At 63.1% G+C, this 57,414-nt stretch carries 52 protein-coding genes (1 of these 52 only partly in view); 33 read left to right on the forward strand and 19 right to left on the reverse strand.

The annotated features are described in order from the left end of the window. Positions 1-256 precede the first annotated feature (256 nt). The 4 genes from V6D40_RS09475 (at position 257) to V6D40_RS09490 (ending at position 5,239) form a co-directional block, all read left to right on the forward strand. Positions 257-1,618, forward strand: a complete 1,362-nt coding sequence (locus V6D40_RS09475) for an inorganic phosphate transporter (protein WP_334290115.1) — start codon at positions 257-259, stop codon at positions 1,616-1,618. 30 nt (positions 1,619-1,648) lie between these two features. Continuing rightward, complete coding sequence (locus V6D40_RS09480; protein ID WP_334290116.1) at positions 1,649-1,903, forward strand: hypothetical protein; 255 nt, start codon at positions 1,649-1,651, stop codon at positions 1,901-1,903. A 393-nt stretch (positions 1,904-2,296) separates the two neighbouring features. Then, complete coding sequence (locus tag V6D40_RS09485) at positions 2,297-4,948, forward strand: metallophosphoesterase (RefSeq protein WP_334290117.1); 2,652 nt, start codon at positions 2,297-2,299, stop codon at positions 4,946-4,948. Between the two features lie 45 nt (positions 4,949-4,993). Further along, positions 4,994-5,239 (forward strand): hypothetical protein, encoded by a 246-nt coding sequence (locus tag V6D40_RS09490; RefSeq protein ID WP_334290118.1) that lies wholly within the window; start codon positions 4,994-4,996, stop codon positions 5,237-5,239. Between the two features lie 41 nt (positions 5,240-5,280). On the opposite strand, the gene V6D40_RS09495 is transcribed toward V6D40_RS09490, so the two are convergent. The 4 genes from V6D40_RS09495 to V6D40_RS09510 all read right to left on the reverse strand — a co-directional run bounded on the left by V6D40_RS09495 (position 5,281) and on the right by V6D40_RS09510 (position 15,303). After that, positions 5,281-8,229, reverse strand: a complete 2,949-nt coding sequence (locus tag V6D40_RS09495; protein ID WP_334290119.1) for a restriction endonuclease — start codon at positions 8,227-8,229, stop codon at positions 5,281-5,283. Positions 8,230-8,242: 13 nt separating this feature from the next. Beyond that, the gene (locus tag V6D40_RS09500; RefSeq protein WP_334290120.1) at positions 8,243-10,180 is read right to left on the reverse strand and encodes a site-specific DNA-methyltransferase; all 1,938 of its coding nucleotides are present in this window, start codon (positions 10,178-10,180) and stop codon (positions 8,243-8,245) included. A gap of 67 nt (positions 10,181-10,247) precedes the next feature. After that, complete coding sequence (locus tag V6D40_RS09505; protein ID WP_334290121.1) at positions 10,248-13,115, reverse strand: SNF2-related protein; 2,868 nt, start codon at positions 13,113-13,115, stop codon at positions 10,248-10,250. A gap of 82 nt (positions 13,116-13,197) precedes the next feature. Then, positions 13,198-15,303, reverse strand: coding sequence for a KAP family P-loop NTPase fold protein (locus V6D40_RS09510; RefSeq protein WP_334290122.1), 2,106 nt, complete (start codon positions 15,301-15,303; stop codon positions 13,198-13,200). Positions 15,304-15,748: 445 nt separating this feature from the next. On the opposite strand from V6D40_RS09510, the gene V6D40_RS09515 reads away from it, so the two are divergent. The 4 genes from V6D40_RS09515 (at position 15,749) to V6D40_RS09530 (ending at position 20,322) form a co-directional block, all read left to right on the forward strand. Then, entirely contained in the window at positions 15,749-15,964 is a 216-nt protein-coding gene (locus V6D40_RS09515) for a helix-turn-helix transcriptional regulator (RefSeq protein ID WP_334290123.1), read from the forward strand. Then, positions 15,961-17,118, forward strand: a complete 1,158-nt coding sequence (locus tag V6D40_RS09520; protein ID WP_334290124.1) for a type II toxin-antitoxin system HipA family toxin — start codon at positions 15,961-15,963, stop codon at positions 17,116-17,118. Before V6D40_RS09515 ends, V6D40_RS09520 begins: the two co-directional genes overlap by 4 nt. A gap of 122 nt (positions 17,119-17,240) precedes the next feature. After that, the gene (locus V6D40_RS09525) at positions 17,241-18,410 is read left to right on the forward strand and encodes a Fic family protein (protein WP_334290125.1); all 1,170 of its coding nucleotides are present in this window, start codon (positions 17,241-17,243) and stop codon (positions 18,408-18,410) included. Positions 18,411-18,627: 217 nt separating this feature from the next. Then, the gene (locus V6D40_RS09530; protein ID WP_334290126.1) at positions 18,628-20,322 is read left to right on the forward strand and encodes a DUF262 domain-containing protein; all 1,695 of its coding nucleotides are present in this window, start codon (positions 18,628-18,630) and stop codon (positions 20,320-20,322) included. 79 nt (positions 20,323-20,401) lie between these two features. Here V6D40_RS09530 and V6D40_RS09535 read toward each other — a convergent pair whose 3' ends face one another. Continuing rightward, positions 20,402-20,662: a hypothetical protein gene (locus V6D40_RS09535; protein ID WP_334290127.1), complete on the reverse strand. Its 261-nt coding sequence runs from the start codon at positions 20,660-20,662 to the stop codon at positions 20,402-20,404. A gap of 53 nt (positions 20,663-20,715) precedes the next feature. Beyond that, positions 20,716-21,480, reverse strand: coding sequence for an SDR family NAD(P)-dependent oxidoreductase (locus tag V6D40_RS09540; RefSeq protein ID WP_334290128.1), 765 nt, complete (start codon positions 21,478-21,480; stop codon positions 20,716-20,718). Positions 21,481-21,509: 29 nt separating this feature from the next. Here V6D40_RS09540 and V6D40_RS09545 point away from each other — a divergent pair, with 29 nt between their 5' ends. The 5 genes from V6D40_RS09545 to V6D40_RS09565 all read left to right on the forward strand — a co-directional run bounded on the left by V6D40_RS09545 (position 21,510) and on the right by V6D40_RS09565 (position 27,515). Beyond that, positions 21,510-22,391 carry an ornithine cyclodeaminase family protein gene (locus tag V6D40_RS09545; RefSeq protein ID WP_334290129.1) on the forward strand — a complete coding sequence of 294 codons (882 nt, stop codon included), beginning with the start codon at positions 21,510-21,512 and terminating at the stop codon, positions 22,389-22,391. Positions 22,392-22,410: 19 nt separating this feature from the next. Further along, a complete protein-coding gene (locus V6D40_RS09550) occupies positions 22,411-22,923 on the forward strand; it encodes a flavodoxin domain-containing protein (protein WP_334290130.1) in 513 nt (170 codons plus the stop codon). A 163-nt stretch (positions 22,924-23,086) separates the two neighbouring features. Next, positions 23,087-25,927 carry a leucine--tRNA ligase gene (gene leuS, locus V6D40_RS09555; protein ID WP_334290131.1) on the forward strand — a complete coding sequence of 947 codons (2,841 nt, stop codon included), beginning with the start codon at positions 23,087-23,089 and terminating at the stop codon, positions 25,925-25,927. A gap of 63 nt (positions 25,928-25,990) precedes the next feature. Next, positions 25,991-27,040: a hypothetical protein gene (locus V6D40_RS09560; protein ID WP_334290132.1), complete on the forward strand. Its 1,050-nt coding sequence runs from the start codon at positions 25,991-25,993 to the stop codon at positions 27,038-27,040. Continuing rightward, positions 27,024-27,515: a VanZ family protein gene (locus tag V6D40_RS09565; RefSeq protein WP_334290133.1), complete on the forward strand. Its 492-nt coding sequence runs from the start codon at positions 27,024-27,026 to the stop codon at positions 27,513-27,515. The genes V6D40_RS09560 and V6D40_RS09565 overlap by 17 nt, the downstream gene beginning before the upstream one ends. Here the strand turns inward: V6D40_RS09565 and V6D40_RS09570 are convergent. Then, on the reverse strand, positions 27,448-28,854 hold the full coding sequence (locus tag V6D40_RS09570; protein ID WP_334290134.1) for an IS1096 element passenger TnpR family protein: 1,407 nt from the start codon (positions 28,852-28,854) through the stop codon (positions 27,448-27,450). The genes V6D40_RS09565 and V6D40_RS09570 overlap by 68 nt on opposite strands. Beyond that, positions 28,851-29,498, reverse strand: coding sequence for a hypothetical protein (locus V6D40_RS09575; RefSeq protein WP_334290135.1), 648 nt, complete (start codon positions 29,496-29,498; stop codon positions 28,851-28,853). Before V6D40_RS09575 ends, V6D40_RS09570 begins: the two co-directional genes overlap by 4 nt. 18 nt (positions 29,499-29,516) lie before the next feature. Here V6D40_RS09575 and V6D40_RS09580 point away from each other — a divergent pair, with 18 nt between their 5' ends. Next, positions 29,517-30,677, forward strand: coding sequence for a Bcr/CflA family efflux MFS transporter (locus V6D40_RS09580; RefSeq protein ID WP_334290136.1), 1,161 nt, complete (start codon positions 29,517-29,519; stop codon positions 30,675-30,677). Here the strand turns inward: V6D40_RS09580 and V6D40_RS09585 are convergent. Together V6D40_RS09585 and V6D40_RS09590 are read right to left on the reverse strand one after the other, a co-directional pair. After that, positions 30,670-31,269 carry a response regulator transcription factor gene (locus tag V6D40_RS09585; protein ID WP_334290137.1) on the reverse strand — a complete coding sequence of 200 codons (600 nt, stop codon included), beginning with the start codon at positions 31,267-31,269 and terminating at the stop codon, positions 30,670-30,672. The genes V6D40_RS09580 and V6D40_RS09585 overlap by 8 nt on opposite strands. Continuing rightward, positions 31,266-32,369, reverse strand: a complete 1,104-nt coding sequence (locus V6D40_RS09590) for a sensor histidine kinase (protein WP_334290138.1) — start codon at positions 32,367-32,369, stop codon at positions 31,266-31,268. The genes V6D40_RS09585 and V6D40_RS09590 overlap by 4 nt, the downstream gene beginning before the upstream one ends. A gap of 100 nt (positions 32,370-32,469) precedes the next feature. On the opposite strand from V6D40_RS09590, the gene V6D40_RS09595 reads away from it, so the two are divergent. Further along, positions 32,470-33,441, forward strand: coding sequence for an ABC transporter permease (locus V6D40_RS09595; protein ID WP_334290139.1), 972 nt, complete (start codon positions 32,470-32,472; stop codon positions 33,439-33,441). Further along, complete coding sequence (locus tag V6D40_RS09600; protein WP_334290140.1) at positions 33,442-34,104, forward strand: ABC transporter ATP-binding protein; 663 nt, start codon at positions 33,442-33,444, stop codon at positions 34,102-34,104. 12 nt (positions 34,105-34,116) lie between these two features. Here the strand turns inward: V6D40_RS09600 and V6D40_RS09605 are convergent, their stop codons facing one another. Together V6D40_RS09605 and V6D40_RS09610 are read right to left on the reverse strand one after the other, a co-directional pair. Continuing rightward, the gene (locus tag V6D40_RS09605) at positions 34,117-35,229 is read right to left on the reverse strand and encodes an MFS transporter (protein ID WP_334290170.1); all 1,113 of its coding nucleotides are present in this window, start codon (positions 35,227-35,229) and stop codon (positions 34,117-34,119) included. A 301-nt stretch (positions 35,230-35,530) separates the two neighbouring features. Further along, entirely contained in the window at positions 35,531-37,123 is a 1,593-nt protein-coding gene (locus tag V6D40_RS09610; RefSeq protein ID WP_334290141.1) for an NAD(P)H-hydrate epimerase, read from the reverse strand. Between the two features lie 37 nt (positions 37,124-37,160). Between V6D40_RS09610 and V6D40_RS09615 the strand changes: the two genes are divergently transcribed. Genes V6D40_RS09615 through trhO form a run of 3 tightly spaced genes read left to right on the forward strand, consistent with a single transcriptional unit; the run spans position 37,161 to position 40,354 of the window. Further along, entirely contained in the window at positions 37,161-38,654 is a 1,494-nt protein-coding gene (locus V6D40_RS09615; protein WP_334290142.1) for a DUF1846 domain-containing protein, read from the forward strand. A gap of 24 nt (positions 38,655-38,678) precedes the next feature. Further along, positions 38,679-39,377 carry a PIG-L deacetylase family protein gene (locus tag V6D40_RS09620; protein ID WP_334290143.1) on the forward strand — a complete coding sequence of 233 codons (699 nt, stop codon included), beginning with the start codon at positions 38,679-38,681 and terminating at the stop codon, positions 39,375-39,377. Between the two features lie 11 nt (positions 39,378-39,388). Then, the gene (gene trhO / locus V6D40_RS09625; RefSeq protein ID WP_334290144.1) at positions 39,389-40,354 is read left to right on the forward strand and encodes an oxygen-dependent tRNA uridine(34) hydroxylase TrhO; all 966 of its coding nucleotides are present in this window, start codon (positions 39,389-39,391) and stop codon (positions 40,352-40,354) included. Here trhO and V6D40_RS09630 read toward each other — a convergent pair. Genes V6D40_RS09630 through V6D40_RS09640 form a run of 3 tightly spaced genes read right to left on the reverse strand, consistent with a single transcriptional unit; the run spans position 40,243 to position 42,263 of the window. After that, positions 40,243-40,728, reverse strand: coding sequence for a hypothetical protein (locus V6D40_RS09630; protein WP_334290145.1), 486 nt, complete (start codon positions 40,726-40,728; stop codon positions 40,243-40,245). The genes trhO and V6D40_RS09630 overlap by 112 nt on opposite strands. Positions 40,729-40,750: 22 nt before the next feature. Next, positions 40,751-41,731 (reverse strand): universal stress protein, encoded by a 981-nt coding sequence (locus tag V6D40_RS09635; protein ID WP_334290146.1) that lies wholly within the window; start codon positions 41,729-41,731, stop codon positions 40,751-40,753. Between the two features lie 46 nt (positions 41,732-41,777). Beyond that, positions 41,778-42,263, reverse strand: coding sequence for a MarR family winged helix-turn-helix transcriptional regulator (locus V6D40_RS09640; protein WP_334290147.1), 486 nt, complete (start codon positions 42,261-42,263; stop codon positions 41,778-41,780). 29 nt (positions 42,264-42,292) lie between these two features. Between V6D40_RS09640 and V6D40_RS09645 the strand changes: the two genes are divergently transcribed. From V6D40_RS09645 to V6D40_RS09700, 12 genes are all read left to right on the forward strand, one after another. Further along, positions 42,293-42,685, forward strand: coding sequence for a DUF5318 family protein (locus V6D40_RS09645; RefSeq protein ID WP_334290148.1), 393 nt, complete (start codon positions 42,293-42,295; stop codon positions 42,683-42,685). A gap of 11 nt (positions 42,686-42,696) precedes the next feature. After that, positions 42,697-44,946, forward strand: coding sequence for a transglycosylase domain-containing protein (locus tag V6D40_RS09650; protein ID WP_442891913.1), 2,250 nt, complete (start codon positions 42,697-42,699; stop codon positions 44,944-44,946). Positions 44,947-44,962: 16 nt separating this feature from the next. Further along, positions 44,963-46,411 (forward strand): glycosyltransferase family 87 protein, encoded by a 1,449-nt coding sequence (locus tag V6D40_RS09655; protein ID WP_334290149.1) that lies wholly within the window; start codon positions 44,963-44,965, stop codon positions 46,409-46,411. Further along, positions 46,404-46,598: a hypothetical protein gene (locus V6D40_RS09660; RefSeq protein ID WP_334290150.1), complete on the forward strand. Its 195-nt coding sequence runs from the start codon at positions 46,404-46,406 to the stop codon at positions 46,596-46,598. Before V6D40_RS09655 ends, V6D40_RS09660 begins: the two co-directional genes overlap by 8 nt. A 29-nt stretch (positions 46,599-46,627) precedes the next feature. Then, positions 46,628-46,981, forward strand: a complete 354-nt coding sequence (locus tag V6D40_RS09665) for a hypothetical protein (protein ID WP_334290151.1) — start codon at positions 46,628-46,630, stop codon at positions 46,979-46,981. A gap of 143 nt (positions 46,982-47,124) precedes the next feature. After that, on the forward strand, positions 47,125-47,412 hold the full coding sequence (gene rpsF / locus V6D40_RS09670; protein ID WP_334290152.1) for a 30S ribosomal protein S6: 288 nt from the start codon (positions 47,125-47,127) through the stop codon (positions 47,410-47,412). Between the two features lie 53 nt (positions 47,413-47,465). Continuing rightward, positions 47,466-48,086, forward strand: a complete 621-nt coding sequence (locus V6D40_RS09675) for a single-stranded DNA-binding protein (RefSeq protein ID WP_334290153.1) — start codon at positions 47,466-47,468, stop codon at positions 48,084-48,086. 48 nt (positions 48,087-48,134) lie between these two features. Then, positions 48,135-48,587 (forward strand): 50S ribosomal protein L9, encoded by a 453-nt coding sequence (gene rplI, locus V6D40_RS09680; RefSeq protein WP_334290154.1) that lies wholly within the window; start codon positions 48,135-48,137, stop codon positions 48,585-48,587. Positions 48,588-48,707: 120 nt separating this feature from the next. Then, positions 48,708-49,403: an AAA family ATPase gene (locus V6D40_RS09685; protein ID WP_334290155.1), complete on the forward strand. Its 696-nt coding sequence runs from the start codon at positions 48,708-48,710 to the stop codon at positions 49,401-49,403. After that, positions 49,403-50,074, forward strand: a complete 672-nt coding sequence (locus tag V6D40_RS09690; RefSeq protein ID WP_334290156.1) for an AAA family ATPase — start codon at positions 49,403-49,405, stop codon at positions 50,072-50,074. Before V6D40_RS09685 ends, V6D40_RS09690 begins: the two co-directional genes overlap by 1 nt. 354 nt (positions 50,075-50,428) lie before the next feature. Next, positions 50,429-51,940 (forward strand): replicative DNA helicase, encoded by a 1,512-nt coding sequence (gene dnaB / locus V6D40_RS09695; RefSeq protein ID WP_334290157.1) that lies wholly within the window; start codon positions 50,429-50,431, stop codon positions 51,938-51,940. A gap of 131 nt (positions 51,941-52,071) precedes the next feature. Next, positions 52,072-52,269, forward strand: coding sequence for a hypothetical protein (locus tag V6D40_RS09700; protein ID WP_334290158.1), 198 nt, complete (start codon positions 52,072-52,074; stop codon positions 52,267-52,269). A gap of 15 nt (positions 52,270-52,284) precedes the next feature. Here V6D40_RS09700 and V6D40_RS09705 read toward each other — a convergent pair whose 3' ends face one another. From V6D40_RS09705 to V6D40_RS09720, 4 genes are read right to left on the reverse strand one after another with little or no spacing between them, the layout of a single operon-like run. Next, a complete protein-coding gene (locus V6D40_RS09705) occupies positions 52,285-53,613 on the reverse strand; it encodes an MFS transporter (protein ID WP_334290159.1) in 1,329 nt (442 codons plus the stop codon). Continuing rightward, entirely contained in the window at positions 53,610-55,877 is a 2,268-nt protein-coding gene (locus tag V6D40_RS09710) for a heavy metal translocating P-type ATPase (RefSeq protein ID WP_334290160.1), read from the reverse strand. The genes V6D40_RS09705 and V6D40_RS09710 overlap by 4 nt, the downstream gene beginning before the upstream one ends. A gap of 54 nt (positions 55,878-55,931) precedes the next feature. Next, positions 55,932-56,132 (reverse strand): heavy-metal-associated domain-containing protein, encoded by a 201-nt coding sequence (locus V6D40_RS09715; protein ID WP_334290161.1) that lies wholly within the window; start codon positions 56,130-56,132, stop codon positions 55,932-55,934. Between the two features lie 28 nt (positions 56,133-56,160). Next, on the reverse strand, positions 56,161-56,361 hold the full coding sequence (locus V6D40_RS09720) for a transporter (RefSeq protein ID WP_334290162.1): 201 nt from the start codon (positions 56,359-56,361) through the stop codon (positions 56,161-56,163). 125 nt (positions 56,362-56,486) lie between these two features. On the opposite strand from V6D40_RS09720, the gene V6D40_RS09725 reads away from it, so the two are divergent. Further along, entirely contained in the window at positions 56,487-56,888 is a 402-nt protein-coding gene (locus V6D40_RS09725; RefSeq protein WP_334290163.1) for a thioredoxin family protein, read from the forward strand. A gap of 80 nt (positions 56,889-56,968) precedes the next feature. Next, a protein-coding gene (locus V6D40_RS09730; protein WP_334290164.1) for a PspA/IM30 family protein crosses the window boundary here: on the forward strand, positions 56,969-57,414 show its 5' portion. Its footprint extends 394 nt past the window's final position; only the first 446 of its 840 coding nucleotides appear in the window; the start codon lies at positions 56,969-56,971; its stop codon lies off the right edge, out of view.

Consider the following 57,414-nt stretch of genomic DNA (forward strand, 5'->3'; position numbering starts at 1 on the left):
GTGGGTGAGCGCTCAACCGGTCTCGGGGGGGTGGACCGTGGGCGAGAGGACCTACGTGAAGCAGTATAAGACCAAGGCGCGTGGGCTGTCTACCCCAAACGGCAACAGAGTTTTCCCAGTTAGTTTTGTCGACACTACTTAAATCGAAGTGAACTGATGAACGCGAAAAGAACGCCGAGAGCTGCCGGTTATCTTTTGGTGAATTGTTCAATTCTCATGGTGTCAACGTGCTAACCCAGGCGCATAATTTCGCCCTGTGAGTATCACAGTCCTCCTCGTCCTCATCATCGTCGTTGCGCTGTTCTTCGACTTCACTAACGGTTTCCATGACACTGCCAACGCGATGGCCACCTCCATTGCCACCGGCGCCCTCAAGCCCAAGGTTGCGGTTGCCCTGGCCGGCATCCTGAACTTGGTCGGCGCCTTCCTCTCCGTCGCGGTTGCGAAGACCGTGGCAGAAGGCATCGTCAAGCTCGACGTGTTCGACCTCAACGACCAGCTCGACTCCGAGCGCCTCCTCCTCGTGGTCTTCGCCGGCTTGGCCGGTGGCATCATGTGGAACCTCTTCACCTGGCTCTTCGGCATCCCGTCCTCGTCCTCCCACGCGCTGTTCGGTGGCCTCATCGGCGCCGCGATCGCTTCCATCGGTTGGAACGGCGTGGTGTGGAACGGCGTGCTGGATAAGATCGTCCTGCCGGCTGTGTTCGCCCCGTTCGTAGCGGGCCTCATCGCGGCCGTCGGCACTTGGCTCGTGTACCGGATTACCGCCAATGCGGAGAAGACCCACCGCGACAACTACTTCCGCTGGGGCCAGATCGGCACCGCCTCCCTGGTGGCGCTCGCGCACGGTACGTCCGACGCGCAGAAGACCATGGGCGTGATCTTCCTTGCCATGGTCGCTGCCGGCCAGTTCGATGCCAGCCACCCGATGCCGTTCTGGATTCAGCTCGCCTGCGCGCTGGCCATCGCCATCGGCACCTACTCCGGCGGCTTCCGCGTGATCCGCACGCTGGGCAAGGGCCTGGTTGAGATTCACCCTCCGCAGGGCATGGCTGCGGAGACCTCCTCCGCCGCGATCATCCTCACGTCCTCGCACCTCGGGATGGCGCTGTCCACCACCCACGTGGCTACCGGCTCCATCCTCGGTTCCGGCCTGACCGGCCCCGCGGGTGAGGTGCGCTGGAAGGTCGCCGGCCGCATGGCGCTGGCCTGGATCACCACCTTGCCAATTGCTGCCTTCGTATCCTTCGTCACCTGGTGGATTGCGCACGGCGTGTCTGAGCTCGGTGGTGATCCGCTCTGGGGCGGTATCGCGCTTGCCGCCATCATCGCCATCGGCGGTGGCTACATGTTCCACAAGGCGCGCCAGAAGCCGGTGCACAAAGACAACGTCAACGACGACTGGGACCACGAGTCCAACTCCGCCGCTACCACCGGCAAGACGGCCGACTCTCAGGATGATGAGGACGACAACCGCACCGACACCACGCGGCGTGGCGGCCGCAAGAGCAACCGCGTCTACGGCGAGCCGGCAGACTTCGTCGACACCAGCGCGGGTCTGACGCACCAGCACCACACCGGCGGCTCCACCGCGGTCACCGAAAACCCGAGCCGCTAACCCAGATCAGATTCGCGAAAAGGAAATATCATGGCTGATCTCATTCAATCACTACTGCTGGTCACCGGCGTGGGCCTGCTGCTCGGCGCCGGGCTGCCAACGCTGTTCTCCCTAAGCATTCACTTCCTTTCCCCCGGCGAGGACGGATCCGTCTCCGGCGGCCGCAAGGCCATCGGCTGGATTTTCCTGGCCATCGTGCTCGTTGCCGTTGTCGCAGCACTGCTGCTAATCGCACGCGAGCGCATCGAGTACTTCACCGGATGGGACCCGTACCCCTTCCTCTAACCACCAGCTCACCCCATACGCTGCGCAAAGCAGCACCACCGCCGGGCCTTCGGGCCCGGCTTTCGCTATTCCTGGAGAAGGGATAATCGTTGGTGTTGACAAACGATTGGCGTAAACCTACAGTGTCCACAAAGTGAACGGGAGGTAAACAAATTCCCGTTTCCGAGAAAGGAGGTAGCTCATGAAGGACATTATGAACGCCATCCGTGAGTGGTTCCGCGTTGACGGTGAGGGTACCCCCTCGCCCATCGACGTCTCCCCGCTCGCAGTGCTCCCACGCACGAACGGCTAACGTTTCACCCGAACTTCACCCGCAGGTCACCTTCTGGGCAACCTGCGGGTTTAGCGTGCTGTGATGAACCCCTCACTTCTCTCACAGGAGCCCTGAAAGCCATGCCCATGCGCCGCCGGATTGCCACTGGCGTGGTGCTGGCGCTGACGGCTACTACCGTCACGCCGCTGACCGCCCACGCCGCTGGTAACGGGGACCTCGCGTCCCGCTTCACCCTCGCCGTTCTGCCCGACACTCAGTACTACGCCCGCTACGGCACCGAAGCCGCCGGCAACATCTTCGTCGATCGCTACGGGTCCAACCCATTTCCTAGCCAGACGAACTTCCTCGCTCAGCACAAGGACGAGCTGGGCCTAGAGTTTGTCACCCACCTCGGCGACGTGGTGGACCAGCCGAACGACCGCGCCAGCTGGGAGATCAGCTCGGCGGCCATGAAGGTCCTCGAGCAGGCGCGGATCAACTACTCCGTGCTGCCGGGCAACCACGATTACGCCATGTTCGGCGACCGCTCCGCCTTCGACACCTACTTCCCCGAAGACCGAGCTCGCGCGAACACCACGACGTTCCGCGGCCGCACCCAGTCCACTGGCGTGCACCGCGCTGCGGACTACTCCTTCCCCGGCCAGACGGTGGATAGTGAGTACCACATCTTCGAGGCCGAAGGTCAGGAGTACTTGGTGCTCGCGCTGGGCTTCCGCGCGAACCAAGACACCTTGAAGTGGGCCCAGGGCGTGATCAACGCGCACCCCACGCTGCCGGTCATCCTCACCGCGCACGAGATCACGGGCATCGCCGGCGACGGATCCACGTACTACACCAAGGAGTACGGCGAGTACCTGTGGAAAGAGCTGATCAAGAAAAACGACCAGATCTTCCTCACCCTCGCCGGCCACCACCACGGCGCCGGCTACCACCTGACCACCAATGACGCCGGCCACCAGGTCATCAACATCCTGCACGATTACCAAATGTCCTACCTCGGCGGCAACGGCCTGATGGGCCAACTCGAGTTCGATCTGAGCAATAACACGCTCGAGATGACCGCGTATTCGCCGTGGGTGAAGGAGAAGGAAACCGCCAAGCTCACGCACTTCGACAACCTGCTGCTGACCGGCAAGAACGACGCGTTTTCCATCCCGCTGAACTACGCGGAGCGCTTCCGCGGCTTCAACCCGGAGTGGACCATCGGCGACGAGGACGACCCGAGCTACACCGAAGCCCTGCTCAACACGCTGACCACCGGATTCACCCCGTACCAGGTTGAAGAGGCGCAGCGCCCGACCAGCGCCGAGGACTACCCCAAGGTTGCAGGCACGGTTGCGCATTGGCGCCCGGGGGCACTTTTGCTTGACGACGCCGCTCCAGTCCCCTCCGGCTCCACCATCCCAGACGTGGCGGGTGGGTCGGACATGACGCGCACCCGCCACCGCGCATTCGCAGGGGCCGACGCCATCACCTTTGAGACCGACACCCACCCGCTGTCCTCCGATACCGGCGCGTTGCGCTGGGCCAAGCCGAGGACCAACTTCGCTGTCGCCTTCTTTGAAACCGCGGCTGGCGCACCGGCCAACAAGGCTAACTTCGACAACGGCTACACGCTTGAGGCCTTCCTCAAGCTGGATCCCGAGTTCAACGGCGACGAAAACGGCTGGGCGAACGCATTGATCCGTGATGCCTCTGGCACTGAGCACGGCCAGGGCCTTGATCCTGAGCCGATTCAAATGCTGGGTGTTTCCTCGCTTGGTGAGCTGCGCTGGTACTCCCTCGGGGACAACGGCCGGGGCTTCTCCAACTGGTCCCACGAAGTGCCGAAGGGCGAGTGGGTGCACGTCGCAGTGGTGAACGACCCGGCTGACCAGTCCGTGCGCATGTACCTCGACGGCGCGCCGATTCTTCGTGATGGCTACGGCCCCGTCGGCATGGCCGGCAACGGTGCCAAATGGATCCTCGGCACCTCCGCCGCCGCCAAGATCGAACAGGAAGGGTGGTTTGGCTCCATCGGTGAGATCCGCATGGTGGACCACCCCATCGGCCCCGACCAGTGGCTGACTGCGCGTGCCCCGAAGGAAGACCCGGCGGAAACGACCACCGCGACCGAGACCACGACGGTTACTGAAACCACCACCGCGACTGAAACTACCACTGCGACCGAGACGGTGCGCGTAACTGAGCCGGTGACCGCAACGGTTGAGGTTACCGCGACGAAGCACACCACCGTGCCGGTGACCTCGACCTCCACTGAGACGAGCACCGCGACTGAGACCGCAACCGTTACTGAGACCGCGACGGAGACGGCGCGCGTCACCGCGACTGAGACCGCAACCGTTACTGAGACCGCGACGGAGACGAGCACCGCGACTGAGACCGCAACCGTTACTGAGACCGCGACGGCCACGGAGCGGGTCACCGAACCGGTCTTGGTGACCGCCACGGAGACCGCGACGGAGACGGCAACGGAGACAGTGACGGAGACCGCGACCGTGACCACGACGGTCACCACGACTGAACCGGTGCCGGCGGTGACCGTGACCGAAACGGCCAGGGTCACTGAGACGGCGAAGGTGACAGAAACGGCGAAGGTGACAGAAACGGCGCAGCCGGTTGAGAAGGGCGGATCGTCCCAGTCCAGCACCGGCTCGACCATTCTCGGTGTGATCCTTGGCGCGCTCGGAGCATTGGTCGCTGCCATCGCTGCGCTTGAGGCGATGTACCCGGACCTTACAGCGCAGATGCGGGAGCGCGCCGGGCTGTAGAAAAAGTTGCCGGCATAAATCGCTCTGGGCTTCCTCGGGTTCCTGATGCGTCGCTACGAGGTGCCGATCGCGCCGCTGCTGATCGGTGTCATCCTCGGCCCGCTTGCAGAGACCGAGTTGCGCCGCACCCTCGCCGTGTCCGAAGACGACGTCAGCGCGCTGTTCGTCTTCCCGATCACCATCGGCGTCTACCTAATGCTGTTCGCTGCGATCGTCATCGCGGTGGTGCAGCACTTGCGCGGCATGCGCCGCGAGCGGGCGTCGTCAAGCGAAGCTGAAGCTCTAGCTTGACGACGCCCACCCGCCCCTTTCAAACACGATGAAGGGGGCGGCTACCCAATATTCCAAGCGTCGGGCGCGGATACGCCGTAGTCGACGCCGAGCACGGCGAAGTGTTTGCGCGCGGCGCGGATCTTCGCTTTTTCGGTCTCTCTGAGCTTGTGCTCCAAATTGGTGCTCTTCGTTTCACGGATCAGGTACAGTCTGTCCTCGCCTTGGACTCGTTTGATGATCGCCCAGTCAGGGTTATAAGGACCGACAGGCGTCGGCACCTTGAACTTGGGGGGAAGCTTCGTGAACAACCGAACGTCTTTGTCATTGTCCAGTAGTTTTGCGAAGTCCTTCTCCACTTGCGAGTCAGTGACAACGTAGTTGAAGTCCGACTTCTGCTTGTTCTGCAGTTCGTAGAGCGTGTCCAAGAAGAACTGCTTCTCCTCCACGCCGTCCGCCTGCAGCTCGCGGAGCGAGTACACGGAGCCACCAATCTTCTCGTACTGCAGCCCGTCTTCGACCACCCTGGCGAGCACGGATTGAATCGCTTCGTTTGCCATAGCGATAAATCCGTTCGGATTCTTCGTGAACTCGGCTAACCTGCCCGAACCGATCAAGATGTCGGCAATGGTGCGCCGCGTCAGCGATGTCGACTCCTGGAGCTGAGCAATGATGTCCGGAAGTTCGAATGAATCCTCAATGTTCGTTGAGCGTTGATCCGTCCGAGTCCCTTCTGTTCCGCCCCGGTTCACGGTGACGGTTGCCTTCGTAACGTTAACGCGCAGAGGAGGGATCGTAGGTGCTTGTTTGATGGCGTCGATTGCTTCGGACACCAGCTGGTTTCTATCGAAAGCAACGCTGTATGTGGTTCGTTGAGAGATTGTGTCCCACATTTCCGCGAACTGGGGATCCAAGTAGACCTCTTTATTCAGTTTGCGCTTGCGTCGCTTCCGCAGAGGCTTGACCTGGGCGGCAACAGATACCGCGCGCATGGCATCTATAACCATGGGTTCAAGACGCTCCAAGTCACCGAGGTGCAGAGAGAAGAAGTCCTCGTCGGGAGTAAATCGAGATGTAATGAACCCTTCGGCGTCAATAAAACCACTCGATTGAAGCATCTGCCTGATCCCCTGTGACTCCGCGGCTCCGATGGCGCTACCTGTGGCCGGGTCGATGATCTTGGCGAATTCCTGGGGTCGAACAAATCCGATTTCTACGCCTGCACGGATGTACTCGTCCTGTAAACCCTTGGCAAAGCGGGTATAGCTCTCGTTCGCAACCACCGTCAACTGAGCGATCGACCGGTCGGAGTAACGGTTACCTTGTTGGTCAACCGGCAGACGCAATCCTCGCCCGAGCGTCTGACGCCGTTCAGTTTCTCCACCCATCTCACGCAGGGTGCAAATCTGGAAAACGTTGGGGTTATCCCACCCTTCTCGGAGTGCTGAGTGGGAGAAGATGAAGCGCACCGGCTCGTCCAGAGAAAGCAGGCGCTCTTTATCTTTCATGATTAGGTCGTATGCGCGTGAATCGTCGTCGCTGTTGCCGTCCTTGGAATCTTTGGTGACGCCCTTTTTTGTCGAGGCGAAGTAAGCGCTGCGTGTCTCGTCTGGGTCTATTGCCACAGACACACCGAAATCAGGGTTTAGCATCATTTGACGCTCAACTTCAGATTGGTAGATCTCGTCGAACCACTGAGCAAATGGACCGTTCGCGGAGGCGAGTGAATCGCCATCGCCCATGTAACTAGCAACCTTGTCCACAAAGAACAGGCTCAGGACCTTGATGCCCGATTCGCGAAGACTCTCTTCTTTCTCAAGGTGCTCCCGAATCGTTTCGCGGATCATGTCCCGGTAGATGGCTTCGGTGTTGCCACCGATCTCCTCTCCGACGAGAAGGCGAGGATGATGGCTGAGCTCAACTGCGGCTGGTTCGATGCTCATCCCGGTAACGAACCAATTGTTCGAGTAAGCAGGGTTATCGGTGACCTGCTCCAAGTTGCGGTCCTTTTTAACATTGACCGCCTTCTTAACAATGTTCCCGTTCTTGTCGCGGACAGCTAGTTCAAGTTTCGCCGTCCAATTCTTAGGATTCACGTCCAAGAGTTTGATGTACGGTGTGGCTTCCACCCCTTCCTGCACGACCTCGGCAACGACGATTTGCTTCACCAGTTCCAGGTTGTGTGCATCTACCGGGTCGAGTTGGTAAACAAGGTTGCGGCGTTTCCGGTGAGTAGCGGAATACCGAAGAATTGCGGAGTAGTTGAGCTTTCCAATCGACGCCTCGGAGAGATCTGATTCCATGTTCTGCGGCTCATCCAAAATGACGAACGGTCGTACGGCTCGGAGATAGTCGACTGGTGCCAGGCCACCGAGTTCCTCTCGGCTTTGGTGGAAAATGCGGTTGTTTTTCGTTCCCTTAATCGCCGCCACCGTCATGATCATGATTTGAATAGAGGTGCCGGTGGCAAAACCGTGCACTTGCCCGGGGTTGTCGCCGGAGTATACAAAGTGACTGAACGGCTGTGTCGGGTACAGCTCTCGGAAATGAGCGCGCATAAGCTCGATGCTCTTGTTCACACCCTCGCGGATGGCGACGCTGGGCACCAGGATCACGAACTTTTTGAAGTCGTACTTCTCCGCCAACTCGAAAATGGTGCGTAAGTACACGTAAGTCTTACCGGTGCCAGTCTCCATTTCAACGTCAAACTGCAGACCGTCCACCAGTTGATCGCTCACCATCAGTTGGTTCTGCTCTTGGACACGCTGGAGATTGTCCAAAATCGTGTCCTCACCAAGGAACAGATGGTTTCCGACGGCACCAATTTCCAAACTCAGCTCCTGCTGGCCTACACCGATGTCCAGACTTTGTTGATCTGTCTCGAAACTGAGAAACCCACGGAGGATTTCTCGAAATTGACCTACGTCTTTCGGCTGGCCTTCGAAAAGATCGACAACGGAACTAATTGCGTCCAGCTGATATTGCTGACGGCTGTCAAACTTGAACTTCATCAGCTACATCCCCTTATGCGGTCTTCAGCTCGATGTCGTGGGTGGCGCACATCTGCTTCAAATTGGTTTTGAGCTGGTCGTCACCGGCAAAAGCGTCTTCGAGAACCACCAGACGTCCGGGCCGCAGTTCGGTTAATGCGCGCAGCTGTTCCAGAGATGGCTTTACGTGCTCGTTGACGTACGCAATCAGCACGTATTTGTTTTCCAGTTCGGCATCCGGAGCGTCATTGATAACTGCATGGCAGCCCAGACCGGCTGCTTCAATTTCGGAGAGTGTCTCGGTAAGAGACATGCCCTGCTTCAGAAGTAGCTCGGTGAGTATTGCGTCTTGCCTAGCGGTGTCCTTGGTAGATTCCCGAACATTGAGAATCTGTTGCTCGGCACTCTTAATAGATGTATCTGCTCTCAGATCCCACTTCACGAAATTCGTGTCGGCCAGTTTATATGCTCGAAAGCCAATGTCTAGAGGAGTGGTTCTATTGGCTGGGTTCGCCGCACAAAATTCCGCAATTCTCTCTCCAGAAACTGCGATTCTGTTCCTAGCAAGATCGGAAATCGTACGAAAACCCGCCTGACGGGCTGAGCTATTCTCTGGCGTCGGTTCGGGTAGCTGAACTTGAATGTGCTGGCGACTGCCGCCATCTCTGGCGTTGAGATCCATTACAGCCTGAGCCGTTGAGCCAGAACCAGAAAAGAAGTCGAGGACTATTGAGTCAGGTGCAGTTAGGAGCCGGCACAGCTCGATAAGAAATTCCGGATTCTTCGGCGATTCGAACGGTAGCTCCATGCCGGAGGGCTTTTTCATAACCAGTAGATCTGTCCAGTTGGAAGACCTCAACTTATCCGCAGCAGGAGAGATCCAATGTTCTACACCGGAATTTTTGCCTTTACGGCTGTCGCCGCGGCGGATGAATTCCAAAGTCTTGCCAGTTGTGGCCCAGTATTCCTCCAATGTCATTTTGTCTGCGTAGGAAGTCTCGTACGTCTGATAATTATCAACCGCTCGCTGGGCGCGAGCGGACTCCCACTTCCACTGCCCAGTCTCCGGTGTGAATCCAAGAAGGTCATAGCGCATGCTCGGGCGGTCCGGTGAATTCCAGAACCCCTTCCAGTAGCCCTTTTCAGCTCTATCGCGGTCTTTGAGTTCTGTTCGAATTGGGTTTAGCGATGCATGCAGTTGCTTCGCGTAGATTAGGCAGTACTCGACGCCTACGTTCAACGATCGCAATCCGCGTTCCACGAACTGATTGTTCAGGTTTTTGTCTTGCCGACGCACAGTCAAAATATTAACTAGGTTAGCTTCGCCAAAAACGCTGTCGCAGAGTAGCCGGAGATTGGCTAGCTCTTCGTCGCTGATTGAGATAGCAATAAACCCATCGTCGGAGAGGAGGTTGCGTGCTAGCTTCAGGCGAGGAAACATCATGTTAAGCCAGTTTGTGTGGAGCCGACCACCGGTCTCGGTGTTGCTTGAAAGCTTCTGACCTTCCTCATTAACCTGCTTTGACCACGAGAGGTAGTTCTCAAGGCCCTCTCGGTAGTTGTCCGGGTAAACGAAGTCTTTGCCTGTGTTGTAAGGCGGATCGATGTAGATCATCTTGATCTTGCCGTGGTAGTGCTTCTGCAAGATCTTCAAAACTTCGAGGTTGTCGCCCTCGATGAACACATTCTGGGTTGTGTCCCAGTCTTTGGAGTTTTCGAAATCGGGTGCGAGAGTGGCGCTAGTCGGGGTCTGAGCGGCTCGCATTGCGCGCTTTTTCCCTGGCCAGAACAAGCCGAATCGCTCAGAAGTGTCGGAAGCGTCCCCGTCCAGCAGTTCCTTCAGGGTCTCGATATCGATCTTGCCGTCAGCAACTGCCTCGGGGGCGAGCTTTGCCAGCTCGGTAGCTAATGCAGTGCGAAAGTCAGGGGACCACGGTTCGATTCGGGTTTCATCAAAGTCGAAATCACTCATGCAAATGAGGTTGCCACATGCATGCGACAAGCGTGGTTTATCTTTCGCACATTGAGGCGAGCGACATCTACGGTTCCACTCGCCAACGCACTGAGAACAAATCCTCCACGTGTTCTGTGCCACCGAGAGCCTGCTCTACGGCTTCCAAGTAATCGACAGATCGGGCATGAAGGGTGCGGCGTTCGCGCGCGAAGTCGTCCTCAGCGTCGTAAATCTTCTGCTGAATTTGGTTCGACTTCTTCTTAAACCGCAAGGATTCTGTCGGATCATCGGTGTTTCGAGCTCGCTTTCTCAGATCTTTCAGTTCAGCTTCAAGCTTGGCGACCTGCTGGTTGAACTCAGCTTGACGGTCTTCTCGGTTGCGTTGGACCGCATCCTCCTGCTCGTTGTAGAACTTCGCATTCCGAGCTTGAACGTCCTTGTGGTGGGATTCCGACTGTTTGTCCAGATCGGCTTCCAGGATGCCTAGGTCCACCGGCTCACAGTCTTCAATCGACACCACAGTGAGATCCATTAAGTTGCCAATGTCCTCGGCGTTGAGCTTCCTACGGCGACTGGTGAGCCCAGCGCAGAGCAAATAAGACTCTGTGACGTCTTGAGACCCTGCCCGCATCTCGAACGTCACTTTCCGCACTGCTAGTTGGCCATGTTGGCCTACGAGCTCCGCAGCTACTCCACCGACTCGATGAGAAGCACCAAGGCTGAAAACGAGTTCCTTGGTGGGGGTGTACTCGCTTAGCGCCTGCCCAACAACGTATTGGCCCAGTGGTCCGGCATAACGATATTGATGGGCGCCAGGCACCTGCTCCTTGAAGGCGTAACGGCCAGATGGAGCATCGGGCACCGGTGAGTGTTCCAACGTGAAGGTGTTCGAAGAATCGTCAAACACTGCGTCCGAACGCAGTTCGTATTGAGTGAGGGCCAGGAACAGGCGCTCGAACTGGTTAAGCGTTACCGTTGACTGTTCGTCGTGGCTACGAAGGCGGTCTTGCACCTGCGGGTCAAGATTGTCGAAGACTTTCGAACGAACCTTCTTCATTTCCGACGAAATCTCGGCGGAAAACTTTTTCTCCAGCTCGTCGAACGCGGCGTTGATCTCGTCTTCAGTTCTGCACTGCTTCAGGATGTGTGCGATCTCTTGCTCAAGATCAACGCCGTCTTCAATGGAACCGAGCACTTCGTCGCTGGCACCGAACACCGAGGTAAACAGCTGAAACTTTTCGGTGAGTAATTCAAGGATTCGCCGCTCTGCGGTGTTTCCCTTGTTCGAAAAGTTGGCCACAACCACGTTGAATTTTTGGCCGAAGCGGTGGACGCGGCCGATGCGCTGCTCTACTCGTTGCGGGTTCCAAGGCAGGTCGTAGTTGATCAACATCGAGCAGAACTGAAGGTTCACGCCTTCTGCTGCGGCTTCGGTGGCAATCATGATGGTTCCTTCATCGCGGAAGTAATCCACTAGGGCCTTGCGTCGGTCGGCGGCTGCGATGCCGGTTACAGCATCACCGCCTTCGTTCTTCTCTAGCCAGGCTTTGTAGATAGCGGAGGCTTCTGGGGATGTATTCGTCCCGTTGAACAAGACGAGGCCGTCTCCCCACCCCGTGTCTCGGAGGTGCTGGGCGAGGTACTCCTGCGTGACTGTGGAGTCCGTGAAAATGATGGCTTTCTCCGGTGCTCCAATTTCCCGAAGGGTTGCGAAACCGCGTTCAAGAGCCTCGTTGAGATGGACGGCCTTCTGGTTCACTTTGATAGAGCGGGCGAGAGCTGCGAAGTTGCGGAGATCTCGGATCTCCGCCTCGATCTTGCTACTAACGACGGGATCGGCGTAGTTAAGCCGGTCATCATCAAATGTGTCGCTTTCCATGCGTTCCAGCTCGTCGCTGGTGAAATCCGCATCGGCTTCCGGCGCGAGCACAAAACCGCCTCTGCCTCGGCGCATTCCTGTGGTGAGTTCATCTTGCAGGCGATCTGCCACCGACTCGAGCGTGCTCGCGATTGCGTATGTCGAAGAACCGAGGCGCTTGCGAAGAATCATCGCCGATAGGTGCATTTGGGACTTATTGAAGGCGTAGATCTTATCGCGTTGCAGGTAGGCGTCGATAAGCGAATGAAGCTCCAACTCCTCCGGTGACGGGTCGAACTCCACGGTGATCGGCATGCGTTGCGTGAAACGAACGTACTTTTCTGCATTGCGGCGCAGCGTGCGCTTCGCGATTGGGGCTACTCGATCCGGGAGATCCTCGGTGCTCCCTTTCACGTAGCGTTCTTTGAAGGCGTCGAGCGAGTGGAAGTACTCGTCATCGAAGATTGAAACTAGCCCGTAGAGTTCTTCGAGGCGGTTTTGCAAGGGGGTCGCGGTCAGCATCAGCATTTTAGAGGACCTATTTGCAATCTTCGAGATGGCAGTTGGGACTTTGCCCCCTTTCCAGTAGTTACGCAGCCGGTGAGCTTCATCAGCTACCAGCAGGTCCCAGCTGCGCTCAAGGCGAGCTTCGTTCCGGGCCGCGAACTCGTACGAGCAGATCAGCACAGTCTGCTTTTGGTTTGGGGCGCCGATGAACGCATCTGCTGTCTTGGAATCAAGCAGTTCTGCGGGGATCATGAACTTTTCCCACAGCTCTTGCTTCCATTGCTGGCGAAGGCTGGCAGGGGCAATGATCAATATGCTGCGGCGTCGCTGCGACCAGTACTGGGATATGACGATGCCCGCTTCGATGGTCTTGCCGAGCCCGACCTCATCTGCCAAGATGACGCCCTTCTGAAAAGGTGAGTTCAACGCGAAAAGTGCTGCGTCAATTTGGTGTGGCTTGGGCTCAACCTGTGCGTCGAACAGTAAGCCCGCCAGCTTCCCCACATGGTCATTGGCGTGGGAGCGTTCGAGTTCGTTGGCGAAGAACTTCGCTTGGTGCGGGGTGAGGTGAGCGCCGTAGTTGTTCACCCCGTTTACCTTGCCATAGCTGTCCGAGAAGCAGGGCTCCGGTCGAACCCCCTGCTTCCCTTACGCAGCAAGTAACTGGTTATTACGACACTTCACTCGAGTTCTGGGTGTCGGGGGAAGGCGCATCTGGCAACAATAGAGATAGCTCCATGCGCTCTCGGATAGAATGGTCAAAATTTGATTGGTGAAGATAGCCATTCGGAAACGTATCGAGATTACGAATTTGGTGCTTGGTTGTGAATGAATCGGGCAGCTCCCTAATAAGTCCTGCGTACGAAGCGCGGTCAAACTGCGCCACTTCGCGATGTTGGGGTACCTCTGGAGCAAAATCGTAATACAGGAATAATGCTGGGAGGCGACTTGCCAAATCAGTTGGATAGAAATCCCTCTCGCAGAGGTGTTCAACCAGCTCAGCGGTTAAATTGTAGCGCATTACAAATATGATGTCGGGATAAGCTTGTATTGTTTCACTCTCATCCTTTGAGGTAAGAAACTCGCTGATAGATCGAAACGTGCGGCGTCCGAAGAACTTAGCCCAACTGTCACCGCCTGCTCCTCGGTCCACGGCCATCGAGATGAAGGATCGTAATTCGCGGACTGAGGGCTCGGGTACGGCGTCCAAAGCGTCAGCGATACGGTCTTCAAAGTGGGCTTCTGCTGGGACATGCAGGAGGAGGTCTGCAATCCAATCCAACAGTTTGAAGTACGGATCGAATATCCCATCACCCGACGCCTGAAGCTGCGGCAAAGCTGCTATCAGGGTCTTCGCCACATTGAAACATTCTACCGGGGTGAGGTCGGGGGTTTCCCTGCCCTTCGTAATCGCTAAGCTAGCCACCCTCTGATTCTCGAATAGTAGCTGCATCAGGCCTTGTGATTCACCGCCCGCTGATTGCCGCAGGGCCGCCCGCACCTTCTCATCCGGAACATCTCCCTGCGGTACATGACCGACGAAGTAGCGGTCAAAGTAGTCGACGTGGGCGATAGAGCGACGTGGAGCGCTCGATCCGTGAAATCCCCTGCGGTCTGAAAAGGAGATTGAAGGGAACAATGCTACGAGGATCTTTTGGACTTCCACCTTGTCTTGCTCATCAACTCCTTCTGCCACGCTGGCAGCGGATAACGTATCCCTCGAATAACTTGAGGTTAACCTCGTCCGATAGTTCGAATCGCCAGAGATCAGTTGCATCTTGAGACCCCACAGGCGGTCGTAGAGATCTGGGGATACCGTTTGGATGACGGTGAGCAGAAAAAGGTCACCGGCCAAAACTTCGTCCAAAGGAATCAGATCGGAATGAATTGATAACCGACTCTTAAATCGTTTCAGGCGCCTTGGTGTGCGAAGCAGGTGAACTACAGCTCCCTGTGTTAGTTGTAGGTTCGTTCGAAGGTCATCCGTATCGAAGGCCTGGTGATGAGAGAGCCACTCTGCTAGAGAACGTTCGACCTGGTACTCGTTTAGCGGCGGAATCGGAAACGAAACCTGAACGAATTTTTCCAAATACGCTTCGGCTTGGCTCGTTCGCTGGCTGTCTAAAGTTGCATTCAATGTGTTTCTGATAACCCCTGGATCGAATACCAAAAGGTAGTGAACATCACGGATCCTTCCAAGCAGCCGGGCCACCTTCAGGACGTTTACGAGATCTGGGCCCGGTAAGCGATCCAAGTCATCGATGATTACGAGTATCTGCGTGTGGTGCTTTTGAATTTCTGTCTGTATGTCGGACAGTAAATTTTCCCAGTTGCGGCTCTCTACTCGCTTACTCATGAGGTCGGAGACACCGGACGAGAGATCCCCCACCGCGCCGGGTATTAACGAAGTGTAGCTAGTGGTCTTTACCAGCCACTCACTTAGTAATTGCTTTATGTGTCCGTCTTGTGTCCGAGGTATTGCACCGATAATTGTTTGGGAGAACTCAACTAACATAGCGTCGGAGCTGCTGGTCGCCCAAGGTGTAAAAGTAACTACGGACCACGGATAACTGTCTTTGCTGTGCAATTCTCGAACAAGCAGCTGGGCCACTGACGTCTTGCCAACACCCCAAGCGCCAGTGATCGCAAAAACCGTACTTTCCGCGTCTTTCGGTATTTTTTTTATTGCATGGCCTATGCGCCGTGCATAAGCCGCGTAACCGTACTTATCCTCTTCGCTTGACTTAATTGCTGTGTCATCCCAGGATTCGCTCATCCGACAACCTACCTTAATCGCTTCAAGTGGCCTACTTCCGCCCCTGCTTCAGCTTCGGGTTGACGCATGCCAACAACCCTACATTTCAAGTACCTTATTCGGCCATTGGCTCAATCGCGCATGACTTCCCCACCCACGAGACTCAAGTGCGGAGCCGTGCTAGCGGGAGCGCTCGCTGCTCTGCGTCGCCGCAGCGCGCGCCCGCGACGCGTTGGTGATCACCACGGTTGGTGAGCGCTCAGAGCTCCTGCCGGAGGGGTAACAGAGCTGGGCGGATCGTACGCACCGATTCGCTAGATTTTCGCTGCTCCCATCGCCGCGTTTTTGCTAAAACGGATTGAACGCACCGAATTGGGCGGTAATGCGGTAAGGTCCTCTCTACTTACCGGATATTCGGTGCGATCGCTCCGGTGCCTAGGGCGCCAGCTGTAGAGAGGAGTGGCTCATGAAAGTCGAGGAGATCGGGGCTTTCGTGCGCGCCAAGCGCAAAGAGCGCAGACTGACCCAGCTTGAAGTCGCGGAGCTTGCAGATGTGTCGGACCGGTTCCTGAGGGAATTGGAGCACGGAAAGCCATCGGCGGAGATTGGCAAGGTGATCGATGTACTGGCTGTTCTTGGCTTTGACCTCGAACCTGTCGTGCATAGGAGTGACCCGCTATGACCTCGCAGGGTATTGCCGCTGACGTATACGTAGGAGACGAGCTCGTCGGTCACTTCTACAAACGTGTGGATGGGCTCACCGAGTTCGATTACCTTGACGGTGTCACCACCCCAGTGGCCACGACGTTGCCGCTTAGCGGAGCTCCTTACACCACTGCGGCCGGTGCACTCCCACCGTTCTTTACCAACCTCCTGCCGGAGGGTAGGCGTCTTTCCACATTGAAGCGCACTGTAAAGGCCTCCCTTGATGACGAGCTTGCACTTTTGCTCGCCGTAGGCTCCAGCACGGTTGGCGATGTCAGCGTCGTACCGCACGGTCAGAGGCCGAAGCACCCCATGGCCTCAATTGATTTGTCCGGCGCATTGGATTTCTCGGCAGCTCTTAACGCCGCAGGTATCGCAGACCCGATCGCTGTTCCCGGCGTCCAAGACAAGGCTTCTGCCCGCACGATCGCGGCTCCGGTTCGCAACCGTAACGCGGAGTACATCCTCAAAGTTTCCCCACCCGAGTACCCTAAGCTCGTCGAAAATGAAGCCGAATGCTTCAGCATTGCCGGTGCCGCAAAGTTCCCGCTCACAGAAACGCAGTTGCTAACCGACGCCTTTGGGCGCCCCGGACTCCTCATCACACGCTTCGATCGAGTGGGCGGCAAACGCCTCCACGTTGAAGATGCGGCGCAGGTTATGGGCTTGTACCCCAGTGCAAAGTACGACCCGGCGATGGAGGATGTGGCCGGAGCGTTGATGGGCGTGAGCTCGTCACAAAGCTTGACCGCACGATCAATCGCGTTCCAAGTCGCTCTCGCCTGGCTGACTGGGAACGGTGACCTGCACGCTAAAAACATGTCGTTGATCTGGCGCAATGGCGGCGTGGAGATGGCGCCGATATACGACATACCCTCGACGGTGCCTTACGGCGACTCCACGATGGCGCTATCGGTGCAAGGATGGAAAGACAATATTAGCGGCAAGGCGTTTCGGGCTTTTTGTGGCGAAATCGGATTGGGCGAGCGCGTGGCCGAGCGTGTGATGGGGCAAGTTCTGCAATTGACGGAGGGAGCAGCTGAACGAATCATCGCAGCGGCAGACTTCGACCCGCGCCGTGCACGCGATCTCAGGAGGGTTCTGGCGAGTCGGAGAAGGGCGTGGGGTTAAGGCAGAAGGTGGCGCTCCGTCACAGCGGCTCGAAGGATTCCTCGCGGCTCAGGAGTAAGCGATCTTTTGCTTTCCGAACAGACAGACAAAGTTAGAAGCATAAGTTTGGTAGTCTCAGGAATATGACGTGGCCGAAAGCTGGCGTGGAGACCCTCCCTTGGTCCCCTGCTCCCGAGATGGTCTCCCGGCGGGCTGCGCGCAATGCCCCGCGGGAGTACCAGGCCTCAGTTGTGCCCTTCATCGCCGATGAGTCGCTGGAGCTCGCGGATGAAACTCGTGCACTCGTCGAGCAAGCGACAGTGGAGATAGTGCGTTTCGATGCCACCGACGCCCATCGTCTCATCCCGTTTACGCCGCTACTGCTGCGCAGCGAATCCGCCGCGTCGAGCCGGATTGAGCAGCTCACATCGTCCGCGCGGAAAGTGCTCGAGGCAGAGGTAACCGGAAAGGGTAAAGGTAACGCTGCGCTGATCGCTGCCAACACTCGCCAAATGGAGCAAGCCGTCGAACGGGCCCGCGCAAGTGTGGACGGCATTGTCGACATGCATCGCATTCTTCTCGCGGAATCGGCGCCGGACATCGCGGGCAAGCTGCGGAAACAGCAGGTCTGGATCGGCGGCAGCGACTTTTCTCCCGCGGGGGCGGTGTTCGTACCGCCAGGGGCTGCGAGCGTGGAGAAGCTTATGGCGGATCTGGGGCGATTCATGCAGCGCACGGACATTCCCGCGCTCGCGCACGCGGCCGTGGCGCACGCGCAGTTCGAAACGATCCACCCGTTCGCGGACGGCAATGGCCGAACTGGGCGTGCACTAGTCCATGTGATGTTGAAGGAACGCTGCTTAACAAGGAGCTCCGCCCTCCCCATCTCAGCCGGTCTCCTCACCGATTCCGCCGGGTATTTTGCGGCACTTGACGCGTATCGCGACGGCGACGTGGAGCAAATCGTGCAGCTGTTCGCCCGTGCCGCTATTGAGGCGTCCGAGAGAGGCGCGCGGTTGGCGAAGGAGCTGGAGGCGCTGCGCATTGAATGGGACGGCATCCTCACCGCCCGTGCAGACGCGCTCGCTTGGCGCGTCCTCGACCTCCTACAGCAACGGCCGGTATTGACCACAAACGCTGTCTCTACCGAGTTTGGCGTTTCGGCGGAGACAGCCCGCAATGCGCTTGAACGATTGGAGCAGGACGGGATCGTAGTGTCTGCGCAGCTGGACAAACGCCAGCGCGCGTGGCGCTCCCCCGACGTTCTCGAAGTGCTGGACGAATTCGCTGAAATGAGCGGACGTCGGGTGTGACGCTCGCGCTGTTCCTTGCATGCCACAGGAGACTCAAATGCAGGTTGAAAGCACAGTTGACGCCACCGAAACCCACATCCCTGCCTCTCTATGATCCAGTAGAGCGCGATGTTCAGTTAGACGAAATTGACGCTGCTGGGCATCGTAGGATCTCGGTGGTAATCCCTCATAGGATGTGAAATGTGCATCGGAAAGCAACGGGAAGAAGGGGTCATCAGTGGCGCTGCAGGGCAATCAGATCGACGCAAAAGAAATCAACGTAGGAAGGTTGCTCGCCAGCGGCGACTACGAGTTCGTCATCCCTGAGTACCAGAGGCCATACGCCTGGGGAGTTGAGGAAACTTTACAGCTGCTGTCTGATCTTGTCGGTGCGCTAGACCGGGACACAGATGAGCCCTACTTCCTTGGATCGATTGTCCTAGTTAAAGAGCCCGGATCTCCGCGCTCCGAGGTCATTGACGGGCAGCAACGCCTCACCACACTGACCATCCTTCTCGCGGTAATGAGAGATTTGGTGAAGGATGAGGAGCTTCAGGCATCCATCCATCAGCTCATTGAGAAGCCTGCGGTTGTGTGGGCGAGCGAAGCGGCGAGCCCAAGGTTGCGCATCCGGCCGCGGGACCAGAAGTTTTTCGCAACGCACATCCAAACTGCTGGCGGAACCGAGAAGCTGGTAAGTCTCAGCGAGAACTCACTCGATACTGATCCTCAGCGAGGTATTCGCGATAACGCGATCGCGCTTCGGAAAGAGTTGGAAACGTGGGACGAGGGCCAGCTTCAAGCGCTCTTCGTTCTCGTGGCGCAACGGGCGTTTTTGGTTACGGTGGCAACCCCCGATCTCAACAGCGCTTATCGGATCTTTTCTGTCATGAACGCCCGCGGCCTGCCTCTGTCCCCCCAGGACATCTTTAAATCGCAGGTAATCGGCGCCACTCCCGAAGGACAAAAGGACGCCTACGCAAACGTCTGGGAATCGCTTGAGGAGAATCTTGGCCGCGATGAGTTTGGGGACCTGTTCCTCTACATTCGCGCGATCAAGTCTCGTACGCGCGCAGTCAAGGGTCTGCTCCAAGAGTTTCCGGATCAGGTATTAAATGCTTACCTTCCGGATAACGGCATCCGCTTCATTGAAGAAGTGCTGGAGCCCTATGCACGTGCCGACATCCGCCTTTTAGCCCAAGATTTCCACGGTGAGGACCCCCGCTGGCAGGAACTGAATGGCTGGTTGAAGCGGTTGAGCCAGCTCGACAACGACGATTGGCGTCCTCCCGCTCTGTGGGCACTCAAGGAGCACGGTGACGATGTAGCGTTCCTGATCGCTTTTTTCGAGAAACTGGAGCGCCTCGCCGCGAGCATGTTATTGCGAAGGGTGTACGCCACACCGCGCCAGCAGCGGTACATGGAGTTGTTAAAACAGCTGACTGACGGCGACGGGTTGGATTCCCCAGCGTTCCAACTTTCGGATTGGGAACGGTCCGAAACACTGAAGCAGATCGACGGCGATCTCTACCTGCTTACCAGGGTTCGGAAGTACGTCTTGCTCCGATTGGATTCGGTTCTAGCTAATGACCCAGGAGCGTCCTACGACCACCGAATCATCACAGTGGAGCATGTTCTTCCACAGCAGCCGCCGGCTGACAGCGAGTGGGCGCGCACATTTTCTCCGGAGCAGATGGAACGTTGGACCCATCGCTTGGGCAATCTTCTTCTGCTGAATAGGCGCTCCAACTCCCGAGCTCAGAACTACGACTTCGGCGTTAAAAAAGATAAGTACTTCGCGTCAGGCGACGGCGTTGCGGTTTTCGCACTCACTACCCAGGTGTTAGGTGAGCGGGAGTGGACACCGGAGACCATCGCTAGGAGGCAGAACACTCTAGTAGAGCTACTGGCTAAAGAGTGGGATCTGAAGTAGCGAGGGGGGGAGAAGTTCCTAACAGGGAACTCTCCTACCAACGCGATGAGGTTGCGCGGGTGGCGTCCGCTAAGGCAGCCTACTTCGCCGCGTTCGCCCAAGCGCCGTTCGGGTTGTACGGGCTGAACCAGCCGTAGATGCCCATGAATGCCACCAGGAGCACTAGGACGGCGATGACCTCGCCGGCTTCGCTGCTGGAGTTCGAGGTATCCGTGTTCGTAGCGAGCGTGGTGACGTGCTGGGTGGTCGGTGCCGGCGCGGCGCTAGCTTCGGGAGCAACGGCGACGGTGGTCAGGGCCAAGGCGCCTGCGGTAATGGTGCTTGCGAGTTTCTGCTTCATGGGTCTGATTTTGCACTATCGCCCTGTGGCGCGCGCGACGCAAACCCTAGACGCTAGACCGCGGTGTAGCCGCCGTCGACGAGGTGGTGGGAGCCGGTGATGAAGCTGGCGTCGTCGGAAAGCAAAAATGCAACCAAGTTGGCAACATCCTCCGGCCGGCCGAGGCGACCAATCGGGTGCAGGTCTGCAAGTTTCTGCTGCTGCTCGGCGGAGTAGCGCTCGAACATGTGGGTTTTGATGTAGCCGGGGCCGACCGAGTTGACCCGAATGTTGTGTTCGGCGTAGTCGGCACCGAGTGCCTTGGTCAGCCCGATGACGCCGTGCTTGGCGGCGGTATACGCATCCAGGCCGCCCTTGCGCGCCACGGTGCCGTGGATGGAGGACATGTTCACGATCGCCCGCGGGGTGTCGTCGCCTTGGGCGAGGAATTGCTTGAGTTGGTAGTGGCACCCGTACGCCACGCCGTGGAGGTTCAAGTTGACCAGGGAATCCCAGTCATCCAGATCCTTCTCCGCGAGGGGAGCGCGGTTGTCGCCCCGGCCCGCGTTGTTGAACGCGAGGTGGAGTGCGCCGAAGGTGTCGACCGCGAACTTCACCGCGTTCTCGTTGCCCTCGCGGCTCGAGGCGTCGAGCTCGAACGCGGCGGCCTGTGCGCCGCTCGCGGTGAGCTCGTCGCCCGCTGCCTTGGCGGCGTCGAGGTCGAGGTCAGCGATGACGACGCTGGCGCCCTCAGCAGCAAGCTTGGTTGCGGTTGCTTTGCCAATGCCGGAGGCGCCGCCGGTGACGAGGGCGACGCGTCCTTCGAAACGGTTGCTCATGGCCCCAGGCTAACTCCTACACTGGCCGCATGCGTGTCGTGGATTTCAACGAGGCAATCGCAACGCTTAAGCCCGCGGAGGCGGTCGAGGCGATCCGCCGACCCCTGCTCGCAGGTTTCGACCCGGCAACCGATCCGCACCGGCAGAAAGTGGCCCTCCCCCACGGTGAGATGCATCTGCTCCCCTCGGCACTCGACGGCGCGGTGGGCGTCAAAGTGCTCGGCATCCAGCCGCCGGGCTCCACCGAGCAGGTGCCGCTTGTCCAAGGCTCGTATGTGCTTATGGATGGTCGCACGCTCACGCCAGAGATGCTTATCGACGCCGCCGCCCTCACCACCCTCCGCACGCCCGCCGTCTCCGTCGCAGGGGTCCTAGAGCGGCTCCGCGCCTCCACGGACGTCCTCGAGGTGGCCATTTTCGGCACAGGTGCCCAGGCCCGCGCCCACGCCGAGACCCTCACCGACACCCTTCGCGGTATCCGCGAGGTGCGCTGCACTTTCATCTCCCGGCACGACCCCGTGGCTCCCGCAGTTTCAAAGGCAGAGCTCGTGGTCACCGCTACCTCTTCGCTCGAGCCGATCCTCGACGCGGAGCATTTGCTAACCGACGCCACCGTCATTTCCGTCGGCGCCCACACCACCACTACCCGCGAACTGCACGAGGACGTGCTCGTCGGTGCCCAAGTCGTAGTGGAAGACCTCGGGGCCGCCAAGCGCGAGGCGGGGGACGTCGTGATCGCTGTCGAAAAGGGGGCGCTGTCCTGGGACGACGTGCTTCCGATGCGTGATGTGGTGCGCGGTGACGTCACCCTCGACCCGGACCGTCGCGTCGTGTTCAAAACTGTCGGCATGCCGTGGGAGGACCTGGCTGTGGCGGGGGCGTTGGCGCATGCAAGCAAAAGCAGGCCCTAAACCACGGCACAATGGAGTCATGGCCTGCACAGTTTTGTACTCCTCCTTTTACGGCTCAACCCAGCAGTACGCGGAAGCCTTAGCGGCGCGCCTGGGCACCACAGCGAAGCAGCTCGAGCAAGGCGTTCCGCTAAGCGGCCCGACCGTCATCCTCGCGCCAGCGCACGGCCCGATGCATGACGGGGTGAAGTACCTGAAGGGCCTCGACGCCGCTACTGTCCAACACACGCCCGTCGCGCTGGTCACGGTGGGAATGACGCTTGATAGTGAAGTGGCCAAGGCAGACGCCGCCGGTCAGCTCCTCGGCCCGCTTGCGGCACACGTTGAGCGTTTCTACCTGCCCGGCCGCATGAACTATTCCGAGCTTTCCACTCAGCACAAGACGGTCATGAAGGGCCTGATCACCGCGTTGCGGATGAAGCCGGGCAAGAGCGCCAACGAGCGCAACATGATCGACACGTACGGCAAAGACGTCGACCGGGTGGATGTGTCCCGGCTGGACCCGATTGTGGAGTGGGTTGGGGCGCAATAGGCGCGCAGAAAGATATCGAAAGATATCGGAACAATTAGCTGACCTGCATAAACAGGTCAAAAACTTCGGTTTGGGGGCGCTATATCTTCGCTATATCTTTCCGGTATCTTTCGCGATCCGCCTACGCCTGCCGTGTAGTGGGCACCTATTACACTGGCTAACCATGACTAACGCGAGCGACCACGGCCCCGCCCACCGCTACACCGCGGAGTTGGCCGGCGACATCGAGCAGAAGTGGCAGGCCTTTTGGCGCGACAACGGCACGTTCAACGCGCCGAACCCCACCGGCGACCTCGCCACCGGTGACCCGCTGCCGACAGAAAAGCTGAACATCCAGGACATGTTCCCGTACCCATCCGGTGCTGGCCTGCACGTCGGCCACCCGCTGGGTTACATCGCAACGGACGTATTTGCGCGCTACAACCGCATGCTGGGCAAGAACGTCCTGCACACCCTCGGCTACGACGCGTTCGGTCTGCCGGCTGAGCAGTACGCCATCCAAACCGGCACCCACCCGCGCACCACTACCGAGGCGAACATTGAGAACATGACCCGCCAGCTCAACCAGCTGGGCCTGGGCCACGACAAGCGTCGCGCAGTCGCCACCACGGATCCGGAGTTCTACCGCTGGACGCAGTGGATCTTCCTGCAGATCTACAACTCCTGGTTCGACGAGGAGTTGCAAAAGGCCCGCCCGATCGAGGACCTGGTGCGCGACCTGATGACAGGTGTGCGCCAGACCAAGGACGGCCGCGACTTCAAGGACTTGAACACAGAGGAGAAGTACGCGGCGCTGGATGAGTTCCGCTTGGTCTACCTCTCCGACTCCATGGTCAACTGGTGCCCGGGTCTTGGCACGGTGCTGGCTAATGAGGAGGTCACCGCGGACGGCAAGTCCGAGCGCGGCAACTTCCCCGTGTACCGCAAGCGGCTGCGCCAGTGGATGATGCGCATCACCGCATACTCGGACCGCCTGCTGGATGACCTGGATCTTCTGGATTGGCCGGAGAAGGTCAAGTCCATGCAGCGCAACTGGATCGGCCGCTCCCGCGGCGCGCAGGTTGCGTTCGAGTCCCCCGCAGGCGCGATCGAGGTGTTCACCACCCGCCCGGACACGCTCTTCGGCGCGAGCTACGTTGTGTTGGCCCCAGAGCACGAGCTGGTGGAGGAGCTCACTGCCGAGGCCTACCCGGAGGGCACCGACGAGCGCTGGACCAACGGCGAGGCCACCCCGGCCGAGGCCGTGGAGAGCTACCTGAACACCATCGCCGCGAAGTCGGACGTGGAGCGCCAGGAGAACAAGGAGAAGACCGGTGTCTTCCTCGGTTCCTACGCGGTTAACCCGGTCAGCGGCGACAAGGTCCCGATCTTCATCGCGGACTACGTGCTCACCGGCTACGGCACCGGCGCGATCATGGCGGTGCCGGCGCACGACGAGCGAGACTACGAGTTCGCCAACGTCTTCAACCTGCCGATCACGGCGGTGCTCGACGGCGACGTCTCTGAGGAGGCGTTCACCGGCGACGCCACTCACATCAACTCCGCAAACGACAACGGCCTCGACCTCAACGGCCTGGGCAAGGACGAGGCGATCAACCGCGCCATCGACTGGCTCACCGAGCGCGAAGCCGGCGAGGAAAAGATCCAGTACAAGCTGCGCGACTGGCTGTTTGCCCGCCAGCGCTACTGGGGCGAGCCGTTCCCGATCGTCTACGACGAGAACGGCCAAGCCCACGGCATCCCGGAGGACCAGCTGCCGGTGGAGCTGCCCGAGGTCGAAGACTACAAGCCGGTGTCCTTCGACCCGGACGACCGCGACTCGGAGCCCTCTCCCCCGCTGGCGAAGGCCACGGACTGGGTCAACGTCACGATGGATCTGGGCGACGGCCCGAAGCAGTACAAGCGCGACACGAACGTCATGCCGCAGTGGGCGGGCTCGAGCTGGTACCAACTGCGCTACATCGACCCGACGAACGATGAGCAGTTCGTGAACCTCGAAAACGAGCAGTACTGGACCGGCCCGCAGCCGGACGTTCACGGCGAGAACGACCCGGGCGGCGTGGACCTCTACGTCGGCGGTGTGGAGCACGCCGTGCTGCACCTGCTCTACGCCCGCTTCTGGCACAAGGTCCTCTACGACTTGGGCTTTGTTACCTCGAAGGAGCCGTACCGCCGCCTGTTCAACCAGGGCTACATCCAGGCGTACGCCTACACGGACGCCCGCGGCGTGTACGTCCCTGCTGTCGAGGTTGAGGAGAAGGACGGCAAGTACTACTTCAACGGCGAAGAGGTCAACCGCGAGTACGGCAAGATGGGCAAGAGCCTGAAGAACGCCGTTGCCCCGGACGACATCGCCCGCGATTTCGGCGCGGACACCCTGCGCGTCTACGAGATGTCCATGGGTCCCTTGGACACCTCCCGCCCGTGGGCGACGAAGGATGTCGTCGGCGCGCACCGCTTCCTACAGCGCCTGTGGCGCCTGGTGGTCAACGAGGACACTGGTGAGCTCGCGGTCAGCGGCGCCGAGCTGACCGCCGAGGACGAAAAGCAGCTCCACCGCACCATCGCCGGCGTGCGCGACGATTACGAGCACCTGCGCGACAACACCGTGGTGGCCAAGCTCATCGAGTACGTCAACTACCTGACCAAGACCTACCCGGACAGTGCCCCGCGCGCCGCCGTCGAGCCGCTGGTGCAGATGGTCTCCCCGCTCGCTCCGCACATCGCCGAAGAGCTGTGGTCGCGGCTCGGTTACGACGGCACCATCACCTTCGTGCCGTTCCCGGCGTTCGAGGAGCACTTGCTTGTCGACGCCACCGTCGAACTCCCCATCCAAATCAACGGCAAAGTCAAGGCGCGCATCGACGTGCCGACGGACGCCTCCAAGGACGAGATCGAAAAGCTCGCCCTGGGCGACCCGAAGGTCGGCGAACTCACGGCTGGCAAGAACGTTGTGAAGACCATCGTGGTTCCTGGCCGCATGGTCAACCTCGTGGTGAAGTAGGCGCCGGACGGTACACTCGCACTGGCGTAAGACTTCACAAGTTTTTAGGTAAGGAGAGCGCCGGTGACGAACCAGGGCTACGGCAACTACCCGTCCTACGGAGGGGACCCGCAGGGCGGGGACAACCCCGGTTACAACGGGTACAACGACTACAGCGGTAACAATGGCTACAGCGAGTACTCCCAGTTCGAGGTGAACTCCGCCGAGGCGCTCTCGGGCGCGGACGCGCAGCGCTTCCACGGCACCCAGTTCGTGGACGGCTACTACGGCGACGGCGCCACCCCGCACCCGATTAATGACCCGACCGCCAACGGCTGGACCCACACCAAGGGCACCGGCAAGCTCAAGGTCGGCCAAGCTGTGGGCTGGGGCTTCAACGCGTACCAGGCGAACCCGGGCATCTGGCTCATCGTGGGCCTCGTTCTGGCGGCGATTGGCCTGGTCAGCGACCTCCCCGCCCTCGCAGCGGTCGGCCCCTTGGTTAGCCTCGTCGGGATTTTCCTCGAGCCGCTGTTTGTCAGCGCTGGCCTGCAACAGACCCTGACCAAGAACTTCAAGGGGATCAAGACCCCGGCCTACGGCAAGACGCTGGGCATGCTGATCGTGGTCTCGCTCCTCTTTGGCTTCATCTCCGGCATCGTCTTCCTCATCGGTTTCCTCATCGCGATCCCGTTCATGAACTTGGACCCGGCTCTTTTTGAGGACCCGACCGCGGTGCAGGACCCGGCCGCTGTCGCCGAGGTCCTCGGCCAGATCGCGCCGGGCTTCATCATCGGCGGCCTGCTGGTGCTGCTGGTCCTGCCGTTCGCGGTCTACCCGATCTTCTACGCCGCGGATAACGCCGGCACCTTCGGCAACGCGCTCGGCCAGGGCATCAAGGCGGGCGGCCGCAACTACGGCCAGACCCTGCTGCTGGTGGTGATCCTCGGCGCGCTGACCATGCTCACCGCGGTGCCGTCGCTGCTCACCGTCACGATGGGCATGAACGCGTGGTTCTCCATCCTGCTGGCGTTCCTGCTCACCGTCGTGATCTCGCCGCTTCGCTTCATCATCGGCGCCCATGCCTACCGCCAGGTTTCCGGCGGGCCGGTTCCCCATGAGACAACCGCGTAAGCGTCTCCTCATCACGAGCACCCTGCTGATTGCGGCAGTGGTGCTCGTTCTTACTGTGGGCAAGGCGTACTTCTCTGTGCCGGGCCTGTGGTCCGCCGAGGCGCACCAAGTGCGCCAAATCCGCCTCGTCCCCTTCGAAACATTCGTCCACTACCGCGTGTGGTGGGGCCCGTGGCTGAACTTCTTCGGCAACATCGCGCTATTTTTCCCCGTGGGGTGGCTAGCCCACGCCTGGACCGGTTCAGTGCGCAAGGCGCTACTCGCCGGGGTCGCGTTCAGCTGCGGCATCGAGGTTCTCCAATTCGTGCTGGCCGCAGGCTACAGCGATCTTGACGACGTCCTCTTCAACTCCCTCGGCGCCTTCCTCGGCGCGAAGGCCCGAGAGAAGGCCCGTGAGAAGACCCGCGCTAGTGCCCGTGCACGTACAGCGAGAGAATCCGCTGCAGCATCCGGTACGCCGACCCCGTCAGCGTAGAGCCTTGGGGCGCGACCTCGATCGCGCCGAGGTCGACGAGGAAGCGAAACACCAGGTCGGTCTTCTCCGGCACTGATTCAAATGGCGGCGGGGTGATCCCGTAGTCGCCGCCGATGCTGTACCAGTCCGCGAGCGCCCACAGCACCGCCTTCCACTCCTCCTCGCCGAAGGCGTGCTCGAAGCCGGCCGCCCACTCGGCGATGTTGAGCCCGGTGTCGAAGAACTCGTACGCCATGCGGCCGAGCTCGCTGGCCACCAGTGCGCCCTCGCGCTCCTCCACAAACCCGCCGCCCACCAGCAGCAGCCGCACGTCGTACACGGAGGGGAAAGTGTTCTCGCGCGGCTGCCGAAGCCGTGAGTTGATGTGCAGGAGCTCCATCATCTCCCGGATCGTGGCCACCGGCATCTTGCCGGTCTTGGTCAGCTGCACCGGCTCGAGGAAGAGCCCGATGAGTGCGCGCAGCGTGATCGGGAACCGATCCACGAAGTCGGGCTCATTATCCTCCACCGCGCCGGGGAACAAAATGACGTTGTCGTCAAGGTCTCCGTCGTCGCGGTGGTCGCGGCCGCCCGGGGGCACGAGACCGGAGGGGTGCGGGCCCGGGCGCTGGTCGAAGAAGTCCGAAACCGCCGCAAGCAAGGTCGGGTTCTGGTCGGGGTACGGGTCGTCTTCAAGAATCGCCTGGAGGTCGGGGCGGGAATCCAAAAACTGGCCGAACTCGTCCGCAAGCGTCGGCGCGTGCGGGCGCGGCGGCTGGTCGACCGGGTCGTAAAAGAGTTCCTCGGCGATGTAGCTCACCCGCGTGGCCACGGTCACCGGGTCCGCGATGGTGAGGCGGTCTAACATCCGCTCCGGGCTCATGACCGGCAGGAAGCTGAGCAGGAGCGGGGTGACCTCCATGTTCGGCGGCAGGCCTGCGGCGATGCGGCGCGCCTCGTGGCGGAACTTCGTCATCAACTCGGGTCCGTTGGCGGATTCGATGATGTCGGGACCGGCTGCGTCGACAAGCAGCGGCGTCGGGCCACCCAGCTCACTGGGGCCGAGTGCCTCAACCCGGATGTTCCAATTCGCCGTGGGGTCGTAGATGTAGGTGATGTCGGTGAACTTCGAGACGAACACTTCGCTCTCGTCGGCCTCGCCCGCGCCCGGCGACTCCGAGAACACCTGCCGGAATTTCCCCGAGCCGGTGATGAAGAGGTGGCTCGCGGCGCCGGAGAAGCCGAAGGCGGCGTCGATCACCTCGGCGAGCTGGGTCAGGTCAAGGCTGTCGTCGACGTTGACGCAGCGGGAGACCTCGGGGTTGGACCCCTCCAGCGTCATCAGCAGGGTGACAATCATTGCGGCGCGCCACCGAAGATGACGGCGTACGCCCACGCCTCGGAGGCGTTCTTCACACCCCACGTGGTCGTGCCCGCCTCGGTGGAGGCGACCTCGCCGCGCGGTACCTCGACGTTTTGCAGGCTGAGGCCCTCGCTCAGCGCCAGAAAGCCGTGCTCGAAGTCGGGGTTCAGCGTGAACGCGATCTCAGCACCCGGCGCGACGCGGATCTCCGCGGCCACAATGTCGCTGCCGGTCGCTACCGGCGAGGTTTGGCCGAACATCTCGCCGGCGAAGACGCGCGCCTCGCCGGAGACCCGGGTGGTCACACTCCGCAGGGCAAAGGGCTCCGGGGCGAAGATTTCCAGGGTGGTGGCGTCTGCGGTGGCGCTGGCAAGCAGCCTGGCATCTAAGCGCACGCACCGTGCGCCGCTGGCTGCCTCGACCTGCACCGACGTGCTCCCCGGCGCGATAACGGCCTCGCCGACCTCAACCGTGTCGGCGACCTCGCCGCCGCGCAGCTGCGCCCGGCCGCCGGCGACCCAGATGAAGCTCTGGTGGCCGGGCGCGGCGTGCGTAACGCCACTGAACTCGCCGGCGAAATCGAAGGGGCCGATCAGACCCCCGGCGGCCCCGTTTTTTGCGCTGCCCTGCTGGTAACCCATGTGCGTTATGGTACCTGGGTGCAGAAACTTTCGGCTGGCTTGATACTGGCGCTTGCGTTTTTCGCCGCGGCCGCGCCGCTGTCCATCGACATGTACCTGGCCGGCATTCCCGCACTGCAAGACGAGTTTGCCACCTCCGCCTCCGCCGCACAGGCCACCATCTCCGGCTTCATGCTGGGCATGGCCACCGGCAACCTCGTCTTCGGCCCGATCTCGGACGCCACCGGCCGCAAGCGACCGATCGTCATCGGCTCGGTGATCCTGTTTCTCACCGCCGTCGCCTGCGCCATGGCGCCCACCATCGGCGCGCTGATTGCCGCTCGCTTCGTCCAGGGTGTCGCCGGCGGCTGCGTGGTGGTGGTCTCCCGCGCGGTGATCCCCGACCTGGTCACCGGAGCCGCGGCCGCGCGCGGGTTCTCGGCGCTCATGGCGCTCACGGGCTTCATGCCCGCAATCGCGCCAGCGCTCGGCGGGTTGCTCCTGCCGCTGATCGGTTGGCGCGGCGTGTTCTGGTTCATCGCCGCGGTCAACCTCATCCAGGTCGGCCTTGCGCTCTGGCTGCCGGAGTCGCTGCCGCCCGCCGCGCGCAAACCGAACGCGCTGGCAGGGCTGTTCCTCCGCATCGGCCAATGCCTGCGCCGCCCCGCGTTCGTCGGCTACATGCTCGCCGGCGCGCTCGGCTTCGGCGCGCTGTTCGCCTACATCGCCGCCTCCCCGCTCGTGCTCCAGCGCCAGCTCGGCTTCAGCCCCACCGCCTTCGCGTTCACGTTCGGCGGTATCTCCCTGCTCATCCCGCTCGCCAACGCCGTGAACATGCGGCTGGTCAAGCGCGTGCCCCCGCAGCGGTTGCTCACCGGGGCATTGCTTATCGACGCCCTCCTAGCCCTCACCATCCTCCTCATCTCACTGGGCGAGCCCTCCATCTTCATCGTCCCGCTGGTCGCGGGGCTGCCGGTAATGGGCGGGTTCATCGGCGCCAACGCCACGGCGCTGGCTGTCGAGGAGATCCGCGACATCGGCGCGGGCGCGGGCACCGGCGCCATGGGTTTTCTGCAGTTCGCGGTTGCCGCGCTTGTCTCCCCCGCCGCGGGTCTGGGTACCAACCACGCCCTGGTGATGGGCGCGGTCTCCCTCGCCTGCGCGTGCGCCGCACTCGTCGCGCTGCGCACGCTTAAATAATCTTGCGCTCCTGCGCGCGCTGCACCGCCGCCGTGCGGTTGTCCACGCCGAGCTTGCCGTAGATGTGGATCAGGTGCGTCTTCACCGTCGCCTGCGAGATGAAGAGCTGGTTCGCGATCTCCCTGTTCGACGCGCCCGTCTTCAGCGCCTGCAGGATCTCGATCTCGCGGGCGGAGAGCGCCTCGTCGGGTCGGCTGACCCGCTCCGCGAGCGCCCCTGCCGCCTGGGGCGAGAGCACGCGCTGCCGGTTCGCGGCTTTCAGCACCGCGGCGTGGAGCTCGTCCTCCGGGGCGTCTTTGAGCAGGTAGCCCATCGCGCCGGCCTCCATCGCGGCGATCACGTCGGACTGCGTGTCGTACGTGGTGAGGATGAGTACCGGCGGGCCGCCGGCCGCGGTGAGGAGCCGAGTGAGCTCGATCCCGCTCACCTGCGGCATCTGGATGTCCGTGACCACCACGTCGACACCCTCGGGCACCTCCGCGCCGCCGTCCGCGGCCTCAGCGACCACCTCGACGTCCCCGAACGAGTTCAGGACGGCGTGGAGGCCGGCGCGGACGACCGGGTGATCGTCAATAAGCATGATGCGTATCATTTCCCCTCCACTGGAACGCTGGCCGCGAGCACGCTGCCGTCGATGGTCAGTTCGCCGCCGGCTTCCTCGACGCGGGCGCGCAAACCTTTGAGCCCGTAGCCCTCGTTCTCGCCGATGCCCGGGCCGTTGTCGTAGACATCCACCGTGGCGGTGCCCCCCAGCATATCCGCCGTGACCACGGCCCGGTTAGCGCTCGAGTGGCGCTCGATGTTGCTGATACCCTCGCGCGCGACGCGCTCGATCACCGCCGCGGCGGCGGCCGGCACCGCGTACGCCCCGTCGGCGTTCACGGTCACCTGAAGCTCGCGGCCGAGGGCGCGCTGGCGCTGCTCAGCGGCCTGGGCCAGCTCTTTGAGACGCTGCGGCAGCGGTGCTTCTGTGCGGTTCGCGTCGCTGGCGTTGTCGGAGACGAAACGGCGCGCTTCCGCCAGGTTGTCGGCGGCGGTGGCGCGGATCGTGTTCAGCGTCGCCCGCGCTGCCTCGTTGTCGCCGAGCTGCTTGTCCAGCGCCCGGCCCAGCAGCACGATGGAGCTTAAGCCCTGCGCCATGGTGTCGTGCACCTCGCGAGAGAGCCGCGCGCGCTCCTCCGCCACGCCCGCGGCGTGCTCGAGGACCTTGTAGTGCTCGGTTTCGTCCCGCAGCGCCTTGTATGCGTAGACGATGAACACCGCGAGCGCGGTGCCGATCGTCGGCCCGATGAACCCGCCCCAGCCCGATTCCGGGACTGTGGTGAACAGCGTGCCGGCGAGCAGCAACGCGGAGATGAGCAGGCCGAACGGCGTGGCGAGCAGGAAGCACGCCAGCATGACCAGGGGGAACTCCAGCCACACGAACGCAGACGAGCGCACCGCGAGCTGGGCCCAGACAACGATGACGATCCCCAGCCAGGCCTGCTCCCCGTTGGCGGGAATCGGCTTGCCGCGGTTGAACCAGACCGTGCCCGCCAGATACACCGCGGCGAACGCTACGGCGAGGCCGAGGGTGATTCCATCCAGCTCGCCCGCCTGGTTCGCCCCCACGAGACCCACGGCAAGTAGCACCGCGACCAGCACGTGAAGGCTCACTCCCAAAAGGGTCAGGATCCGGTTGGTGTGTTTCACATCGACCAAGGCTAGTACGGGCAATCAACCGATCGGTTGATTCCGGTTTCAACCGCCCTCCCGATGTGTAAACCCCCAGCTCACGGCCAATATTAAGGGCATGTTCTTAGCACTCCGTGAAATCACATCGGCGCGCGGCCGTTTCGGCCTGATCGCCGGCACCGTCGCGCTGATCACCTTGCTCGTGGTCATGCTCACCGGGCTCACCAACGGCCTGGGCAAGCAAAACACGTCCGCGCTCGAGGCGCTCGACCCGCAGTCGGTCATCTTCCAAGACAACGACGATCCGTCGTTCACCACCTCCCGCGTCGACGCGCGCGAGGGCACGACCCCGCTCGGCACCGGCCAGAGCCTGCTCTCGCGTGACGACGGCACCGAGGAAGCCGTCGCCATCATGGCGCTTCCGGAGGGCACCGAGCTGCCCGGCGGCGAGGTGCTGGGCGCCGGCGCAGTCGCGTCCGAATCACTCGGCCTGCGCGAGGGTGAGACGGTGACGGTTGGGGGCGTTGAGGTGGGCGTCGACAAGCAAAGCTCCAACCTCGAGTTTTCCCACACCCCTGTGCTGTGGGTGCCGACCGCAACCTGGCAGCAGACCATGCACACCGACGCCGACGGCACCGTCCTGCTGGCGAGCGACGACTCCGGGCTGAGCCTGAAGGATTCCTTCCAGGGCCTGCCGGCGTACAGCTCCGAGCAGGGCTCGCTGAAGATGATCCAGGGCTTCCTGTACGCCATCGCGGCGCTGGTCATCGTTGCGTTCCTGACAGTGTGGACCATGCAGCGCACCCGCGACCTGGCCATCTTGAAGGCGATCGGCGCGCCGAACAGCTATTTACGACGCGACGCGCTCGGCCAGTCCGCCGTCATCCTCGCCATCGGCGTCATCCTGGGCACGGCTGTCGCCCTCGGCCTCGGCGCCTTGGCAGCAGGCACCGTGCCGTTCACGCTGACCGTGCTCACCGGCATCGTCCCACCCCTTCTGATCTTCGCGCTCGGCATGATCGGCGCGCTGATCGCTACCCGCTCCATCACCAAAGTTGAACCGCAGCTCGCACTCGGAGGTATCGCGTAAATGCTCACCATGGAAAACGTCACCGTCACGTTCCAAGACGGCCAAGACCGCATCACCGCCCTCGACTCCGCGAATTTCGAAGCGCGTCCGGGCCAGCTCACCTTCATCATCGGCGAGTCCGGCTCCGGCAAGTCCACGCTGCTCTCCGCGGCCGCGGGGCTGATCACCCCCGATTCGGGCTCGGTGCAGCTTGACGACGTCGCGGTTTCAGACGACGTGCGGTTGAACAAGATCGGCATGATCTTCCAGCAGGCCAACCTGATCGGCGCGCTGAACGTGCGCGACCAGCTCTTGATCACCGACCACATGCGAGGCGTGAAGCCGCGCGCCGACCGCGCCGACTCGTTGTTGGCCAAGGTTGGCCTGGAGGGGCTCGGTTCGCGCAGGATGCAGCAGCTCTCCGGCGGTCAGCGTCAGCGTGTGGGCATCGCCCGTGCGCTGATGGGCGAGCCGTCGCTCGTTCTTGCCGACGAACCCACCGCCGCGCTTGACTCCGAGCGCTCGGTAGAGATTGCCACGCTGCTCCGCGAGCTTGTGGAGGAAAACAACGTGGCGTGCGGCTTTGTCACCCACGACCGCTCACTGATCGAGCAGGGCGACGCAGTGTACGAGGTGCACGACGGTCAGGTTGAGCGCGCCCGCGCTGCGGTTGGGGCTGCGTAGCGGGGCTGTGTTTTAGCGCAGGCGGGGGCGGGAGAACCCCGCCAGCGCCACGAGTGCTGCCGCGCCGAGCACGAGCGTGATCAAAAGGGTGCCGGAAAGGAACCCTGCGTCGACGCTTGCCGCGCCGAGCGCGGAGCCGGACGCGATGCCGACCTGGAACGTCACCACGTAGATCGAGCTCGCCAGGTCCTGGTTGCGCTTGCCGGCGTGCAGGAAGATCGTGGTGCCGGCGGTGGGCAGCGCACCCGCCGCGAGGCCGAGCACAGCGACCATGATGAACATAATCACGCCGGAATCCAGCTGCAGCGCGATGAGGCCGGTCATCGCCGCGGCCATCAGCAGCAGCGTGTCGAGACCGTTGATGCGGATCATGCGGCGGTCCACCCGGCGACCGGTGGCCACCACGCCCACCAAACCGAAGATGCCGTACATGGACAGGCCCACCGGCACCCACGCGGGGCTGGTGGTGGTCTCAATAAACAGAGCGAGGTACGTGAACGCGGCGAATAGGGACGTCACCGCGAAGGCGAGGTAGAACACCAGCGGCGGGATCGCAGACTTCGTGCGCGCCGCGTCCGCCAGCTGCTCAGCCGGACGCGCCGGCATGCTGGGCAAGGTGCGGATGATCAGGAGAAAGGCGACGATGACCGCGATGCCTAAGATCCATGTCGCGCCCCGCCACCCGATCGCGTGGCCGATCGCCGTGGACAGCGGCGCGCCGATCACGGTGGACATGGTGGAGCCGAGCCCCACCGCCGCAACCGCCTTGCCGGTCTGGCCCGGGGGCGCGAGTCGCCCCGCCATCGGGTTGACCAACGACCAGAACAGGCCGTGGGTCAGCGCCGCGGTGACGCGCCCGGCCACCAAGACCCAGTAGTTCGTGGCCAGTGCCTGTAGGACGATGCCGGTGAGGAGGAACGCGAGCGTCGCTAAGAACACTGGCCTGCGATCGAGATGCCGGGTGGCGTGCACGAGCGGGATCGTCACCACGGCGACAAGGCCGGCGTAGATAGTCATGAGCAGGCCGATGCGGCCCTCGCTCACCCCCAGGTCCGCAGCCATCGGTGTGATGAGGCCGACCGAAAACATCTCAAACGTGACGTACACGAACGCCGCAAAACCCATCGCCGCGATTGGTACGCGCTGAAGCGTTGTGTACTGAGGCTCTTGATGGGCGCTGGTGTTGGTCACCGGTGCAGGGTATGCCCTGTGGGGCGGTTTCGCCAGACGGGTTGCTGCGCGCTGTAGCTCCCAAGGATTTTGGCTTGATCCGGCTCCGGAAAGGCACTGGTCAGAGCGCTAATTATTCTCTCAGATTCCTTGGGAGCTACAGCCTGTAGCTCCCAGCGCTAAGAGGGTGGTTTCTGCCACCTGTTTCCGCAGGTGGGGTGTGTAGACAAATCCTTGGGAGCTACAGGAGGGGAGCCTACGTCAGGTCGGCGGTGGCGGGGCGGATGAACTCCGCGATCCGGCTGGCGGGGGCCGCGGCCGACCCGAAGGGGGTCATCGAGGCGAGCTTGGCGGCCACCGCGTGGATGGTGACTGACTGGGCGAGGATGTCCGCGATCTCCTCAGGGGACTCGTCCGGGTCGGCGGCGCGGGCGAGGCGGGCGCCGATGAGGCCGGAAAGCACGTCGCCGGAGCCAGGCGTCGCTGCCCAGGAATGGCCGGCGTCGACGGCGAAGCAGTAATCGTCGGCGTCGGGCGTGCAGATGAGGGTGACGCGCCCCTTGCGCACGATGAAGCAGCGCAGCTCAGAGGCGAGGCGAAGTGTTTGGTCCAGGCGGGCGGTGTCCGCCGTGCCCGCAGACGCGAGACCGGCGGCGTCGTAGAGGCGGGCGAACTCGCCGTCGTGCGGGGTGAGCACGGTCGGGTGGGGGCGCTGCTGGATAACCTCGCGCAGGTCGGGGTGGGAGGCGAGGAGGGAGATGCCGTCGGCGTCGATAAGCAGCGGCTCCTTCTGTTCCAGCAACCACCGCAACTCCGCCGCGGCCTTGTCGCCCGTGCCTGCGCCGGGGCCGAACACCCAGGCCTGGACGCGGCCGGCATCTTGAAGCGTGTCCGTCGCCACCACTTCGGGGTTGGCGCGCACCACCTCGAGCGCCTGCGGGCCGGCGTAGCGCACCATGGCGGGCGTGGCGTTGACCGCGGCGGTGGTGCACAAAATCGGCGCCCCGGGATACGCGTCGCTGCCTGCGCGGATGCCGACCACTCCGCCGCTGTACTTGTCGTCTCCCGGGCCCGGCTCGATCGGATCCGCCATCATCGTGGGCAGCGGGTGGGCGTAGGCGGTGGAGGCGAAGTCGCCGTTCACCGCGCGGCTGGCCAGCACCATGAGGGTGTCGCCGAGCTCGCCCTCGTCGGACATGTCCGCGAGCACCTGCTCCAGCGTGGTGCCGCCTGCGGAGATGTCCACGCGCAGCTGGTCGCCGCAGGCCGGGTTGAGCACGTGCGCGCGGCGCCACCCACCGAAAGTGACGGTCGCGTCCGCGGTGACGTGGAGGTCGCCGCCCTCGCCGGTGTCGGCGTCGATTCCGGACGGCACGTCCACCGAGAGCACGCGCAGATCGGGGAAGGTTAAGTCCTCTACCAGCTCCGCGTACTCCTCGCGCAGGCCGGCGGTGCCGCCGATGCCGGTGATCGCGTCGATGGCCAGGTCGTACTCCCAGATCATATCCGGGGCGCTGTCGAGCACTTTGCCGCCGGCTTTGCGGAAGGCCTGCAGCGCGCGGGTGTGGGCGCTGCCCGCGGTGAGGTGCACCGCGACGTCGTGGCCGTCCATCGCCAAGCGCGCGCCGGCGTACAGCCCGTCGCCGCCGTTACCGCCCGGGCCGGCGAGGATGACGATGCGCGAGCGCGCGCCCTCGCTGCCCGCCGGCAGCTCCGTCATCATGGCGTGCGCCACGTTCGCAACGGCTTCGGCAGCGGACTGCATCAACTCGTCCGGGAAGGCCTCGCGCTCAAGCAGCACGGCCTCGGCGCGGCGGATCTGGTCGACGGTCCAGGTCATGTCGTTCATGCCGACCCAGCGTAACCGCGGCGGTACTATTGCGCCCATGCCGTACAACGTCGGTTTTGACCGCGAGCAATACATCCAAATGCAGTCGGAGCACATCTCGGCCCGGCGCGCCGAGGTAGGCGGCAAACTCTACCTGGAGATGGGCGGCAAGCTTTTCGACGACCACCACGCCTCCCGCGTCCTGCCCGGGTTCACGCCGGACAACAAGATCGCGATGCTGGACCGCATCAAGGACGAAGTGGAGATCGTGGTCTGCTTCAACGCGGGCGACGTGGTGCGGCAAAAGGTCCGCGCCGACCTCGGCATCACCTACGAAGACGAGGTGCTTCGGCTTATCGACGTGTTCCGCGACCGCGGGTTCCTCGCCGAGAATGTGGTGGTGACCCAGTTGGAGGGCCACAACGCCACCGTTGAGGCGTTCTTGGAGCGGCTGCGCCGCTTAGGCCTGAAGGTGTCGCGCCACTACCTCATCCCCGGCTACCCGCAGAACACCGACGTGGTGGTCTCTGACGACGGCTTCGGGCGCAACGAGTACGTGGAAACCTCCCGCGACCTGATCGTGATGACGGCGCCGGGCCCGGGCTCAGGCAAGCTGGCCACCTGCCTCTCGCAGGTCTTCCACGAGCACAAGCGGGGTATCCCCGCCGGTTACGCCAAGTTCGAGACCTTCCCCATCTGGAACCTGCCGCTGTCGCACCCGGTGAACTTGGCATACGAGGCGGCGACGGCTGATCTGGACGACATCAACGTCATCGACCAGTACCACCTCGACGCGTACGGCGAGCAGGCCACCAGCTACAACCGCGACATCGAGGTGTTTCCCCTGCTGCGCACCCTGCTGAAGGAGGCGACGGGCACCCAGCCGTACAAGTCGCCCACGGACATGGGCGTGAACATGGCGGGGTACTGCATCAGCGACGACGCCGCGTGCCGCCACGCCGCCGAGCAGGAGATCATCCGCCGCTACTACCACGCGCTAGTGGAAGAGCGCCGGCTGGATCTGGCGTCGGTGACCTCGGACCGGGTGATGAACGTGATGCGCAAGGCGAACGTCACCACCGCCGACCGCGCGGTGGTGGCGCCGGCGCTTGAGGTGGCAAAACTTACGGGCAGCCCCGGCGTCGCGCTCGAGCTGCCGAGCGGGCAGATTGTCACCGGCAAGACGTCGGACTTGCTCGGGCCGTCGGCAGCCGTGCTGCTCAACGCGCTGAAAGCGCTGGCCGGAATCCCGGACGAGGTGCACCTGCTCTCCCCCGACTCGATCGAGCCGATTCAGTCGCTCAAGACGCGCCACCTGGGGTCGGTGAACCCGCGCCTGCACACCGACGAGGTGCTGATTGCCCTGTCGGTGTCGGCTTCGACCAACCCGCAGGCGGCGGCCGCGCTGGAGCAGCTGAAGAAACTGCGCGGCTGCGACGCGCACACCACCACGATCCTGGGCTCCGTGGACGAGGGCATCTTCCGCTCCCTCGGCGTTTTGGTCACCTCCGAGCCGCAGTACTGGAAGAAGGCGCTGTACCACAAGCGTTAGGGCTGCTTGGCTAGGGTGGGCCGCATGGAACGCTTAGCGTTGACCAGCGAAGATCGGGTGCTGGCGGTTGTCGCCCACCCGGATGACATGGAGTACGGCGCGTCCTGCGCCGTGGCGAAGTGGGCGGAGGCGGGCATCGACGTCGCCTACCTCCTCCTTACCCGCGGCGAGCGCGGGATCGCTGGCATGGACCCCGCGACCACGCGCGGCGTGCGAGAGAAAGAGCAGCGCGCCGCCTGCGACATCGTCGGCGCGGGCGAGCTTGACCTGCTCGACTTCCCCGACGGCACGCTGACCTACGGCCTGGAGCTGCGCAAGGCGATCACGAAACGCATCCGGGAGTTCCGTCCAACTGTGGTGCTCACCCAAAACTGGGCGGATGTCGCGCCGTGGGGGCTGAACCAGGCTGACCACCGCGTGGCCGGCCTAGCCGCGGCAGACGCCGCGCGCGACGCGGGAAACGAGTTCGTCTTCCCGGAGGCAGGCGGGAAGCACCAGGTAAGCCAGCTGCTGGTGACCGGGCACAATGACCCGGACTGCGGCGTGGAGGTGTCCAAGCGCCACGTCGACGCCGGCGCGGCGTCCCTGGACGCGCACGAGGCGTACTTCAAGGCGCTGCCGGATCACCCCTCCGGCGCGGAGCTGGTCGGCGGCGCAGCCAAGCAGGGCGGCGAGGCGCTCGGCTGCGACTTGGCAATTTTGTTCAAGCGCTACCAGCTCTAAACTGGCCGGTTATGACCGGAAAGATCCTCCTGTACTACAAGTTCCAGCCCATCGCGGACCCGGACGCCGTGCGCCTGTGGCAGCGCGACCTGTGCGAGGGGCTGGGGCTTACCGGCCGGATCTTGATTTCCAAGCACGGCATCAACGGCACCGTCGGCGGCGACATCGACGCGTGCAAGGCGTACGCACGTAAGACCAAGGAGTATTTCCGCGGCATTGAGTACAAGTGGTCCGAAGGTGGTGCGGAGGACTTCCCCAAGCTGAGCGTGAAGGTGCGCGACGAGATCGTGGCGTTCGGTGCGCCGGGCGAGCTGGAGGTGGACGAGTGCGGCGTGGTCGGCGGCGGTACCCACTTGTCCCCGGAGCAGGTCAACGAGCTGGTGGCCAACAACCCCGACGTGGTGTTCTTCGACGGCAGGAACGCCCGCGAGGCCGAGATCGGCAAGTTCAAAAACGCCGTCGTGCCGGACGTGGAGACCACGCACGACTTCATCGCCGAGCTGGAAAGCGGCAAGTACGACTGGATGAAGGACAAGCCGGTGATCGCGTACTGCACCGGCGGCATCCGCTGCGAAGTGCTCACCCCGCTGATGAAAAACCGCGGGTTCGAGGAGGTCTACCAGATCGACGGCGGCATCGTCCGCTACGGCGAGAAGTTCGGCAACCAGGGGCTGTGGGAGGGCTCGCTGTACGTCTTCGACAAGCGCATGCACACCGAGTTCGGCGCGCCGGACGACCCGGCGTATGTCCAACTCGGCCACTGCGTGCACTGCGGCGAGGCGACGAATGATTTCTACAACTGCGCCAACGAGCCGGAGTGCCGGCACCAGTACCTGTCGTGCGAAGCGTGCCGCGAGAAGCTGCCCTACTGCGCCGACTGCGCGGCCAGCATGCCGACGGTGATGATCAACCAGACCATGGTGAACGGCACTAGCGGCAGCCAGAACACGCCCATCCAGGGCGCCCAGCGCTCGTAGCGGTTGAGCTTGCGCACCATGATCACCGCGCAGCCGATGAGCATGGCGAACGGCGGGATCGAGGTGAGCACCGCCCACCAGGTGCGCCACGTGTCCGTGCACAACCACGTCGCCTCGCCGGCGTCGCACAGCTCGCCGCCCTGCACACGCGAGATGGTGGCCAAGATGAGGGCGAAGAGGAGGGTGGAGGCGATCGTCGCTAAGCCGTAGCCCACTGCCTGACGCGTGGAGTGCTGGTTGCGCTCGGCGACCGCCAGCGGATCCGGCTCGTCGGCCAGATCGTCGAAAGTCTTCGGCTCGGGGCGCGGCCGGGAGAAGCGGTCCTGCGCGCCCGTGAGGTCGTTTTCGGGGTGCTCGCTCGGGGTGTGCGCCATGTGCCCTACGCTACTCCCCCGGTTATTCAGCGCCGCGCGGGTAGATGATCACCGGCACCGGCGCGAAGCGGATGAACTCGCTCTCCCTCGAGCCGACGAACACGCGCATGAGCTGGCCAGACGGCTGGGAGCCGAGGCACATCACGTCGCCCTTCTTCCACTTCACCGCATCGGTTGCGCGCTTCCACCCTTTGCCCGTGGCCACCGTGGTGTGCACGTCGAAGGTGTCGGCGAACGCCGGGTCGAGCTCCGTGGCCACCGCGAACGCCTGGTCGCGGGCGCGGTCCAGCTGGCCGAGCACCGCCTCGTTCCACTCGGCTGCGGCCTCGGAGAGGCTGATGGACTGCGGCTTGGGCGAAAACGCGACGATGCGCAGCGGCACGCCCAAAACGCAGGCCATCGTGGCCGCGTACGGCAGGCCGGAGAACGTGGTGGTGTCCTCGATATCGTCGGCTTTTGACGGCTCGATCAGCGCGTAGGTGACGCGGGTGACGCCCTTGCGCGATAAGTTCACGCCTTTCGGGGCGAGCCCGAGCGGCACCGGCGAGGAGTGCATCAGCTCGTCCGCCACCGAGGAGGGCCGAAACCGGCTTTTTGCCGTCTTCGCGCGCGAGCCCAGAAGGATCATGTCGGCGTGGGTGTCCTTGACCGTCTCGCAGAGGCAACCGGTGATGTCGGAGCGTTCCGCGAGCTGGGCTGCGGTCTTCGCCCACTGCGAGCGCGGCAGGTGCGCCTTCAGCACGCGCCGGGCCTGGAGCTCGAACTCCTGCGAGCGGTCGCGGAACCAGCGCTTGTACTTCTTGCCGGTGAGCGGCTTCTTCCACGCGCCGTCGACAGCGGAGATCGCGGAAACCACCTGCACCTTCACCGGCAGGGAGCGCCCGAGCCACGCGGCGAACTCGATGGCCTCGGTGTTTTGCGCATCCCAGCCGACGACAATCTGCAGAGGGCGCTGGTTAGCGTGCGACTCTGCTAAATCGGTGGTAAATGCGCGGGAAACCATTGCCGAGCACATTACTTGGCGCTGGTCCCCAGCTGCGAATTACCGCCTAGATGTGACCAATCTGACCGCGCTTGGCCGCAAGCTCGGCCGCGTTGTAGCTGCGCGCCAGCGCGTTGATCGCGTCTACCGAGGTGGCGAGGCTGGCGAGCTCCTGCGGGTCCAGGGTGGCAAGCATCGCGGCGAGCGACTGCGTGCGCTCCTCTCCCACCCGCTCGAGCACTTGCCGGCCGAGTTCGGTGAGCTCGACGGTGACACCGCGCCGGTCCTCGGCGAAGCGAGTGCGCTGCACCAGCCCGCGGCTCTCCAGAAGGTTCACGGAGTTGGACGCGGTGGGCATTCGCACGCCTTCCGCCTCGGCGAGCTGTCGGATGCGGCACGGTCCCGTCTCCTGCAGTCGGTGCATAATGGAAAGCTGCGGCCCGGTCAGCTCGGAGTGCTCCGCGGTGCGGAAGTAGCTGACGTAAAGCCTGGTCAACGCCGGGCGGATCCGGCGGGCGAGCTCTACGGGATCGGGTCCATCACTCACGGCCATCAATGCTCTTTTCTTTATTGAACATTTGGATGTTGACAGATAAAAACAATAGCAACCACGTCCCGCGCGTCACTTACGCGCACGAAGTTTCGCACGAGTGGCGCCGCAGGACGGTGCTCAAGGGGCTTCCGCTTGCCGACGCCCACCGGTTCCACGCCGACCACCTCTTGTTGGCAGCCGCCGAACACCACGGGCGCGACACCGACCGGGCCTGCCCCGTGTGCGCCTCGCCGGATCTCCGCGAGGTCGCCTGGGTCTACAGCGAGAAACTCGGCCGCCGAAGCGGCACCGCGCGCCGGGACGACGAAATTGCGCGCCTTGTTGCTGAGGTTGGCCCCATCACCGTGCACTTTGTAGAGGTGTGCCCGCACTGCCACTGGAATTTCTTGCTGAAAGAAGTTACTGCTCATGAGCCAAGGTAGTGTGTCCCCTTGTGGTAGAGAACGAGCAAAAGCCTTCCGCTAAGAAGGGCGGGTCCACTGCTGTTAAGAAGAAACGCAAGGTGCGCTGGGGCCAGTGGCTCCTCGCCCTGCTTCTCCTGTTGCTTTTGCTTGCTGCGATTCCGTTGACGTGGTTCTGGCTCAACTACCGCGAAGCGCACATCCCGCAGCCCAACGAGATCGAGACCGCCCAGGTCTCGAACATCTACTTCAACGACGCGGAGACGGAGCTCGCGCGCGTCGTCCCGCCGGACGGCAACCGCCAGCAGATCCCGCTGGACGCGGTGCCCGAGCACGTGCAGAACGCCGTGCTCGCCGCCGAGGACCGCGACTTCTGGGACAACTCCGGCTTCTCCTTCACCGGCTTCGCCCGCGCCGCAATTGGCCAGATCACTGGCAACCCGGGCGCCGGCGGCGGCTCCACCATCACCCAGCAGTACGTCAAAAACGCGCTGGTGGGCAACGAGCACTCCTACGAGCGCAAGGCGCGTGAGCTGGTCTACTCCGTGAAGATGACCAACGAGTGGAGCAAGCAGGACATCCTCACCGCCTACCTCAACACCGTCTACTTCGGCCGCAACGCATACGGCATCGAGGCCGCCGCGCACGCCTTCTTCGGCAAGCCGGCGAGCGAGCTGACGCTGGAAGAAGGCGGTGTGCTCGCCGCCTCGATCCAGCTGCCGTCGCAGCTGGATCCTTGGACCAACCCGGAGGGCGCCACCAGCCGCTGGAACTACGTCATGGACGGCATGGTGGAGATGGGCGCGCTTTCCCCCGATCAGCGCGCTGGCCTGGAGTACCCCGAGACGCGCGACCCGGCCTCCTACTCCGCCTACACCGAGGCCACGGGTCCGAACGGCCTGATCAAGAACCAGGTCATCACCGAGCTGGAGGCGCTCGGCATCACGGAGGACGACCTGACCAAGCGCGGTCTGCAGATCACCACGACGATCAACCGCCAGACCCAGGAGACGGTCGAGCGCATCGCCCGCGACCAGCTGGCCAACCTGCAGGACGACGCCCGCTCCGGCGTCGTCGCGGTCGACCCGAACTCGGGTGCCGTGCTCGCCTACTACGGCGGCGACGACCCCTCGGGCTGGGACTACGCCAACGCGGGTCTGCAGACCGGCTCCACGTTCAAGATCTTCGCCCTCGCCGCCGCGCTGCAGCAGGGCATCCCGCTGACCGCGACGTTCGACTCTTCCCCGGTGAAGCTGCCGGGCGATAACGTGGTGACGAACTGGGACGGTGGCGGCGGCGGCATGCTCACCGTGAAAGACGCGGTGCGCACCTCCTCCAACACGGCGTTCCTGCGCATCCAGGACGATCTGGACGACGGCACCCAGGACACCGCCGACATGGCCCACGCGCTCGGCGTGGCGCGCTCGATCCCGGGCATCCCGGTGACGCTGCGCGAAAACGGCGGCCAGCCGTACGAGGGCATCGTGCTCGGCCAGTACCAGTCCCGCGTGCTCGACATGGCGGCCGCAGTTTCCACCATCCTGGACCGCGGTGTCTACCACCCGGCGCACTTCGTCGAGCGGATCACCGACGCCTCGGGCGAGGTGCTCTACGAGGTGGACCAGGACTACGCGGAGCGCCGCTTGGCGGAGCAGGTCGCGGACAACGTGGTCGAAGCAATGCAGACCGTGGTCGGCTACTCCAACGCCACCCTGGCCGGCGGCCGCCCAGCGGCAGCGAAGACCGGTACCGCCCAGCTGGGCGACACGGGCAACAACAAGGACGCCTGGATGGTCGGCGGCACGCCGCAGCTGTCCGTCGCCGTGTGGGTGGGCACCGCCGACAACACCTCCCCGATCTTCAACGAGTGGGGCGGCAACATGTTCGGCTCCGGCACCCCGGCGAAGATTTGGAAGCAGGTCCTCGATGAAGCGCTCGACGGCCAGGAGATGCTGCAGTTCCCGACCGCGAGCCCGGTCTACTGGGGCGTGGATCCCTACTCGGGCGGCACCAACCTGGGCGGCTACTCCTCGGGCTACTACAACACGCCGACCTATGGCTACGGCACCGGCACGGGCACCGGCGCTGGCACTGGCGCAGATCAAGCGCCGTCCTCGGCGGCTGACCCCGCACCGGAACCTGGCCCCGAGCCTGCGCCTGCCCCGGCGCCAGCCCCGGCACCGGCTCCGGCACCCGCGCCCGCACCCGTCCCGCCGGCTCCGGCGCCAATCCAAGACGCGATTAGCGACGCCCTGGATAGCCTGGGCACCATCCTCCAGTAGCAGCACGAGGTAGAACATGACGACGACGTGGGCAGATCCCGCCTACCGCGTACAGCCGGGAAAAACCGAACCGACTGCTAAGGGGTGGGTGAACTTTCTCGGCGGGCCGATGGGCCGCTTCGCCCCGATCGGGCGCGCGAGGTTCTGGACTCCCCTGCGCGCCATTTTGGCGCTGGCCTACACCATGCTCACGCTCGGCGGGTTGTCGAAGGCGAACTGTTCGCTCGGCCGCGCCGACGAATCTGGAGTGTTGCGCCTGAACTGGGACGGCAACCGCCAGTACACCTCGTTTTGCTACAACGACATCGTCCCGCTCTACGGCGCGCGCGGGCTGGACCAGCCGGGCTTCGTCTACGACTACTCGTGGGTCGAGGACGGGCTGACCCGCTACATGGAGTACCCGGTGCTCGCCGGCCTGTTCCAGCAGTTCACTGCGTTCATCGCCCGCAACACGTACTTCCTCGTCGACAACATGCTCCCCGACGTGGGCTGGTACTTCTGGCTCACCGCGCTGTTCCTCTCCATCATCTGGGTGTGCACCGCGCGGATGGTGGCGGAGCTGGCCGGCAACCGGATCTGGGACACGCTGCTGGTGGTCGGCTCTCCCCTGCTGATCATGCACGCGTTCACCAACTGGGACATCCCGTCGATCTTCTTCCTCGTCGCCGCGATGCTGGCGGCTCGCAACGAGCGCTGGTGGCTCGCGGGCATCCTCGTCGGCGCGGGCACGTCGTTCAAGCTGTGGCCGCTGTTCGTGCTCGGCGCGTACCTGACCATCGCAATCCGCAAGCGCACCTTCGCCCCGTTTTTCAAGATGCTCGCGGCCACCGTCATCACCTGGCTGGCGATCAACGTGCCGGTGTACCTGCGCAACCCGGACGCGTGGGGCGAGTTCAACCGCCTCAACACCGACCGCGGCTGGGAGTGGACCACCATCTACGCGGTTGCTTCCCGCGCGTTCGGCTGGACCGGCTTCGACCACGGCGAGGGCGCGCCGGTCATCCTGAACACGGTGACGTTCCTGCTGTTCGCCGGCGGCTGCTTGGCCGTGCTGATCATGGGCCTGAAGTGCCCGAAGGAGCCGCGCTTGGCGGAGTTGCTCACCCTGATCGTCTGCTTCTTCCTCCTGTTCAACAAAGTGTGGAGTCCCCAGTACTCCCTGTGGCTGATCGTCCCGGCGGTGCTCGCTGCCCCGTACTGGCGCTTGCTGTTGAGCTGGATGACCGTCGACATGATGGTGTGGCCGATCCTCATGTGGCACATGATGGGCGCCGACAACTTAGGCCTGCCGGGTGCGGCGCTCGACATCGTGATCATCTGCCGTGACGCGTTCATCGTCGCGCTCATGGTGGTGGTGGTTCAACAAATGTTTGCCAAGCGCGCCGACAAGGTCGCCGACGCGCACAACGGGCACGACCCCCTGCTCACCCGCCCCGCCGACTGGGATGAGCCCGCACATGCTTAACGCCACCACCATCGCCGGGATTGTTTCGATCCTGGTGGCGTTCGCGCTGTTCATGGCAGCGTTTTACTTCACCACGAAGAAACGCACCAAGCTCGCGGTCGCCTTCGGCATCGCGGCGTTTCTCTTCATGACGCTGATCCCGGTCACTCTCGCCGTCTTCGGCGCGGCGGCGAACCCCGGCGGATAAAAGCTCGCATGAAAGCTACGGTGGGCGGCATGCGACACCGACTTCGAGTTTCTGTCCTTGTAGCCGCGGCCCTCGCTGTGCCGGCACTCACCGCCTGCGGAACCTCCGACGAGGCTGTACCCGAGACCGCAGCGCCTGTGCAGGCGGCGTCGCCGGCAGCCGACCGCGACCTGCCCACCGCCGTCACCGGCTACACCGACGAGGCCCGCGAAGAGATGGCGGACGACGGGCTCGCAGAAGCCGACGTTGAAGGCGTGCTGCAAGCCGCGCTCGACGGCAACGCCGATGTCGAGTGGGACGACGACGGCTACTTCGAAATTGAGTTCCGCGATATCGAGATTGACGTTGACCCTCAGGGGTTGGTGAGGGATGCGGATAGGTAGGCGTCGATAAGCAAAAAGCTCCTTTTGGTGCGGTGACGGGCGTGCGGTACGCTACCAAGGTTGCTTGACGCCAAGCGACCCTCCTGCCACCGCCACAAGGGCGGCGGCCGATAAACCAAAGACCATAGGAGGTGATGAGGTCCGTGCGTCACTACGAAGTAATGATCATTCTCGATCCGCAACAGGATGAGCGCACCATCGCCCCGTCCCTGGATAAGTTCCTCGAGAACGTCCGCAAGGATGGCGGCACGGTGGAAAAGGTTGATGTGTGGGGCAAGCAGCGCCTTGCTTACCCGATCAACAAGAAGGACGAGGGCTACTACGCCGTTGTCAACCTCGTTTGCGAGTCTGACACCGTCGCCGAGCTCGACCGCGTCCTGAACCTGAACGAATCGGTCCTGCGCACCAAGGTGCTGCGTACCGACAAGTAAGAACAGCTAGGCTCGTCCACAGATCAACCGCAAATAAAAGGTAGGGACAGATCATGGCACAAGGCGACACACAAATCACCGTGGTAGGCAACCTCGTTGCTGACCCCGAACTGCGTTTCATCCCCAGCGGCGCGGCCGTTGCGAACTTCCGCATCGCGTCCACCCCGCGCACGTTCAACCGGGAGACGAACCAGTGGGAAGACGGCGAAGCCTTGTTCCTGACCTGCAACTGCTGGCGCCAGATGGCGGAGAACGTCGCTGAAACCCTGACGAAGGGCATGCGCGTGATCGTCACCGGCCGCCTCAAGCAGCGCTCCTACCAGACCCGCGAGGGCGAAAACCGCACCGTGTTCGAGATCGAGGTCGACGAAGTCGGCCCGTCGCTCAAGTACGCCACCGCCAACATTTCTCGGACCACGCGTGAGGGCGGGTCCGGCAACTACGGCGGCGGGCGGCAGGGCGGCTCCGAGCAGGGCGGCCAGGGCGGATTTGGCGGCGGCGCTGCTGCCGGGTCGTTCGGCGGGGCGCCGCAGGGTGGCTTCGGCCAAGGCGGCCAGGGGCAGGGCAACCAGTCCCAGGGCAACCAGAACGCCAACCAGCCGGCCAACGATCCGTGGAATTCCGCTCCGTCCTCCGATTCCTTCGGTGGGATGGACGACGAGCCTCCGTTCTAAACAGACAATTCCCCACACACTTTTCAACCAGAAGGAAGGTTAGGATTTATGAAACTGATCCTCACCGCTGCCGTTGAGAACCTTGGAGAGCCCGGCGACGTCGTCGAGGTCAAGGACGGATACGGCCGCAACCTCCTGCTGCCGCGCGGACTGGCTATTCCGGCTACCCGCGGCGCGGAGAAGCAGATTGCAGACATCAAGCGCGCTCAGGCAGACCGCCAGGTGCGCGACTTGGACCACGCGAAGGAGCTGCGCGACCAGCTCGACCAGCTGAGCGATGTGAAGGTGCCCGTACGCACCTCCGAGAGCGGCAAGCTCTTCGGCTCCGTCACCGCCGCTGAGATCGCGGATGCCGTGAAGGCTGCCGGCGGCCCCTCGCTGGACAAGCGCCGCATCACCGTGCCGAAGGGTCTTGTGAAGAAGACCGGCGGCTACCAGGTGAAGGTCAACCTCCACGATGACGTGGAAGGCAAGATTAACTTCGAGGTCGTCAGCGCTTAAGAGCATTTTGCTTGACGACGATTGCGTGGCACCCTAACCCCGCAATCCAACGACAACAGCATTTTTGATAAGGCGCGGGTTCCACTTGTGAGGAGTGGGGCCCGCGCCTTATCGTGTGGTGTGGCCATTACGCAGGTGCGCATCGACGCCCCGGTTGCCGGGTACGCGGCCGGGCTCGCCGTCGTGCGCGCGCTTTCGGAGCGCCCTCTAGACATTGCCCCGGTCACTATCTTCACCGGCGACAACGGGGCGGGGAAGTCGACGCTCGTGGAGGCAATCGCTGCGGCCGCGGGGGCGAACGCCGGGGGAGGGTCGCGCAACGCCCGCTTCACCGCCGCCGACCACTCCGCACTCCACGAGTCGCTGACGCTGCGCCGCACCGCGAACTTCCCGGACGTCTACTTTCTGCGCGGGGAAACCTACATCGCGCTCAGCGAGTACCACGCCGGCCTCACCGAAGACCCGCTGTCGCACTTGACTCGACGCAGCCACGGCCAGGGCATCATGGAGCTCGCGCGTACCCGCTTCGGCGCAAACTCGCTGATCGTGCTCGACGAGCCGGAGGACGGCCTCTCGGTCTTCTCCCAGCTCGAGCTGCTCGGCCTGCTCACGGTGCTGTCGTGCCGCGGCGCGCAGGTCATCATGGCTACGCATTCGCCGGTCCTGGTCGCTGTGCCGGGCGCGCGCATTGTCGAAGTTCCCTCACTGGAGCAGGTGCACTATAGTGCCGCCGAACCCGTCACCGCGACCCGCGAATTTATCCGCGACCCCGCAGGAACCGCCGCGTACCTGGTGGAGCCTCTAGGGGGGCCGTGATGTTTATCAACCGCGTCACTGTTGATGCTGCGGCTGCGCCGCAGTGGGCGCTCGAGGCGAGCGTCATCGACTACGTCGCCCAGTTCGATCTCGCCTTCACGCACCCGATCACGCTAATCACCGGCGGCAACGGGGTGGGGAAGTCAACGCTGCTCGAGGGGATAGCGCGCGGGTGGGGGTTTAACGCGGAGGGAGGAACGTGGGGCGTCGGCAAGGCTGGTGCCCGCGATGCGCTCTACGGTGCCGTTGGCTTGCACACCGGGCCGCGCGCTAAGGCGGGCTACTTCCTGCGCGGCGAGACGCACACGCGCGTCACCGAGTTCGGCGGCCGCTCCCACGGCGAATCCGTGATGGAGCTGGTGTCCCGGCTCATTCCGGACGCGCTGTACCTCTTGGACGAGCCGGAGTCGGGTCTGTCCGCCGTCTCCCAGATGGCGCTGGTGGCGCAGCTGCACGAACTGGGTCAGCGGCGCGCGCAGATCATCGCGGTGACCCACTCACCAATCGTGCTGTCGATTCCGGGGGCGGAGATTATCGAGTTCGACGAGCACGGGGCACGGCGCGGTATTGGGGTAGAGGAGACGCTCGCGTTCCGGGCCATGCGCGACTTCCTCGCCGAGCCGGAGGAAATCGCCGAATACATGGCCGAGTGGGCGGAGTCGGAGATCTAACGCACCCAATCGGTGGTGTGAATAGCTGTGGAGAAATAACCGCAGCACACCGGCGTTTTTGGCGAAAACGAGCCTGAAGTGGCGTGATTTTCGGTGTTGTCAAACACCGTGGTGGCGGGGTTATCCCCCGTTCCGGGCTTTGAGAGGCCAGTTGCATAAAATGCCGCTGAAGTGCGGTATCTGGGATTTCCGCTGGCATTTTGCCGGCCTCATCCACACGATTTCCACAGGCCGACCGGGCGCGCTGTGGATAACTCTGGCGTGCGATGGGGAGTTTCCCACAAGGCCTGTGGATAACGTATTGTGCAGTTTGCGTTGCGGGGTAATCTCATACCCACATTGAAAGGGGAGCATATGGGTTTACACGACAGTTTCGACGACGATTATGTGCCGCCGCCGGAGCCCAGCGACGACGCACCGCCGGAGTTCTCCGAATCGGCGTTCGCTCCCTCTTCTGGTTCGACGCCGCCGCGCCGCGGATCCGACCGTCGCGGGGGGAGGGGCGGCTCCACGCGCTACGACCGCGAGCGCGGCACCGACGCGGAGTACCGCACCCCGCCGCACGACGAGCGCGCGGAACGTTCCGTCCTCGGCGCGATGCTTTTGAACCAGGACGTGATCGCGGACATCGTTGACCGCCTGCGAGCGGAGGATTTCTATTTCCCGGCGAACCAGCTGATTTACAGCTCGATCATTGACCTTTACTCGGAGGCCAGCGAGATCGACGTGCTCATCGTCGCCGGCCGGCTCGACCGCTTCAACCAGCTGGAGCGCGTGGGCGGCGCGCCGTACCTGCACACGCTGATCTCCGAGGTGCCGACAGCGGCGAACGCGCAGTACTACGCGAACATCGTGGAGGAGAAGTCGCTGCTCCGCCAGCTGGTCAACGCCGGCACTCACGTTGCTCAGCTCGGCTACGAGGGCGAGGAGGGCATGGAGGTCGAAGCGCTCGTCGACCGCGCCCAGCAGGAAGTCTTCGCCATCGCCAGGAACGACCGCGGCCAGGACTACCGCTCGCTCTCGGAGCTTTTGAAGCCGACGATTGACGAGCTGACGCAGATCGCCGCCGGCGGCGCGCTCGAGGCCGGCGTGCCGACCGGGTTCATTGACCTGGACAACCTGACCAACGGCCTGCACGCGGGCCAGATGATCATCGTCGCGGCCCGCCCCGGCGTGGGTAAGTCCACGCTCGCGCTGGACTTCATGCGCTCGTGCTCGATCCACAACAACAAGACCTCGGTGATTTTCTCGCTGGAGATGAGCGCCTCCGAGATCATCATGCGCCTGCTGTCTGCGGAGACGGAGATCAAGCTGTCCTCGATGCGCTCCGGCCAGATGGAGGAGCGCGACTGGGAGAAGCTGACCAAGCGCCTCACAGAGATCCAGGAGGCGCCGCTGTTTATCGACGATTCACCGAACCTCACCATGATGGAGATCCGCTCCAAGGCGCGCGCGTTGCAGCGCCAGCACGGCCTCGATCTCATCGTCCTCGACTACCTGCAGCTGATGAGCTCCGGCAAAAAGGTCGAGTCGCGCCAGCAGGAGGTCTCGGAGTTCTCCCGCCACCTAAAGCTATTGGCCAAGGAGCTCAAAGTTCCCGTAATCGCTATCTCGCAGCTCAACCGCGGTCCCGAAGCCCGCACCGACAAGCGCCCGCAGCTGGCTGACCTACGTGAGTCCGGTTCCCTGGAGCAGGACGCCGACATGGTGTTCTTGCTGTACCGCCCCGACTCCCAGGACCGCGACGACGAACGCGCCGGCGAGGCCGACATCATTGTGGCCAAGCACCGCGGCGGCCCGATCGACACGATCCCGGTCGCGCACCAACTGCACTACTCGCGCTTTGTGAACATGGCGCACGGGTAAGTTTCAAGCAAAGGTTGGCAAGACTAACTGAAGTTAGGAGTGGCTTTCCAACGGTGACAAGCAGGTCAACGGTGTTTATTATCGCTCGGTAGATACCGACCACACCACAGGCCACACCAGAGGAGAAAGCCATGACCGTGCGTTCCATTCACGCGCCGGCCGCTTGCGCGAGCACGGTGGCGCAGCTCGAGCCGGGCATCACGATCGCCCACACCGAGAAGTCCACGATGCTGCTCAACCTGCCGCGCAGCATCGACGAGCTGGACAAGGCGACGGGCCGCGCCGACGCCGGCAAGCAGCGCGGCTTTATCGCCCGCCTCTGGAAGTAACTCCAGCCAGCGCGACTAGTTCAGCGCGACGCCTTTCTGCTCCGGGAGGGTGAACGCGGCGATGCACGCGATAGCGAACGCCGCCGCGAAGATACCGAACACAGCGATGTTGCCGCCGAACGCGAGCACCGGCGGGACGATCAGCGGCGCAAGGATTGAGCCGACACGGCCGAAGGACGCGCCCGCGCCTGTGCCGGTGGCGCGGATGGCGGTGGGGTAGAGCTCGGGGCCGATCGCGTACAGCGCGCCCCACGCACCAAGGTTGAAAAACGACAGCAAGCAGCCTGCGGCGATGATCTGCCACTCCGCACCGGCGAGCCCGTAGAGCAGCGCCGAGACCGCGGAGCCGCCGAGGAAGGCGGCAAGGGTGGTGCGGCGGCCCCAGACCTCAATCAGCCACGCGGCTGCCGCGTAACCGGGAAGCTGCGCCAGCGTGATGATGAGCGTGAAGGAAAACGACTTCACCAGCGTGAAGCCTTGGGCGACGAGCAGCGACGGGATCCAGATAAACGCGCCGTAGTAGGCGAGCGACACGCAGAACCACACGATCCAGAACGCGGCGGTGCGCGCCCTCAGGTCCGGTCCCCAGATGCCGCCGCGCACCGGGTGCTCTTCAGCGCGGACTGCCTCGTCGTAGTCGGCTGGATCCGCCTCGGCCTCGAAGGAGCGCACGATTTCCTCGGCCTCCTCGTGGCGGCCCTGCGACTCCAAAAACCGCACGGACTCCGGCAGACCCATGCGCACGTAGAGCGCGTAGAGGGCCGGCACGGCGCCGAGCGCCAAGCCCCAGCGCCAGCCGGTCTCGCTCTGCGCGACGACGAAGGTGCCGATGACCGCAGCAAGGATCCAGCCCACGGCCCAGAACGCTTCGAGGATGACCACCATGCGCCCGCGGACCCGCCGCGGCGAAAACTCGCTGACAAGCGTGGAGGCGACGGGAAGCTCGCCGCCGAGACCCAGGCCCACGATGAAGCGGAACACCATGAGTGCGCCGACGGAGGTAGCAAGCGCGGAGGCGCCGGTGGCAAGGCCGTAGATCAGCAGGGTGACGGCGAAAACTTGGCGGCGGCCGATCTTGTCCGCTAGAAGGCCGGCGACGGAGGCGCCGATGGCCATGCCGATGAACCCGACGGACGCGATCCACGAGGTGGTCGATTTGTCCAAGTCCCAGTGGACCGCGAGCGCGGCGATGATGAAGGAGACGAGTCCGATGTCCATCGCGTCGAGGGCCCAGCCGATGCCGGAGCCGATGAGGAGGCGTTTGTGCTTTCCAGTGACCGGCAGTCGGTCTAGGCGCTCGGTGCGGGTGAGCTGGGTGCGGGTGAGTTCAGCAGGGTTTGTCACCCATCGAATTTTGCCTCAAAACCGCGCAGCCGCAGCGAATTAGATACAACGAACACCGACGAGAACGCCATCGCGATGCCGGCGAGCATCGGGTTGAGCCAGCCGAACGCGGCGACCGGGATGAGGATGACGTTGTAGGCGAAGGCCCAGAACAGGTTGCCCTTGATCGTCTTCAGGGTACGCCGCGACAGGCGGATGCCGTCCACCGCGGACCCGAGCGAATCGTGCATGAGCGTGATGTCGGAGGCCTCGATCGCCACGTCCGAGCCCGCGCCCATCGCCATGCCGAGGTCTGCGGCGGCCAGCGCTGCGGCGTCGTTCACGCCGTCGCCGACCATCGCCACGTTGCGGCCCTCAGACTGCAGCTGGCGGACCACCTCGACCTTCTGCTCGGGCAGGACGCCGGCCGTGACGTTGGCGGGGTCGATGCCCACCTCGCGAGCTGCTGCCTGGGCGGCACCAGCGTTGTCGCCGGTGAGTAAGTGCGGGGTCAGACCCATCGCCTTCAGCTCCGCGATGGCGCGCGCGGAGTCCTCCTTCACGGTGTCGCGCACCGCGATGACGCCGATCGGCTCGCCGTCGCGCTCGACCGCGATGGCGGTCGCACCGTCGGTCTCGGCATCGTCGAACGCCTGCTGCAAGGCCCCCAGGTTGCTGGTGGGGCGGCCGGTGTAGATGCGGTGGGCGTCGATAAGCGAAGAAGCTCCGCTACCTGGCTCGTTGACAAACTCCGTCCCCTCGGGCGCGTCAATGCCTGCGGCGATGGCGCGGGCGATCGGGTGCTCGCTCTGCGCCTCCACACCCGCGGCGAGGCGGTGGACCTCCTCGGCGGTCCAGCCGCTAGCCGGGGTCACGGAGGTGACCTGCATCTGGCCGGAGGTGACGGTACCGGTCTTGTCCAGCACGATCGTGTCCACCTCGCGAGTGGATTCGAGGACCTCCGGGCCCTTGATCAGTAGCCCGAGCTGGGCGCCGCGGCCCGTGCCGACGAGGATCGCGGTCGGCGTAGCCAGGCCGAGGGCGCACGGGCACGCGATGATGAGGACGGCGACCGCGGCGGTGAACGCGTGGGCGGTGCCGTGGCCCATAGCGAGGTGCACCACGAGCGCGAGGATAGAGATGCCGATGACCACGGGGACGAAAATCTGCGAGATCTTGTCCACTAATCGCTGCACTGGGGCCTGGCCGGACTGCGCGTCGCGCACCAGCTTGCCCATCTGGGCCAGTGTGGTTTCGGCGCCGACGCGGGTTGCCTCCACGATGAGGCGGCCGGAGGTGTTCAGGGTGGCGCCGGTGACGAGGTCGCCCTCGCTGACCTCGACGGGAACGGATTCGCCGGTGAGCATGGAGGCGTCGACGGCGGAGTGGCCGGAGACGACTTTTCCGTCCGTGGCAATCTTTTCGCCCGGGCGCACGACGAACTGGTCGCCGACTGCTACCTGGGCGATGGGGACGCGGGTCTCGCGGCCGTCGCGAATCACCGCAGCGTCTTTCGCACCCATGTCGAGAAGGTTGCGCAGGGCCTCGGAGGATTGGCCCTTGGCCTTGACCTCGAACCAGCGACCGAGCAGCAGGAAGGTGATGACCACGCAGACGGATTCGAGGTAGATCTCATCCATCGACGCGTGCGCCGGGTTGATGCTCATTTCCATGGTCATGCCCGGCTCGCCCGCGTTGCCAAAGAAGAGCGCGTAGATCGACCAGCCGTAGGCGGCAGTCGTGCCCAAGGTAATGAGCGTGTCCATGGTGAAGCTGCCGTGGCGCAGGTTGAGCAGGGTGGCGCGGTGGAACACGCGGCCTGCTGCGAAGTACACCAGCGTGGTGGCCGCGAGTGCCGCCCACTGCCAGTGCATGAACTGCAGCGCCGGGATCATGGAGACCAGCGTGACGGGCAGCGAGACGATCGCCGCCCAGATCGTGGTGCGCTTCAGCTGCTCGGCCTCTTCGAGGCGCGCTGTGTCGCGGGCGTCCATACCGCCGCCTGCGGGAGCTTGTTGGCTGGCGTCGTCCGCGTTCGAGTCCGCGCTGGAGGCGCCCGGCTCTTCCACGGCGAACGCGTCGTACCCAGCCGCGCGCACCGTGGCGATGAGTTGGTCGGTGTCGACCACCTGCGGGTCGTAGTCGACGGTGGCGGTCTCGGTGGAGTAGTTCACCGAGGCGTCCACCCCGTCGAGCTTGTTCAGCTTGCGCTGGATGCGCGAGGAGCATGAGGCGCACGTCATGCCCGTGACGCCGAGCTCGATGTGTTGCAGGGCTGTTTCCATAAGCCCCACTGTATGCCTGCGGGGCTAAGAACAGAACCGAGGGAGGGTGCGGGCTTACGCCAGCGTGTAGCCTGCTTCCTTCACGGCCGCTGCGACAGCGTCGTCGGAGAAGCCCTCGCCGGTGACCTCAACGTCGCCGGTGGTGTGGTTTGCGTTGACCGCGGTCACGCCCGCGATCTCGGAGATCTCCTCCTGCACGCTCAGCTCGCAGTGGCCGCAGGTCATGCCTTCAACTTTGTAGTTCTTCGTAGCCATGGCTTCCAACCTACGCCGAAAGTACGAACTACGCCGAAAGCTCGAACCCTGCGTTCGCCGCGGCCTGGTTCACGTCCTCCGCGGAGAAGTCCTCACCGGAGACCATCATGGTCGCCTCATCGACGTTCACATCGACGGTGTGGATGCCCTCGACCAGCTGCACCTCATCAATCAGCGAGTCGACGGCGGCCTCGGTGGACGGGCCCGAGATGCGGTAATTCTTCGTCATCGGATGTGCTTCCTCCTCAATGCATTCCCCGCTTGGCGCTCTTCGCAGGTCGGCGGGGGAATACTCGCGCGCTGGTACGGTTGAAGTATCTGGCACGATAACAAATAGTTGAAACGGAGTACGTAATGAGCACTATCGATGTAACCGAGGACACATTCGAGCAGACTGTTACCGCCGACGGCATTGTTTTCGTCGACGCGTGGGCGTCGTGGTGCGGCCCCTGCCGCCAGTTCGCGCCGGTCTACGAAAAGGTTTCGGAGCAGCACCCAGACGCGACGTTTGCCAAGCTCGACACCGAGGCGCACCAGGGCCTCGCGTCCGCGCTCGAGATCCAGGCAATTCCGACGCTCATGGCTTTCCGCGACGGCATCATGGTCTTCCGCAACGCCGGCGCCCTGCCGGAGGCTGCGTTTAGTGATCTGGTCGACCAGGTGAAGGCCCTTGACATGGATGAGGTCCGCCGCCAAGTTGAACAGCAGCAGGCGCAGGCCCCCGAGGACGCCGAGGACATCGACAACGAGGACTAAGCCGCTGGTTCCAGCCCCGCTTCGGCGGGGCTTTTTTCGTACACTGAGGGGCAATTGCTTATCGACGAAAGGTGGCACCCATGGCGAACCCATTCTCCAAGGGCTGGAAGTACATGATGCAGTCCTTCGACTCCAAGATTGATCAGAACGCGGATCCGCGCGTGCAGATTCAGCAGGCAGTCGCCCAGGCAAAGAAGAATCACCAGGAAATCTCGCAGCAGGCGGCCTCGATCATCGGCAACCGCAACCAGCTTCAGATGAAGCTCGACCGCCTGATCAAGTCCCAGGAGGACCTGCAGGCGAAGACCCGCACCGCGCTGCAGGCTGCCGACAAGGCGGCAGGCGCCGGCGACACCGAGAAGGCGCAGCAGTTCAACTCCACCGCCGAGGTGCTCGCCTCCCAGCTCGTCTCTGTGGAGCAGGAGCTGGCCCAGACCAAGCAGGCTTACGAGTCTGCCGAGCAGGCGGCGCGCGAGGCGCAGGCGCAGCAGCAGCAGTCTGAGGCGCGCCTACAGGAGCAGCTGGC

This window comes from Corynebacterium sp. Marseille-Q4381 (genome assembly GCF_036881695.1).
Lineage (GTDB): Bacteria > Actinomycetota > Actinomycetes > Mycobacteriales > Mycobacteriaceae > Corynebacterium.

Bases quoted from the DNA above. Each gene is read 5' to 3' on its own strand.
- V6D40_RS09480 (WP_334290116.1), top strand. From the start codon at position 1,649: ATGGCTGATCTCATTCAATCACTACTGCTGGTCACCGGCGTGGGCCTG.
- V6D40_RS09485 (WP_334290117.1), top strand. From the start codon at position 2,297: ATGCCCATGCGCCGCCGGATTGCCACTGGCGTGGTGCTGGCGCTGACG.
- V6D40_RS09490 (WP_334290118.1), top strand. From the start codon at position 4,994: ATGCGTCGCTACGAGGTGCCGATCGCGCCGCTGCTGATCGGTGTCATC.
- V6D40_RS09495 (WP_334290119.1), bottom strand. From the start codon at position 8,229: ATGAAGTTCAAGTTTGACAGCCGTCAGCAATATCAGCTGGACGCAATT.
- V6D40_RS09500 (WP_334290120.1), bottom strand. From the start codon at position 10,180: ATGAGTGATTTCGACTTTGATGAAACCCGAATCGAACCGTGGTCCCCT.
- V6D40_RS09510 (WP_334290122.1), bottom strand. From the start codon at position 15,303: ATGAGCGAATCCTGGGATGACACAGCAATTAAGTCAAGCGAAGAGGAT.
- V6D40_RS09515 (WP_334290123.1), top strand. From the start codon at position 15,749: ATGAAAGTCGAGGAGATCGGGGCTTTCGTGCGCGCCAAGCGCAAAGAG.
- V6D40_RS09520 (WP_334290124.1), top strand. From the start codon at position 15,961: ATGACCTCGCAGGGTATTGCCGCTGACGTATACGTAGGAGACGAGCTC.
- V6D40_RS09525 (WP_334290125.1), top strand. From the start codon at position 17,241: ATGACGTGGCCGAAAGCTGGCGTGGAGACCCTCCCTTGGTCCCCTGCT.
- V6D40_RS09535 (WP_334290127.1), bottom strand. From the start codon at position 20,662: ATGAAGCAGAAACTCGCAAGCACCATTACCGCAGGCGCCTTGGCCCTG.
- V6D40_RS09540 (WP_334290128.1), bottom strand. From the start codon at position 21,480: ATGAGCAACCGTTTCGAAGGACGCGTCGCCCTCGTCACCGGCGGCGCC.
- V6D40_RS09545 (WP_334290129.1), top strand. From the start codon at position 21,510: ATGCGTGTCGTGGATTTCAACGAGGCAATCGCAACGCTTAAGCCCGCG.
- V6D40_RS09550 (WP_334290130.1), top strand. From the start codon at position 22,411: ATGGCCTGCACAGTTTTGTACTCCTCCTTTTACGGCTCAACCCAGCAG.
- leuS (WP_334290131.1), top strand. From the start codon at position 23,087: ATGACTAACGCGAGCGACCACGGCCCCGCCCACCGCTACACCGCGGAG.
- V6D40_RS09565 (WP_334290133.1), top strand. From the start codon at position 27,024: ATGAGACAACCGCGTAAGCGTCTCCTCATCACGAGCACCCTGCTGATT.
- V6D40_RS09570 (WP_334290134.1), bottom strand. From the start codon at position 28,854: ATGATTGTCACCCTGCTGATGACGCTGGAGGGGTCCAACCCCGAGGTC.
- V6D40_RS09575 (WP_334290135.1), bottom strand. From the start codon at position 29,498: ATGGGTTACCAGCAGGGCAGCGCAAAAAACGGGGCCGCCGGGGGTCTG.
- V6D40_RS09585 (WP_334290137.1), bottom strand. From the start codon at position 31,269: ATGATACGCATCATGCTTATTGACGATCACCCGGTCGTCCGCGCCGGC.
- V6D40_RS09595 (WP_334290139.1), top strand. From the start codon at position 32,470: ATGTTCTTAGCACTCCGTGAAATCACATCGGCGCGCGGCCGTTTCGGC.
- V6D40_RS09600 (WP_334290140.1), top strand. From the start codon at position 33,442: ATGCTCACCATGGAAAACGTCACCGTCACGTTCCAAGACGGCCAAGAC.
- V6D40_RS09605 (WP_334290170.1), bottom strand. From the start codon at position 35,229: ATGGGTTTTGCGGCGTTCGTGTACGTCACGTTTGAGATGTTTTCGGTC.
- V6D40_RS09610 (WP_334290141.1), bottom strand. From the start codon at position 37,123: ATGAACGACATGACCTGGACCGTCGACCAGATCCGCCGCGCCGAGGCC.
- V6D40_RS09615 (WP_334290142.1), top strand. From the start codon at position 37,161: ATGCCGTACAACGTCGGTTTTGACCGCGAGCAATACATCCAAATGCAG.
- V6D40_RS09620 (WP_334290143.1), top strand. From the start codon at position 38,679: ATGGAACGCTTAGCGTTGACCAGCGAAGATCGGGTGCTGGCGGTTGTC.
- trhO (WP_334290144.1), top strand. From the start codon at position 39,389: ATGACCGGAAAGATCCTCCTGTACTACAAGTTCCAGCCCATCGCGGAC.
- V6D40_RS09630 (WP_334290145.1), bottom strand. From the start codon at position 40,728: ATGGCGCACACCCCGAGCGAGCACCCCGAAAACGACCTCACGGGCGCG.
- V6D40_RS09635 (WP_334290146.1), bottom strand. From the start codon at position 41,731: ATGGTTTCCCGCGCATTTACCACCGATTTAGCAGAGTCGCACGCTAAC.
- V6D40_RS09640 (WP_334290147.1), bottom strand. From the start codon at position 42,263: ATGGCCGTGAGTGATGGACCCGATCCCGTAGAGCTCGCCCGCCGGATC.
- V6D40_RS09645 (WP_334290148.1), top strand. From the start codon at position 42,293: ATGTTGACAGATAAAAACAATAGCAACCACGTCCCGCGCGTCACTTAC.
- V6D40_RS09655 (WP_334290149.1), top strand. From the start codon at position 44,963: ATGACGACGACGTGGGCAGATCCCGCCTACCGCGTACAGCCGGGAAAA.
- V6D40_RS09660 (WP_334290150.1), top strand. From the start codon at position 46,404: ATGCTTAACGCCACCACCATCGCCGGGATTGTTTCGATCCTGGTGGCG.
- V6D40_RS09665 (WP_334290151.1), top strand. From the start codon at position 46,628: ATGCGACACCGACTTCGAGTTTCTGTCCTTGTAGCCGCGGCCCTCGCT.
- V6D40_RS09675 (WP_334290153.1), top strand. From the start codon at position 47,466: ATGGCACAAGGCGACACACAAATCACCGTGGTAGGCAACCTCGTTGCT.
- rplI (WP_334290154.1), top strand. From the start codon at position 48,135: ATGAAACTGATCCTCACCGCTGCCGTTGAGAACCTTGGAGAGCCCGGC.
- V6D40_RS09690 (WP_334290156.1), top strand. From the start codon at position 49,403: ATGTTTATCAACCGCGTCACTGTTGATGCTGCGGCTGCGCCGCAGTGG.
- dnaB (WP_334290157.1), top strand. From the start codon at position 50,429: ATGGGTTTACACGACAGTTTCGACGACGATTATGTGCCGCCGCCGGAG.
- V6D40_RS09700 (WP_334290158.1), top strand. From the start codon at position 52,072: ATGACCGTGCGTTCCATTCACGCGCCGGCCGCTTGCGCGAGCACGGTG.
- V6D40_RS09710 (WP_334290160.1), bottom strand. From the start codon at position 55,877: ATGGAAACAGCCCTGCAACACATCGAGCTCGGCGTCACGGGCATGACG.
- V6D40_RS09715 (WP_334290161.1), bottom strand. From the start codon at position 56,132: ATGGCTACGAAGAACTACAAAGTTGAAGGCATGACCTGCGGCCACTGC.
- V6D40_RS09720 (WP_334290162.1), bottom strand. From the start codon at position 56,361: ATGACGAAGAATTACCGCATCTCGGGCCCGTCCACCGAGGCCGCCGTC.
- V6D40_RS09725 (WP_334290163.1), top strand. From the start codon at position 56,487: ATGAGCACTATCGATGTAACCGAGGACACATTCGAGCAGACTGTTACC.